The sequence below is a fragment of the Modestobacter sp. SYSU DS0875 genome (assembly GCF_054050915.1).
The window spans coordinates 1-57,180 of the sequence record NZ_JBJHAH010000027.1; the positions used below are offsets into that span (position 1 = coordinate 1).

Below are 57,180 nucleotides of genomic sequence, written 5' to 3' on the forward strand. Positions count from 1 at the left end.
ATATTTTTAGGGGGGGAAGCGGCTCTGCCCTGGCGTTTCTCGACCCGGGCGGCCGCGTTCCGACTTACCCCCCCCCGTGCAGCGGGGCCGCCCCCCGCCGCCCCCCCCCCCTCTCGCGTGCCGGCTCAGACCGGCTCGTCGTAGTCGATGAGCAGCCGGCCGTCGTCCCCGCGCACCAGGGTGATCCGGTGCTGCTCGGGGAACCTGTCGCCGTCGGGCTCGACGTACGTCACCGGCACGGTGGCCTCGAGCGACCCGTCCCGGGCCTGCACCGCACCGATCTGCACGGAGCTGAACCGGTTCCAGAACCGGACGTAGGCCGCCCGGCTGCCGATCTCGGCCCGCAGGCGCGGCCCGGTCCGCTCCCAGGCGGCCTGCGGGTTGCCGGGCAGCAGTGCGTAGTAGCTGGTGATCGCGTCCCGCACGGCGGCGGCGCTGTCCGGGGCGGGCGGCGGCTCGCTGGACGGCGGGGGAGGTGGCGGCGCGCTGGTCTCCGGCGGCGGCGCGCTGGTCTCCGGTGGCGGCGCGCTGGTCTCCGGCGGTGGCTCGGTGGTCGACGGCGGGGGAGTCGAGGACGGGGTGGGCGTCGGCGTGGGGGGCGGCGTCGGCTCCGGCGCCTCGGAGGTGGTCTCCGAGGGCCGGTCACTGAGCTGCGCCGTCGGGCCCACCGAGCCGTCGTCCCGCCCGGCCAACGCGAAGCCGCCGCCGACGAGCCCGCCGACCACCAGCAGGGCCAGCAGGGCCACGAGGGCGCGGCGGCCGGCCCGGCGGTGGGGAGGCCGCAGGGCAGCCGCCGACCGGGCGCCGGTCGTCGGCCCGCCGGCTGGGGTGCTCGGGGTCGACGACGCGGCAGCCGTGATCGGTGGCGCCGGCGCCGCCGCGGGGGCGGGCAGCGGCCGGCCGTCGTCGTCCACCGCCCGCAGGTCGGCCAGCGTCGGCGGCAGCGGCGTCCGGGCGGCGAGCACCTCGGTGACGTCGCCGTCCTTGCCGGCGACCAGCCGGGCCAGCTGGTCGCGGACCTGGGTCATCGAGGGGCGCTTGCGCGGATCGGAGTTCAGCATCCGCATCAGCGGCCGGCCCAGCGCTCCGGCGTGCCGCGGCCGGGAGAAGTCCCCGCCGGCCACCCGGTGGAGCATCTCCAGCGGGTTCTCGGTCATCCCGAACGGCGGGGTGCCCTCCAGGCAGGCGTAGAGCGTGGCGCCCAGGGAGAAGACGTCGCTGGCCTCGTCTGGCTCCTGACCGCGCGCCACCTCGGGCGCGAGGTAGGCCGGGGTGCCCTTGACCACCCCGGTCTGGGTCAGCGACACGTCGCCGGTGGCCCGGGAGATGCCGAAGTCGGTGATCTTGACCAGGCCCTCGCTGCGCTCGCCCTCACCGATCAGCACGTTGCCCGGCTTGACGTCCCGGTGCACCACCCCGGCGGCGTGCACCGCCGCCAGTGCGTCGGCCACCTGCGCGCCGATCTGGGCGACCTGGGTCACCGGCAGCGTGCCGCTGGCCTGCAGCACCTGGGCCAGGCTGCGCGAGGGCAGGTACTCCATCACCAGCCAGGGCGTGCCGCCGTCGTCGACCATGTCGTAGACGGCGACGGCGTGCGGGTGGGTCAGCCGGGCGGCGATCCGCCCCTCGCGCATCGCCGCCTCGCGGTGGCCGGCGGTGACCTCGGGGTCGCTGCCGGCCGGGATGAGCACCTGCTTGACCGCGACGTCGCGGCCCAGCAGCTCGTCGCGGGCCAGCCACACCGCGCCCATCGAGCCGCCGCCGAGCCGCGCGCGCAGCAGGTAGCGGCCGGCCACCCGCGAGCCAGGAGCGGTCACCGGCGCCGTCCCGCGCAGAGCTGCCCGAGCACTGGGGTCAGGCGGAGGCCGGGGCCCCGTACCGGCGGGCGTACTCGGCCTGGGCCCCCTCGGGCAGGGCGTCGTACAGCTCGCCCAGCTCGCGCAGCGACGCCTCGGGCAGCTCGTCGAACAGCTGGGACCAGCTCGGTGGCTCCTCGTGGCTGCGGGTCAGCAGCAGCTCCCACGCCCGGGTCTGCCGGTCGCGCTGGGCGCGCTCGGCGACCATGCCGGAGAGGTAGGTGTCCTTCGCGGCGTCCTTCTCCGCCCGCGTCGCGTCGGCGGGGAGGTTGCTCGGGTCGGTCTCCTGCAGGGCGGTGACGATCGCGGCCACCACCTCGGGACGCACCTGCTCGGTCTCGCTCATCGGGCTCCTCCCGGTCGCTGCGGCTGCCGGCGGTCGCCCTCCGGTGCGGATCACTCAACCACCCTCCCGGTGCGCCGGCCGGGCGGGTCGGAGGGCGGCGGCTGACGCACGCACGGCTGCCCGGTAGACTGCCCGGCACTGGAGGATTCGCCTAGTGGCCTATGGCGCTCGCTTGGAAAGCGGGTTGGGTGCAAGCCCTCGGGAGTTCGAATCTCCCATCCTCCGCAGGTAGAGCGCCGTCACGGCGCCGAGCATCAGGGCTCCCCCGGCCAGCGCGGTCGGGGTGAGCCGCTCGCCCAGCACCACGGTGGCCAGCGCCGTCGCGGTCAGCGGCTCGAGCAGCGTCACGATCGAGGCGATCGCCGCGGGCACGGTCCGCACCCCGGTGAAGAACAGGCCGTAGGCCAGCGCGCTGGGCACCACGCCCAGGTAGACCAGCGTGCCCAGGGCCAGCGGGTCGCCGGTCAGGTCCAGCCCGGCGGCCAGCGCCACCGGGGTGAGCAGCAGCGCGCCGAGGGTGAACCCGGCCGTCGTCGTCGGGACGCCGTCGGGCACCCCGGCGGAGGCCAGCACCACCCCGGCGTAGGCCACCGCGCAGCCCACCGCGGCCAGCGCGCCCAGCAGCACCGTGTCCCCGGCGTCCGCGCCGGCCGAGACCCCGACCAGCAGCACCAGCCCGACCAGCGCCACCGCCAGGGCGGCCATCGTCGCCCGGTCCGGCCGGCCCTGCCCGAGCACCGCCCCGCCGATCGCGACCAGCAGTGGGGCGAGGCCGAGCGCGACGAGGGTGGCGATGCTCACCCCCGCGGTGGCGACGGCGGCGAAGTAGGCGCTCTGGTACACCGCCAGGCCCGCGCCGACCAGCACCAGCCGGGTGCGCACCCGGGCGGTCAGCGGCGGCCGCGGGGTGGGCCGCCGCCGGCGGGTCAGCACGTGCACGGCCAGCAGGGTGGCCGCGCCGATCGCCATCCGGTGCCAGGCGATGTCGAGCGGGTCGAGGTCGGTCCTCCGGGCGACCAGGTCGCCGCTCACCCCGGACGTGCCCCAGCACAGCGCGGCGAGGACGACGAGGAGGAAGCCGCGGGCCGATGGGGTCGGCGCAGCCGTGAGCATGGCGCGGGAGCCTAGCCGCGGGCCGGAGGGGCGGCAGCGGGATGCCCGGCGTCCTCTACAGTGGGACCCGACCCCTCGTACGGCGTCACCCTGTGAACCTCCCCAGGGCCGGAAGGCAGCAAGGATAAGCAGGCTCTGGCGGGTGTGCGGGGGGTCCCTTTCGTTCTCCCAGCCTCCTCCTGGTCGGTGCGGTGCACTGCCCGCACGCCTGGGGAGGGGAGCCGGTCAGGGCCCGTCGTCGCGCCCGGTGGATCGTTCTCGCAGCCGTGCTCCCGGGTCGAGGGCCGCGGCGCGGTGGAGCTCTTCCGCTGGCTCACCCAGTGACCTCCCGGCCCCGTCCAGAGGCTCGCCCCGCACGTCGGTGCCGGCACGTAACCTCGCGGCGTGGCTCTGGCGCTCTACCGCAAGTACCGCCCGGCGACCTTCGCCGAGGTGGTCGGGCAGGAGCACGTCACCACCCCGCTGGTGAACGCCGTCGACGGGGGGCGGATCAACCACGCCTACCTGTTCAGCGGCCCGCGCGGGTGCGGCAAGACCTCCTCGGCGCGGATCCTGGCCCGCTCGCTCAACTGCGAGCAGGGGCCGACGTCGACCCCGTGCGGGGTCTGTGCCTCGTGCATCTCCCTGGCCCCCGACGGCCCCGGCTCGATCGACGTCATCGAGATCGACGCGGCCAGCCACGGTGGCGTCGACGACGCCCGCGAGCTGCGCGAGCGGGCGTTCTTCGCCCCGGTGCACAGCCGCTACAAGGTCTACATCGTCGACGAGGCGCACATGGTCACCACGCAGGGCTTCAACGCCCTGCTCAAGGTGGTCGAGGAGCCGCCGGAGTTCCTGGTCTTCGTCTTCGCGACGACGGAGCCGGAGAAGGTGCTGCCGACCATCCGGTCGCGCACCCACCACTACCCGTTCCGGCTGGTGCCGCCGAGCACGCTGCGCGGCCTGCTGGAGAAGACCTGCGCCGCCGAGGGCGTGCAGGTCGAGCCCACGGTCTTCCCGCTGGTCGTGCGGGCCGGCGGCGGGTCGGTGCGTGACTCGCTGTCGATCCTGGACCAGCTGCTGGCCGGCGCCGGCGAGGACGGCGTCACCTACCGCGAGGCGGTGGGCCTGCTCGGCGTCACCGACGAGGCGCTGCTCGACGAGACGGTCGACGCGCTGGCCGCCTCCGACGCCCCCGGCGTCTTCCAGGCCGTCGACCGGGTGGTGGAGGCGGGCCACGACCCGCGGCGCTTCGCCACCGACCTGCTCGACCGGCTGCGCGACCTGATCGTGCTCAACGCCGTCCCCGAGGCCGGGGGCAACGGGCTGCTCGACTGCCCGCCCGATCGGCTGGACCTGATGACCCGCCAGGCGCAGGCGCTGGGCGCGGCCACGCTGTCCCGGCTGGCCGACACGGTGCACGAGGGCCTCACCGAGATGCGCGGGACGACGGCGCCGCGGCTGCTGCTGGAGCTGGTCTGCGCGCGGATGCTGCTGCCCGGTGTCGACGGCTCGGCCACCGCCACCCTGCAGCGCCTCGAGCGGCTGGAGCGGCGGATGTCCATCGCCGGCGAGCACGCCGGCCGGCCGGTCGAGGGGATCGCCGCACCGGTCCGCGAGGCCGCTGCGCCGGTCCGCGAGGCGCCGGCCCAGGTGCGCGAGCCGGTGGTGCGCGAGCCCGCCGCGGCGGCGCCGGAGACAGCGGGCTCCCGCCCGGCGTACGTGCGTCCGTCCCAGCGCTCGGCCGAGTCGGCCCGGGCCGCGGCTCCCGCGCCGGCGGCCGAGCGGCCTGCGGCCGCCCCGGCCCCGCCTGCCCCGGCGGCGACCCGGCCCGCCCCGGCCGCGACCCCGACGGCGCCGGCGGTCGAGGAGGGCGCGGACGGCTGGCCGGTCACCGCGCGTCCTGGCTCGGGTGCGCCCGCGCGTCCGGCCGCGGCGGCGCCCACCCCGGCGGCTCCCGCCGCCGCGCCGGAGGAGCGCCGGCGCTCCGCGGCGACCGGCGAGCCGGACATCCCGCTGCCGCCCGAACCCACCGACGACGAGGACTGGCCGCAGCCCACCCGGTCGGCGGCCCCCGCGAGCCGGCCCGCACCGCAGCGCGCGGCAGCGGAGTCCGCTCCGGCCCCGCGGGGTGGCGAGCCGACGCCGGTCGTCTCGGCCACGCCTGAGCCGGCCGCCGACGACGGTCAGCTGACCACCGCCGACGTCCGGCGGATCTGGCCGGAGCTGATGGCCGTGGTCAAGCGGCACAAGCGCACCACCGAGGCGCTGCTGAAGAACGCCCAGGTGCACGACCTGGCGGCCGGCACGCTCACGTTGAGCACCACCTCCCCGGCGCTGGCCCGGCGGATCGGCGACGACCTGAACAAGGACGTGCTGCGCTCGGCGCTGGAGGAACTGCTGGGCGTGCGCTGGAAGGTGCAGGCCGTCGTCGACCAGCCCGGCGCGCCGGCTCCGGGGAGCCCGCCGGTCACCCCGGAGGCGGCCCGGGCTGCCGCCGAGGCGGCGGAGACCGCCGAGGCCAATGAGCTGATGGCCGAGCGCGACGCCGCCCCCGGCTCGGACGAGCACACCCCGGCGGTCGACGCCGAGCAGGCCGCGCTGGCGCTGCTCCGCGCCCAGCTCGGCGCCCGGCCGATCGACGGCTGAGGCCACCGGTACACCTGTTCACCGGACAGTCGTGCTCTGCCCACGGGAAGTGGGCAGAGCACGACTGTCCGCGGAGGCCCTCCTCCGGGCGGAGCTTGTGCTCTGCTCACCCGGGGTGAGCAGAGCACGAGCTTCTCCAGGGCAGGCCCCAGCGGGGCGGATCACGTGGTCCGGGCGGCCGTCCGGTCCCCGTCGTCCAGGGCCCGGAACCGGATCAGCGCCATGACCGAGACCACCGGCCCGGCGGCCAGCAGCACCAGCGTCCAGCGCCAGGTGACCAACTCGGCCAGGTAGGGGAGCGCGCTGATGGTCACCACGGTGAGCAGGAACCCGGTGGCCGTCTGCACGGTCAGCGCGGTGCCCACCCAGCGCCGGTCGGCGACCTCGCTGAGCAGCGTCGAGTACATCGCCGAGTCGGCGATCACCGCCGCACCCCACACGCAGACGAACACCGCCAGCGCCGCCGTCGGCCACGACCAGGCCCACGGCGAGAGCAGGCAGCAGAACCCGCTGGTCGCTACCGCCACCGCGGCCACCGGTGCGCGCCCCCACCGCCCGGCCAGCCAGCCGGCGAGCACGCAGCCGGCCGCGCCGCACAGGCCGAAGGCGACCAGCGCGAGCAGCGCCACCGCCGACGCCGACGTCCCGGGCGCCACCTCGGCGCGGGAGGCGGTGAGCCAGGCGGCTGCCCAGGCCCACAGCGCGTAGAGCTCCCACATGTGGCCCAGGTAGGCGAGGTTGACCAGCCGCGGGCGGGCCGCGCGGAACCCGTCCAGCGCCTGCGCCGCGCGCGGGGGAGTGCCGACCGCCAGGTGCGGCCCGGCGCGCAGCAGCGCCACCGCCAGCAGCCCGGCCACCGCGCCGCAGCCGGCGGCGACCCCGAGGACCGCGCGCCACCGCTCACCGATCAGCCCGACGAACAGCTGGGGGAGCAGCGACCCGAGGGTCAGCGCCCCGACCAGCACGCCGAGGGCCAGCCCGCGGCCCCGCGCACCGAACCACGAGGCCATCAGTTTCATCCCGATCGGGTAGACCAGCGCGAGACCCGCGCCGGTGAGGAAGCGCAGCGCCCCGCCGACCAGTGGGCCCTCGGCCACGGTGGCCACCAGCAGCGTGCAGCCGGCCGAGCCCAGCGCCCCCGCGGCGAACAGCCGCTCCGGGCGCACCCGGTCGGCGAGCCCGGTCACTGCCGAGGTCAGCGCCCCGGCGACGAACCCCAGCTGCACGGCGACGGTCAGCGCCACGCCGCCGCCGGTGCCCAGCCCCCAGTCGGTGCGCAGCAACGGCAGCACCGCCGAGGCGGAGAACCACACCGCCAGCGCCAGCACCTGGGTGAGCGCGATCAGCGCCAGCTGCCGGTACGGGCCGGTGCGCGCGACGTCGAGGTGTTCTGCCGGCACGCCGGTCAGCCTGCCCGCTGCTGGTTCGGCCGTCGCACCCGGCGCCCAGCACCTACGCTCGGGGGCATGCCCGGACCCGGACGCCAGCCCGACATGCAGCAGATCCTCAAGCAGGCGCAGCAGATGCAGCAGCAGCTCGCCGCCGCCCAGGAGGAGCTCGCCCAGACCGAGGTGACGGGGTCCGCCGGTGGCGGCCTGGTGACCGCCACGATGACCGGCGGCGGCGAGATCACCGCGGTGACCATCGCGCCCGCCGCGGTCGACCCCGACGACGTCGAGACCCTGCAGGACCTCGTCGTCGCCGCCCTCCGCGACGCCCAGCGCGCCGTCAGCGACCTGACCGACTCCACCATGGGACCGCTGACCGGCGGCCTCGGCGGTGGCGGCGGCCTGGGCCTGCCCGGCTTCTGATCCACCCCCGCGGGGCCCCGGCCGCGGCCGGGCCCCGCCCCTGTCCCTGCCTTCTGCGAGGAGAACCGTGTACGAGGGCGCTGTCCAGGACCTGATCGACGAGCTCGGGCGGCTGCCCGGCGTCGGGCCCAAGAGTGCGCAGCGCATCGCCTTCCACCTGCTGGCCGCCGAGTCGGCCGACGTGGGGCGGCTGGTGGCGGCCCTGCAGCGGGTGCAGGCCGAGGTCCGCTTCTGCGTGACCTGCTACAACGTCGCCGAAGGCGAGCAGTGCCGGATCTGCCGCGACCCGCGGCGGTCGCTCGACGTCATCTGCGTCGTCGAGGAGCCCAAGGACGTCGTCGCGATCGAGCGCACCCGGGAGTTCCGCGGGCGCTACCACGTGCTCGGCGGCGCGATCAGCCCGATCGAGGGCATCGGCCCCGACGACCTGCGGGTCAAGGAGCTGATGACCCGGCTGATGGACGGCACGGTCACCGAGCTGATCATCGCCACCGACCCCAACCTCGAGGGCGAGGCGACCGCCGCCTACCTGGCCCGGCTGGTCGGGCCGCTGGGGCTGGCCGTCTCCCGGCTGGCCAGCGGCCTGCCGGTGGGCGGTGACCTGGAGTACGCCGACGAGGTCACCCTGGGCCGGGCCTTCGAGGGCCGCCGCCGCATCGACGCCTGACGTCCGCGGGAGCATCGTAGGGAGCGCCAGCGAGCGAGGAGCGGACCGCGGGCGGAGGGCGTCTCATGTGATCGACGCCTAGAAGGTCGAAGGACCCCGTCGCCCCCCGCCACTCGCAGGCTCGCGGCGGGACCCTGCGACGGGGCCGGCCCCACCGCTCGCAGGCTCGCAGCGGGTCCCTGCAGCGGGGCCGTTCCAGCGGGTCACCTTGGTTGAGGGTTCCATCACAGCGGTGGTCCGGAAGTGGCGGCTGCCGCGGGGGCTTGGCACTCTGGACGGGTGGTCGAGCCGGGTTCGCTGACGCGTCGTCGCGCCGTGGACCTGATGCGCGTCGCCAGCACGCTCTGACACCGCGCCGTCCCCCTCTCCGCGGAGAGGCTCCCGGACGGCGGCCGTGCGTGACGACGCCGGCCTCCGGGAAACAGTGCCCGACCGCCCGCACCTGCCCGAGGACCCAGCCCCCATGATCGAGCTGTCCGACGTCCGCAAGGTCTTCCCCGCCCGCCGCGGTGCCGGCGAGGTGGTCGCCGTCGACGGCGTGAGCCTGTCGGTCGCCCGCGGCGAGTTCGCCGGCGTCGTCGGCCCCAGCGGCTCGGGCAAGAGCACGCTGGCCCGGCTGGTGAACCTGCTGGAGCGGCCGACCTCGGGCACCGTCGCCGTCGACGGGCAGGTGCTCACCGACCTCGACGACGACGGCGTCCGCCGGGCCCGCCGCAGCGTCGGCATGATCTTCCAGCACTTCCACCTGCTCGACTCCCGCACCGCCGCCGGCAACGTCGAGCACCCGCTGGAGCTGGCCGGCGTGGGCCGCGCCGAGCGCCGCGCGCGGGTCGCCGAGCTGCTCGACCTCGTCGGCCTGGCCGACCGGCACGGCTCCCGGCCCGGCCAGCTCTCCGGCGGGCAGAAGCAGCGGGTCGCCATCGCCCGGGCGCTCGCCGCCCGCCCCACCGTGCTGCTGTGCGACGAGGCGACCTCCGCGCTGGACCCGGCGAGCACCGCCGGCGTGCTCGACCTGCTCCGCCAGGTCCGCGCCGAGCTCGGCCTCACCGTGCTGCTGATCACCCACGAGATGGCCGTGGTGAAGGCCGTCTGCGACAGCGCCGTGCTGATGTCGGCCGGCCGGGTGGTCGACGGCGGCCCGCTCGCCGAGGTGCTCACCCGCCCGGACTCCCCGCTGGCCGCCCAGCTGGTGCCCGCACCGCCGGTCGACCCCACCGCCGAGGGCGACCTGGTGGCGGTCACCGTCACCGACGCCGCGCCCGAGGCGCCGGTGCTGCGGGTGCTCGCCGGGGAGCTGGGGCTGTCGGTCGAGGTGGCCGGCGGATCGGTGGAGTCCGTCGCCGGCCGGCGGTTCGGCCGGCTGCTGTTGCGGGTGCAGGGCGACGACGGCGGCCGGCTGGACACTGCCCTCGCCCGGCTGCGCGCCGAGGGTGCGCTGGTCTCCCGCGCGGTCCCCGGCGGTCAGCGACGGCTGCCCGGCGCCGACGACGAGCCGGACGGCGACCCCGGGCCGCCCGACGTCCAGGAGTTGGCCGACGCCCCGGAGGTGCAGCGGTGAACTGGGACCGGATCGCCCCCCAGCTGGTCGACGCCACCGGCGAGACCCTCTACATGGTCGGGGTCGCCACCGCGCTCACCGTGCTGCTCGGCGTCCCGCTCGGGGTGTTGCTCACGGTGACCGCGCCGGGCGCGCTGGCCCCGCACCCGATGCTCAACCGGCTGCTCGGCCTGGTGGTCAACCTGGGCCGCTCGCTGCCGTTCATCATCCTGCTGGTGCTGGTCGCCCCGGTCACCCGCGGCCTCGTGGGGACGACGATCGGGTCGACGGCGACCATCGTGCCGCTCACCATCGGCGCCGTCCCGTTCCTGGCCCGGCTGGTCGAGACCAGCCTGCGCGAGGTGGCGCACGGCAAGGTCGAGGCCACCCTCGCCATGGGCGCCCGGCGGCGTGACGTGGTCCGCACCGTGCTGCTGCCCGAGGCGCTGCCGTCGGTGGTCGCCGGCGTCACCGTCACCGTCGTCGCCCTGATCAGCTACTCGGCGATGGCCGGGGCGATCGGCGGCGGCGGGCTGGGCGACTTCGCCATCCGCTACGGCTACCAGCAGTTCCGCACCGACATCACCGTGGTCACCGTCGTGGTGCTGCTCGTCGTCGTCCAGGCCCTGCAGTGGGCCGGCGACCGCTGGGCCCGCCACCTCGCCCACGCCTGACCCCACACCCACCGAGCAACAGAAGAGGAACCCCATGCGCTCGAAGCTGGCCCTGACCGCCGCCGCGGTCACCACCGCCCTGACCCTCACCGCCTGCGGAGGCGGCGACGCCGAGCTGTCGTCCGCCGACGAGCCGTTGCGCGTCGGCGCCTCGCCGGTGCCGCACGGGGAGATCCTGCGGTACATCGACGACGAGCTCGCCGACGACGCCGGGCTGGACCTGGAGATCGTCGAGTTCACCGACTACGTGCAGCCCAACACGGCGCTGGACGACGGGTCGATCGACGCCAACTACTTCCAGACCATCCCCTACCTGGAGGAGCAGGAGGCCAGCGCCGGGTACGACTTCACCCCGCTGGCGCCGGTGCACATCGAGCCGCTGGGCATCTACTCCGAGTCGCTGACCGACCTGGCCGCGCTGCCCGACGGTGCGACCGTGGCGATCCCCAACGACCCGACGAACGCCGGCCGGGCGCTGCGGCTGCTGGCCGCCAACGACCTGATCACGCTGGCCGACACCGGGGACTCCGCGCCCACCGCGCTGGACGTCGAGGAGAACCCGAAGAACCTGGAGATCACCGAGATCGAGGCCGCGCAGCTGCCCCGCTCGCTGACCGACGTCGACGCCGCGGTGATCAACGGCAACTACGCCATCGACGCCGACCTGGTGCCGGCCGAGGACGCGCTGGCGCTGGAGGAGGCCGAGGGCAACCCCAACGCCAACCTGCTGGTGGTCCGCACCGGCGACGAGGACGACGAGCGGATCCAGCAGCTGGAGGAGCTGCTGCACTCCGACGAGGTGCGCACCTTCATCGAGGACACCTACGAGGGCGCGGTCATCCCGGCCTTCTGACCCGCCGCCCCGTTCCGCCAAAATGGCCATTTTGGCGGAACGGCCGGCCGGGGTCAGGGGTCGACGACGACGTCCTGGCCCCGCCGGACCGCCCGGCGCACCCGCAGCCGGGCGACCTGGCCGAACCAGCGCACCAGCGTGGTGTAGCCCGGCGTCGGGCCGTGCCAGCCGAGGAACCCGCGCGGCCCGGTGACCATCTCCCCGGTGGAGGTGTCGTAGCGGGCCTGGTGCCACGGGCAGACCAGGCAGCCCTCGGCGTCGACGGTCCCCTGCGCGAGGTCGCCGAGCTGGTGCCGGCAGCGGCGCGAGACGGCGGCCAGCCGCCCGTCGGCGTTGACCACCGCCCAGGAGCCGGCGGGGCGGACGGCGCCCGGGGGCAGGTCGGCGGTGGGCACGCGATCGGGAGCGGGCACAGGGGTCCTCCTGGTCTCGGGACTGGTCTCGGTGGGTGCCCGGCCACCTACCCACGGCAGCGACACGGGAGACCTCCGTGGGAGTGCCGGAGGACGGGGGCCGGGAGGGCCGGAAAGCGTCGGACCCCGGCGGGACGGTCGCCTCCTCGGCCGTCCGACCGAGTGCAGTCCTTCCCGAGGAGGAGACATGCCCACTCGCGACACCGCCTGGCCGCCCGGCACCCCCTGCTGGGTCGACCTGGCCACCCCCGACGTCGACGCCGCCCGCGCGTTCTACGCGGCGATCCTCGACTGGACCTACCGCGACCCGGGGCCCGACTCCGGCGGCTACCTGATGTGCCTGCGGGACGGGCACGAGGCCGCCGGCCTCGGCCCCCAGCAGGACCCGGCCGACCCGCCCCGGTGGACGACCTACTTCGCCACCGACGACGCCGACGCGACGGCTGCCCGGGTGGCCGCGGCCGGTGGGAGCGTGCTCGCCCCGCCGATGGACGTCGGCCCGGCCGGCCGGATGGCGATCGCCGCCGACCCGCAGGGCAACCCGTTCGGGCTCTGGCAGGCCGGCACCACCACCGGGGTCCAGGTGTTCAACGAGCCCGGTTCGCTGGTCTGGAACGAGGTCGCCGTCGACGACCCGGCCGCGGCGCGAGAGTTCTACTCCGCGGTCTTCGGCTTCCGCTTCGAGGAGATCTCGGACGCCGGCGGGTACTGCACCTTCGCGACCGACGAGCGCCCGCTGGGCGGGCTCGGCGGGGTGGTCGAGGGCCTGCCCCGCGGGTGGAGCACCTGTTTCGCGGTCGCCTCCACCGATGAGGCGGTGCGGGCGGTCGAGTCCGGCGGGGGGAAGGTGCTCATGCCGGCGGAGGACACCCCGTACGGCCGGGTCGCCGTGGTCGCCGACCCGCAGGGTGCGGCCTTCTCGGTGATGCAGGACCTCGGCGGCTGACGGACGCACCGGTCAGGACCTGACATCCGGCACCTGTCCGGCGCCGGCCGCGACCGGCAGGGTCGGGACAGGCGTCGCCGGGCGGGTCCGGTCCCGGACCGTGGGACGGCGCCGGGCCTGAGGGGAACCGGTGCGATGCGTGACCTCCTGCTGTCGACGCACGTCCTGCTGGGAGTGGGTGGGCTGCTCCTCGGCCCGGTCTGGCTGGCCGCCCGGCGGTCCGGTCGCCGGGCGCGAGGAGCAGCCCGCGCCTACCAGGCTGCTGTCGCGGGGGTGGCCGTCTCGGCGGTGGCCCTGGCCGTGACGGCGCCCGGCCTGGGCTGGCTGGTGCCGGTGGCGGTCGGCACCGAAGTGCTCGCGGTCACCGGGGCGCTGGCACGCCAACGGAACTGGTCCGGCTGGCGCAGCTGGCAGCCGCACCTGCTCGGCGGCTCCTACATCGCACTGGTCACCGGAGTGCTGATCGCCGAGACCGGCAACCCGGTCTTCTGGGTGCTGCCGGCGCTGGTCGGGCAGGTCCCCATCGCGGTGGCCAAGCGGCGGCTGCACGCGCCGGTGGAGCCCGGCACGCCGGTCACAGCCTGATCAGCCACGATGGGGGCATGCGCCCGTCCGTACGATCCCTGACCGTCGGCGTCCTCGGTGCGGCCGGCGTGCTGCTCGGTGCCGGGCCGGCCCTCGCCGTCGAGCCGTTCGCCCCGACCGAGCAGCTCGTCGACCAGGCGGACGTGCTCAGCCCCGCGGAGGAGGCGGAGGTCGAGTCCGCGCTGCAGGAGCTGCGGGCCGAGGACGGCACCCAGCTCTACGTCGTCTACGTCGACTCCTTCGACGGGCTGCCCCGCGGCCAATGGGCCGAGCAGGCCTTCGACCTGGCCGGGCTGGGCACGAACGAGGCACTGTTCGCGGTGGCCACCGAGAGGTTCACCTCCTTCGATGTGGGGCCCAACAGCCCGGTGACCGAGGCCGAGTTCGCCACGCTGGTCACCCGCGACGTGGAACCGGAACTGGTTGCAGGTGACTGGGCCGGGGCTGCGGTCACCCTCGCCGAGGGGATCCGCACCGGCGGTGGGTCGGCCGGCTCGACCGCCGGGGGAGCCGCCGGCGGAGACGGTGGTGGTGGCGGCGCACTGGCCGTGCTGGTCGGGATCGCCGTCGTCGGGGGCGGTGGCTACGCCCTGGTGCGCAGCCGGCAGCGCAAGAAGCAGGCGGCGGCGCAGCAGCGGGCTGCGGAGGAGCGCGCCGCCGCCGAGGCAGCCGCCCGCGACCCGCACCACGGCACCCCGACCGAGCAGCTGATGTTCCGGGCCAGCGAGGAGCTGCTGGCGCTCGACGAGGCGGTGAAGACCTCCGAGCTCGACCTCGCCTACGCCCGGTCGCAGTACGGCGAGCAGTCGATCGCGGGCTTCCAGGAGGCGTTGAACGCCTCCAAGACCGAGCTGTCGCACGCCTTCGGCATCCGCCAGGAGCTCGACGACGACATCCCCGAGGACGAGCCGACCCAGCGGCGCATGCTCACCGAGCTGCTGCAGCTCACCGCCGCGGCGTCCGCCCGGCTGGACGACCAGTCGGAGGCCTACGCCCGGCTGCGGCACCTCGAGGAGTCCGCACCCGAGGCGCTGGCCGCGCTCGATCCTGCGGTCGACGCGGTTCGTGCACGGCTGCCCGAGGCCGAGCGCACGCTCGCCGACCTGCAGCAGCGCTACGCCCGTAGCGCGTGGTCGCCGGTCGCGGACAACGTGACCGAGGCGCAGGCGCGCGCCGAGCTCGCCGAGCAGGCGCTGGCACACGGCCGGTCGGAGCTCGACGAGGGGCGCACGGCGGCCGCCGTGCCGGCGGTCCGCGCCGCCGAGGACGCGCTGGCGCAGGCCCGCACCCTGCTGGACTCGGTCGGCCGGGTCGCCGGCGAGCTGGCCGATGCGGGGGACCGGTTCACCGCGGTCCGCGTGGAGACCGAGAAGGACATCGCCGAGGCCCACGCGCTGCTCGGCCGGGGCGTGGACACCCCTGGCCTGCGCGAGCAGCTGGCCCGGGCGGAGAGCGCGCTCGCCACCGCCACCGCCCAGCTCCAGCCGCGCGACGGCGCGCTGCCCGACCCCCTGGCGGTCGTGCGCCAGCTCGACGAGGCCGACCTGGCGCTGGAGGCCGCCCTCGAGCCGGCGCGGGACCTGCGCCAGCAACAGCAGCGCGCGGCCGCCCACCTGCAGCAGGCGGTGCGGGCGGCGGACACCTCGATCGCGGTCGCCGAGGACTTCATCGCCACCCGCCGCGGGGCCGTCGGCAGCGTCGCCCGCACCCGGCTCGCCGAGGCCGATCGGACCCTGGACGCCGCCTCGCGCGCGGCCGCGAGCGACCCGGTCGCGGCGCTGCGGTCGGCCCAGCGGGCCGACGCCCTCGCCCGGCAGGCGCTCACCCAGGCCCAGCAGGACGTCGAGGACTACATGTCCGGCGGCTACGGGGGCGGCGGGTACGGCGGCGGCTACCGGCGCGGCTACGGCGGCGGGGGGTTCGGCGGCGGTATCGCCGGGGGCGTGGCCGGCGGGATGCTCGGCGGCATCCTGCTCGGGGGCCTCGGCGGCGGGTACGGCGGCGGCTTCGGCGGCGGGGGCGGGGGCGGCGGCTTCAGCGGAGGCGGGAGCTTCGGGGGCGGCGGCTTCAGCGGTGGCGGCAGCTTCTGAGCGTTCCGGGCCGGCCCGAGCCACGACCGGGCGGTGAACGTGACGTAGCCCTCAGGTGAACGCCCGCGGGGTCACAACACCATCACAGGTGAGCATCCGCCGTCCCGTCTGATGGGACAGGTGTGTTAGTCATGCAGTCCCATGACCACAGGCGGCCGGGGTCTGGCGCCTGTGCGCCGACCGGGCCGCCTGGACGAAGAACGAGGTGGCGGATGAACTCCGTGTCCAGGAGTGGCCGGCGTGCGCTGGTCGCGACGGCGGGCATCACGGCGACGGCGCTCGCGCTGGCGGCGTGCGGTGGCGGCAGCGACGACGGCGGCTCCGGTGGGGGCGGCGGCGACTCGCTGATCATCGGGACCAGTGACAAGATCACCACGATCGACCCGGCCGGTTCGTACGACAACGGCTCCTTCGCCGTGATGAACCAGGTCTACCCGTTCCTGATGAACACCCCGCTGGGCAGCCCGGACGTCGAGCCGGACATCGCCGAGTCCGCGGAGTTCACCTCGCCGACGCAGTACACGGTCACCCTCAAGCCGGGCCTCACCTTCGCCAACGGCAACGAGCTGACCTCCTCCGACGTCAAGTTCTCCTTCGACCGCGTGATCGCGATCAACGACGAGAGCGGCCCGGCGTCGCTGCTGTACAACCTGGACAGCGTCGAGACCCCGGACGAGCAGACCGTGGTGTTCAACCTGAAGTCGGAGAACGACCAGGTCTTCCCGCAGATCCTGTCCAGCCCGGCCGGCCCGATCGTCGACGAGGACGTCTTCGCCGCCGACGCGCTCACCCCGGACCAGGAGATCGTCGACGGCCAGGCCTTCGCCGGCCCGTACGCGATCACCGACTACAACCAGAACAACCTGGTCTCCTACGAGGCCTTCGACGGCTACGACGGCCTGCTCGGCGCGCCGAAGACCGACGAGGTCAGCGTCCGCTACTACGCCGACGCCTCGAACCTGAAGCTGGACGTGCAGGAGGGCAACATCGACGTCGCCTTCCGCAGCCTGAGCGCCACCGACGTCGAGGACCTGCGCGGCAACGACGAGGTCCAGGTCGTCGACGGCCCCGGCGGCGAGATCCGCTACATCGTCTTCAACTTCAACACCCAGCCCTACGGTGCGACCACGCCGGAGGCCGACCCGGCCAAGGCACTGGCCGTGCGCCAGGCGGTGGCCAGCCTGATCGACCGCGAGGAGTTGGCCGAGCAGGTCTACAAGGGCACCTTCACCCCGCTGTACTCCTTCGTGCCCGAGGGCCTGACCGGCGCGATCGAGCCGCTGCGGGAGAAGTACGGCGACGGCGAGGGCGGCCCGGACGCCGAGGCCGCTGCCCAGCTGCTGGAGGCTGCCGGGGTGCAGACCCCGGTGCAGCTGAACCTGCAGTACTCCAACGACCACTACGGCCCGTCCTCGGGTGACGAGTACGCCCTGATCAAGGACCAGCTGGAGTCCTCCGGGCTGTTCACCGTCGACCTGCAGACCACTGAGTGGACGCAGTACAACGAGCAGCGCACCGCCGACGTCTACCCGGCCTACCAGCTCGGCTGGTTCCCGGACTACTCCGACGCCGACAACTACCTGACGCCGTTCTTCCAGACGGAGAACTTCCTGGGCAACCACTACTCGAACCCGCAGGTGGACGACCTGATCCTGGAGCAGGCGACGACGGCCGACCCGGCCGAGCGGCAGGCGCTGATCGAGCAGATCCAGCAGCTGGTGGCCGACGACCTGTCGACCGTGCCCTACCTGCAGGGCGCCCAGGTGGCGGTGACCGGCACCGACGTCGACGGCGCTCAGGACACCCTGGACCCGTCGTTCAAGTTCCGGTACGGCGCCCTGTCCAAGGGCTGACCACCCCCGCACCACCCCCGGCCCCGGGCGCCCCGCACCTCGCGGGTCGCCCGGGGCCGGGCACGTCCGGCCGTCCCCCGACGGCCGCCTGATGGACTGAGAGCGATGACCACGACCTCCGAGCTGGCCGGGAACGCCACCGAGCCGGCCGCACCACCCGCGAGCCGCCGGCGGCGCAGCGGCGGCGGACTGGGGAGCTATCTCCTCGTCCGCTTCCTGCTGATCTTCCCGACGATCTTCATCCTGGTGACGACCGTCTTCTTCCTGATGCGCGCCACCGGCGACCCGATCACCGCCGCGCTCGGCGGGCGGCTGCCGGCCGACCAGCTGCAGGAGCGGATCCGGGAGGCCGGGTACGACCGCCCGCTGTTCACCCAGTACCTGGAGTACCTGGGCGACGTCTTCCGCGGGGACTTCGGCACCACGCTCAGCGACCGGCGCCCGGTGACCGAGGTGCTCACCACCTTCGGTGCCGCCACCCTGGAGCTGGCCTGCTACGCCCTGATCGTCGCCTTCGTGGTGGGCATCCCGCTGGGGCAGCTCGCCGCCTACATGCGCGACCGCGCCCCCGACGCGATGCTGCGGGTCTTCGCGATCCTCTGCTACGCCACCCCGGTCTTCTTCGCCGGCCTGCTGCTCAAGCTCGTGTTCGCCGTCCAGCTGGACTGGCTCCCGGTCGCCGGGCGGGCCTCCACCCGTACCGAGATCGAGCTGTCGCGGCTGGACGGGCAGACCGGCATCTACCTGGTCGACGCCCTCCGCACCGGCGACCCTGACGTCATCAGCGACGTGCTGCAGCACGCCGTCCTGCCCGCGATCGCCCTCGGCCTGCTCACCGCCGGTGTCTTCCTGCGGCTGGTGCGCACCAACGTCATCGGCACGCTGGGCAGCGGGTACGTCGAGGCAGCCCGCTCGCGCGGCGTCGGGGAGTACCGGCTGCTGCGCAAGCACGCCTACCGCCCGGCGCTGATCCCGATCATCACCGTCATCGGCATGCAGATCGCGATGCTGATGGCCGGCGCCGTGCTCACCGAGACCACCTTCGAGTGGCGGGGCCTGGGCTTCCAGCTCGCCCAGTACCTGCAGGCCCGCGACTTCGTCGCCGTGCAGGGGATCGTCGCGCTGCTGGCGGTCATCGTCGCGGTCACCAACTTCGTCGTCGACGTCATCGCCGCGCTCATCGACCCCCGGGTGAGGTACTGAGATGGCCAGCACCACGGGAAGCACCGCGGTGACCGCCCCCGCCGGCCGGCGCCGCACCTGGCGGCAGCTGCCCGTCGTCCACCAGCTGCGGCAGAGCGTCGGTCTGCAGCGCGGCATGCTCGTCGCCGGGCTGGTGCTCGCCGGCGTCTTCCTGCTCACCGCGGTGTTCGCCCCGCTGCTCGCGCCCTACGAGTACAGCCAGCTGCGTGACGCGACGGGGTCCTTCGGCGCGCAGCAGTCGCCGTCGGCCGACCACTGGCTCGGCACGACCGTCGGCGGCTACGACGTGCTGTCCCGGGTGATCTGGGGCTCCCGGACGGCGCTGTACGTCATCGTCGTGGCGATCGCCCTGTCGCTGGTCCTCGGCGTGCTGCTCGGCCTGCTCTCCGGCTACTTCGGCGGCTGGCTGGACCGGGTGCTGGTGGTCATCGCCGACGCGGTCTACGCCTTCCCCCCGCTGCTGCTGGCGATCGTCGTGGCGATCGTCATCAGCGGTGGTCGGTCGAGCATGTGGAACGGCATCCTCGCCGCGGCGATCTCGATCACCGTGGTCTTCATCCCGCAGTACTTCCGGGTGGTGCGCGCGGAGACGGTGCGGATCAAGTCCGAGGCGTTCGTCGAGTCCGCCCGGGTGATCGGCGCCAGCAACGGGCGGATCATGCTGCGCCACGTGCTGCGCAACGCCACCCGCACGCTGCCGCTGATCCTGACGCTGAACGCCTCCGAGGCGATCCTCACCCTCGCCGGGCTGGGCTTCCTCGGCTTCGGCATCGAGCCGACGTCGGCCGCCGAGTGGGGCTTCGACCTCAACCGGGCGCTCTCGGACGTCACCAGCGGCATCTGGTGGACCGCGCTGTTCCCGGGGCTGGCGATCGTGCTGGTGGTGCTCGGGCTGACGCTGGTCGGGGAGAGCCTCAACGACCTCGCCGACCCCCGGTTGCGCACCCGCCGCCGGGCGGCCCAGCAGCAGCCGGAGGGGCTGGCCGAGGTGGCCGCGGTGCCCGGCGGTGCGCTCAGCGCCGGGCCGGGCGGCGTCGACGGGCTCGAGGACCAGGGGCACGAGGACCAGGGACGGGGAGACCGGAGATGACCACCACCAACGCGACCGGTACCAACGCGACCGGGCCGGGCAGCGGTGACGTCGTGGAGATCCGCGACCTCGCGGTCTCCTTCGCCACCGACGCCGGCACGGTGGCCGCCGTGCGCGACGTGTCCCTGACGGTCGCCGCCGGTGAGGTGCTGGCCATCGTGGGGGAGAGCGGCAGCGGCAAGACGGTCACCGCCCGCACCATCCTCGGGCTGCTGCCGGAGACGGCCACCGCGCGCGGCGCGGTCGTGCTGCGCAGCCGGGACGGCGGCAGCTCGCACGACGTCGTCACGCTGCGGGGCAACCAGCTGCGCCAGGTCCGCGGGCAGGACGCCGCGATGGTGTTCCAGGAGCCCTCGACGGCGCTGAACCCGGTCTACCCGGTGGGCTGGCAGATCACCGAGGGGCTGCGGTCGCACGGCAAGCTCAGCAAGGCCGAGGCCCGGGCCAAGGCGATCGACGTGCTGCGCCGGGTGGGCATCCCCGACCCGGAGACCCGGATCGACCACTACCCGCACCAGTTCTCCGGCGGGCAGAAGCAGCGCATCGTCATCGCCCAGGCGCTGGTGCTCGACCCCGGCGTGATCGTCGCCGACGAGCCGACCACCGCCCTGGACGTCACCGTGCAGGCGGAGATCCTCGACCTGCTGCGCCGCTGCCGCGACGACTTCGGCGCCGCGATCGTGCTGATCACCCACAACATGGGGGTGGTCGCCGACCTCGCCGACCGGGTCGCGGTCATGTACCGCGGCGAGCTGGTCGAGCAGGCCGACGTCCGCACCCTGTTCGCGTCGCCGAAGGAGCCCTACACCCAGCAGCTGCTGGCCGCCGTCCCGCGGCTGGGCGGTGGCTCGGTGAACGCCCGGGCGCGCGCCGAGCAGCGCCCGGCGGGCTGGGCGGAGACCACCCCCGTGGTCTCCGCGCGGGACCTGCGCATCGTCTACCCCGGCCGGCTGCGGCGGCCGGACTTCACCGCCGTCGACGGCGTCAGCTTCGACATCCGCCCCGGCGAGGTGCTCGGGCTGGTGGGGGAGAGCGGCAGCGGCAAGACCACGATCGGGCGGGCGATCGCCGGCCTGACCAAGGTCAGCGGCGGGTCGCTGCAGGTGCTGGGCACCGAGATGAACGGGATGAAGGAGCGCACCTTCCGCCCCGTCCGCGAGCGGATCGGCTTCGTCTTCCAGGACCCGGCGACCAGCTTCAACCCGTTGCTCACCATCGCCGATGCGGTGGCCGAGCCGCTGGTGGTGCACAAGCGGGCCAAGGACCCCCACGCCGCCCGCCGGCGGGTCGACGAGCTGCTCGAGGCGGTGCAGCTGTCCAGGGCCTTCGGCGACCGGTACCCGCACGAGCTCTCCGGTGGGCAGCGGCAACGGGCCAGCCTGGCCCGCGCGCTCGCGCTGGAGCCGGAGCTGCTCATCGCCGACGAGCCGACCTCGGCCCTGGACGTCTCGGTGCAGGCCCGGGTGCTGGAGCTCTTCGCCGACCTGCAGCGGGAGCTGGGGTTCGCCGCGCTGTTCATCAGCCACGACCTCGCCGTCGTCGACCTGCTGGCCGACCGGATCGCGGTGCTGCTGCGCGGCCGGCTGGTCGAGGAGGGGACCGGCGCGGAGGTGCTCGGGGCGCCGCAGCACGCCTACACGCGTCGGCTGCTGGCCTCGCTGCCGGTGCCCGACCCCGACCAGCAGGCTGCCCGCCGCACGGAGTGGGAGCGGCTGCGCGCCGACGCCTGAGCCAGCCGCCCGCCCACCCGCGTGCGGCCGCTCCGGGGATCAGGTGGGCTGATCGTGCTCGCTCCTGGCTCAGCTCAGGAGGTGAGCCAGGAGCACCGGCGGTGAGCTGAGCTGATCGTGGGCGGGCGGGCGGGCTCACCGGGAGGCGGGGTCTCCCTCCGGCTCCCGGTCGCCCACGCCCAGCTCGTCGGTGTGCGTGCGGTCGGTCAGCGGGGCGCCGGTGAGGCGGGCCGCCTGGCCCACCTCGAAGCCGGCGATCGGCACGGTGCACAGCTGCAGCACGGCCGCCACCAGCAGGACGACGATCGCGCCGGTGTCCGGCGTGCGCAGCGCCACCCCGAGCAGGACGAGGACCAGGCCCAGGCTGGCGGCCTTGGTCACGGCGTTGGTCCGGTTGTAGACGTCGGGCAGCCGGAGCAGCCCGAGGGCGGCGATCCCCACCAGCGCCACCCCGGCCAGCAGGACCACGTCGCCCAGGGCGCTCACCGGGACCGCCTCGCGACCAGCCGGGCCAGGGCCACGGTGGCCAGGAAACCGACCAGCGTGCCGACCAGGACCAGGTCGAGCAGCGCCGGCGCCCGCATCCGCACGGAGAGGACGGCGACCGCGCACAGCGTCACCGCGAAGCCGAAGTCGACCGCGAGGACCCGGTCGGCGTCGGTCGGGCCGAGGACGATCCGCCCTGCGGCCGCCAGCAGGGACAGCGCGAGCACCGCCAGCGCCGCGTCCAGCACCATCAGCTCTCCTCCCGATCCGGAGCGGCGCCCGGCCCGGGGGCCCGGTCGGGCGCCTGGCCGCTGCGCCGCCAGGCGGCCAGCATCCGGTGCTCCAGCTGGTACAGCTCGGCCCGGGTCGCGGCCACGTCCGGGACGTGCATCGTGTGCACGGCCACCTCGACACCGCCTCCGCCGGACCGCCGGTCCGTCGAGGCGATCACCAGCGTGCCGGGGGTCAGCCCGACCAGGGCGATGAAGGACGCGACCTCCAGGTCGGTCCGCCCCGCCAGGTGCAGCCGGAGGACGGCGGGGGTCACGCCGGTCCCCGGGGTGACGATCTCCCGGGCCACCTGCAGGTTGGCGCGCAGGAAGCGCCCGGTGTAGTACGCGGCGAAGGCGGCCAGCCGGCCCGCGTGCCGCAGGGTGCGCACGACCTCGTTCACCGGCCGGTCACCGCCGCCACCCAGCCGCCGGGGTCGACCAGGCCCGCGGCGGCCGCCTCCGCGGCCTGCAGCAGGGGCTCGGCCCAGATGCCCAGCACCAGCGCGCCCGCGGCGAGCAGCAGCGGCGGCCCGACGAGGGCGGCCCGTGCGCCGCGGCCCGGACGGGTCCGGGTGGCCGTGCTGCCCGGACCGTCCCCGGCCCGCTCGGGCCCGTCGACCCGCTCCGGCGGACCGTCCTCGGCGGGGGCCCAGAAGACGCCGTTCCACACCTTCAGCATCGACACCAGGGTGATCAGGCTGACCGCGAGCAGCGCCGCCAGCACCCACCAGGCGCCCTCGGCCGCCGTGGCGGTGGCCAGCTGCAGCTTGCCGACGAACCCGGACGTCGGCGGGATGCCCACGAGGGCGAGCGCCGAGCCACCGAACGCGACCGCGAGCAGCCGCTCACGGTGCACCAGCCCGCCGAGGTCGTGCAGGGAGTCGGTGCCGTACCGGGTCCGGAGCGCGCCGCCCACCATGAACAGCGCGGCCTTCACCAGGACGTACTGGACGAGGAAGAACAGCGCCGCGGTGAACCCGGCGAGCGTCGCGAGCCCCAGCCCCACCACCACGTAGCCGATCTGGCTGACCATGTGCGAGATCAGCACCCGCCGCACGCTGCTCTCCCCGACCGCGGCGAGCACCCCGACCACCATGGTCACGACGGCGGCGGTCAGCAGCAGCCAGCGCAGGTCCGGGTCACGGTCGAACAGCACGGCGTAGAGCCGGAACAGCACGTACAGCCCGACCTTGGTGAGCAGTCCGGAGAACAGCACGGTCACCGCCGGCCCGGTGACCGCGTAGGAGCCGGGCACCCAGCTGTGGAACGGCACGACCGCCGACTTCACCGCCATCGCGAGCATCGCCACACCGGCGGCGAGCGCGGCCGGGGTGCCGGCCGCGGCCACCCCGGCGAGCTCGCCGAGCTGCACGGTGCCGGCCACCCCGTAGAGCAGGCCGGTGCCGGCCAGGAACACCGTGGAGGCGAACAGGTTCACCGTGACGTAGAGCCGGCTGCCGGCCACCCGCTGCCGATCCCGGCCCAGCGCCACCAGCACGTAGCTGGGGACGAGCATCACCTCGACGAAGACGAACAGGTTGAACAGGTCGGCGGTGAGCAGCACGCCGGAGACGCCGGCGGACATGACCAGCACCAGCGGCACCGTCAGCGGGGCGTCGTCCTCACCGGTCCCGATCGCGTACACCAGGCCGAGCAGGACGACGACCGAGGTCAGCAGCAGCACGAGGGCGCTGAGCGCATCGGCGGCGAAGGTGATCGCGATGACCGACGGCCACCCGGCGACGCGCAGCACCGGGACGTCGCCGTCGAGCGCGCCGACCAGCAGCACCGCCGCCACCACCACCACCGCGGCGGCCACCGCGAGCCCCACCGCGCGGTCGACCGGGGAGGGCCCCGGCCGGCGCCGGCCCAGCAGGAGCAGCAGGCCGGCGGCGAGGAGGGGCCCGAGGACCGGGGCGGCCAGCAGCGCGCTCACCGGGGGCCGTCCGCGTCGTCGCCGGCCACGTCCGGAGCGGGGGCGTCGGCCGGGTCGGGGGCGGCGTCGACCGGGACGCCCGCGTCCGCGGTGCTGCGGTCGGCCGACGTGCCGTCGTCCTCCGGCTGCACCCGGCCGGCCCGGGCCAGGCCCAGCAGGTAGACGGTGATGGCGAAGGTGATCACGATCGCGGTCAGCACGAACGCCTGCGGCAGCGGATCGGCCGCCGGCTCGTCACCGCCCTGGCCGGCGAGCGGCAGCCCGCGCCGGTGGAGGCCACCGGCGGAGACCAGCAGCAGGTTCACCGCGTGCCCGAGCAGCACGAAGCCCACCACCACCCGGAGCAGGGTGCGCTGCAGCACCAGGTACACCCCGGCGGCCAGCAGCAGCCCGACCGCCACCGCGGCGGTCACCGGGCGCCCCCGGTGACCGTGACCTCGGCGCCGGTGGCGGGTGTGCGGCCCCCGTCGTCGCCGGACGCCCGGTCGGCGAGCGTGTCGACGGTGGCGGTGACCAACCCGACGACCAGCAGGTACACACCCGCGTCGAAGACCAGCGAGGAGCCGACGCCCAGCGCGTACAGGCCCGGCACCTCGAAGGGCTGCAGCGGCGGGTCACCCCACAGCAGCGGCAGCAGGGCCACGCCGAGCAGCACGACCACCCCGGCCCCGACCAGCGGCCGGGCCCGCAGCGCACGCCCCAGCCGCTGGTACGGGCCGAGCACGAGCCGCTGCAGCGTCACCGCGACGCCGGCCACCAGGGCGGCGATGAAACCGCCGCCGGGGGCGTCGTGCCCGCGCCAGAGCAGGAAGGCCGAGAGGGCCAGCATGCCGGGCACCAGCAGCCGGGTGCTCACCCGCAGCACGACGTCCTCGGTGGGGGTGCCGGTGCCGGCGATGGAGTCCCGGGACCCGGTGGCCGGCGGGCGCGCGGTGCCGGCCCGGGCGCGCAGCACCAGCAGCCCGAGCGCGGCCACGCCCACCACCAGGGACTCCAGGAGCGTGTCCAGCCCGCGGAAGTCGACCAGGACGGTGTTCACCACGTTCTCCCCGCTGGTGAGCTCCTCGCCCCGGGCCAGGAAGAACTCCCCTGCGGGGGAGAGGTCGCGGCGGCCGGTGAACGCCGCGGTGGCCCCGGCGCCGGCCAGCCCCACCCCGACGGCGAGCGCCGCGGCCGGCCAGCGGCGCGCCGGGCCGCTCCGGGGGAGCCCCACCGGGGTGCCGCGCAGGACGAGCACCAGCACCACGGCGGTGAGCACCTCCACCAGCAGCAGGGTGATCGCCACGTCGACGGCGCCGGCGAGCACGAACCACACCGAGACGAGCAGCCCGACCAGGCCGGTCAGGCCGATCAGCACCAGGGCCGACCCGGTGGCGGCCGCGCCGGCCAGCGCCAGGGCCAGCAGCACCAGCAGCGGCCACTCCACCGGCTCCGAGCTGCCGGCCCGCGGGGGCAGTGCGCCGAGGGCGGCGACACCCACCCCGGCCAGCACGAGCAGTCCGAGCACCGGGCGGGCCAGGTGGGCGGCGAGGGCGGGCACCCGGTCGGGGCGGCCGACGGCCGTGCCCGCGGCGAGCAGCCCGGCATGGGCGCGCTCGAACAGCTCGCTGCCGTCGGGCAGCCGCATCCGCTGCAGCACCCGGTCCACGGCGTCCCGCCGCCAGAACATCAGCAGCCCCGCCGTGAGGGTGACCGCGGACATGCCCAGCTCGGGGGTGAACCCGTGCCACAGGTAGACCTCCGGGGGGTCCCCGCCGGGCAGGGCGGCGGTGGCGGCGTCCACCAGCGGGTCCAGCAGTGAGACGGCCGGTCCCAGCAGCAGGCCGGCGACGGCGGCCACCGCGGCCGGGGCCAGGAAGGCCGGCGCCGGTTCGTGCAGGTCCGACGGTTCGGTGGCGCCCCCGCCGAACGCGCCGTACACGATGCGCGCGCTGTAGGCCACGGTGAACGCCGAGGCGAGCACCGCGGCGGACGCGGCGACCGGACCGGCCCAGGGTGCCAGCTCGGTGTCGAGGAAGCCGCCGAACAGGTACTCCTTGCTGACGAACCCCAGCAGGGGCGGCACCCCGGCCAGCGACAGCGCCGCCAGGCCGGTGAAGGCCGCCGTCCAGGGCATCACCCGGCGCAGCCCGGCCAGCTCGCGCACGTCGCGGCGGCCGGTCTCCTCGTCGACGATCCCGACCAGCATGAACAGCGTGGCCTTGAACAGCGCGTGCGCCATCGTGTGCAGCAGCGCCGCGGCGAGCGCCTCGGCGGTGCCCACGCCGATCGCCGCCACCAGCAGGCCCAGCTGGCTGACCGTCGACTGGGCCAGCACCGCCTTGAGGTCGTGCTCGCGCAGCGCCATCACCGCCCCGACCACCGCGGTGGTCAGGCCGACCACGATCAGGGTCGCCTGCCAGGCCGGCTCGTCGGCGTACAGCGGGCTGAACCGGATCAGCAGGTAGATGCCCGCCTTCACTATGGTCGCCGCGTGCAGGTAGGCGCTCACCGGCGTCATCGCGACCATCGCGCCGGGCAGCCAGAAGTGCACTGGCAGCTGGGCCGACTTGGTGAAGGCGGCGACCGCCAGCAGCACCCCGACGGGCAGCGCCACCGGGGAGTCGAGCACCACGGCGGGATCGGCGAGGACGGCGGACAGCCGGGTGGTGCCCGCGGTCACCGAGACCAGCACCACGGCGGCCAGCAGCGCCAGCCCCCCGGCGACGGTGACCAGCAGGGCCTGCCGGGCGGCCCGGGTCGCCGGCGTGCCCGCGGTGGAGACGAGGGCGAACGAGCAGAGGGTGGTCAGCTCCCAGCAGAGGTACAGCACCACCATGTCGTCGGCCAGCACCAGCCCGACCATCGCGGCGGCGAAGAAGGTCAGCAGCGGGTAGAGCGGCCCGTGGGCGTCCTCCTCGTCGATGTAGTGCGGGCAGTAGGCCAGCACGAGGGCGCCGACGCCGAGCGCGATCAGGCTGAAGACCAGCGAGACGCCGTCCAGCCGCAGGGTGAGCGAGACGCCCAGGCTGGGCAGCCACTCCGCCGACCACTCGACCACCGAGCCGGCCAGCACCGCCCGGGTGTGGGTGAGCAGCACCCCGCCGACCAGCAGGAACCCCGCAGCCAGCACGTACCCGGTGGCGCGCCCCAGCCGGCGGGCGAGCAGGGGGGCGAGCGCGGACAGGCCGAGCAGCGCCCCGAGGGCGACGAGCAGGCTCACCGGGCGGCTCCAGGGGTCGCGAACGGGATCGCCGACCAGGCTTCCCGGCACAGCGGCACCGAATCTAGGGGCTGCGGCCGGGCCCGGCAGGTCGGGAGCCGGGGCGAGGGCTGTGCGCAGTCGGGCGCGAGGCGCTCAAGATCAGCGTGTTCCGGAACGTCAGCGTCTTGCGTCGGCGGGGTTCGGGAGGCAGAGTGTGACCGCTCCCACACTGATCCGCTGATGCTCGCGCAACCGGCGTGGGAGCGCTTCCACGGTGCTCGCCGTGGATCCTCCGACGACAGGACGACGATGTTCTCGACTCCCCGCCGCCGACGTGCGGCGCTGCTGGCCGCCTCCGCGGTGATCGCGGTCGGCCCGCTCGCGGTGGCCGGTCCGGCCGCGGCGGCCCCGCCGGCCGGCTCCGGCCCGGTGGCCACGGCGCCGGCCCCGGCCCCGCCGCTGGCCCCCGGCACCCGCTTCACCACCCCGGTGCCCGACCCCGGCGCCGTCCGGCAGACCATCGACCTGGTCCAGGAGCACCGCTTCGCCGACGCCGAGCTCATCGCCCGCGAGGCCGCCACCCCGCAGGCCACCTGGTTCACCGACGGCACCCCGAAGGAGGTGCGGCACGAGGTGCGCCGCGCGGTGACGCTGGCCACCGCGACGAAGACCGTGCCCACCTTCGTCGTCTACAACGTCCCCGGCCGTGACTGCTCCCAGTACTCCTCGGGCGGGGCGGCCGACGACGCGGCCTACCGCGCCTGGGTCGACGGCTTCGCCGCCGGGCTGCGGAAGGGGCAGCAGATCACCGTCGTCATCGAACCCGACGGGCTGGCGCTGATGCCCGGTGACTGTCCGCCCGGCACGTACCCGGAGGGCACCGCGCCCACCGACGAGGGCCGGCTGGCCGACATCACCTACGCCGCCGCGGCGATCGAGCGGGCGAACCCGGCGGCGCTGGTCTACCTGGACGCCGGCCACGTCAGCTGGCACGCGGTCGGCGACATCGCCGAGCGGCTGGCGGCGGCCGACGTCGGGCAGTTCCAGGGCTTCGCCCTCAACGTCTCCAACTACCAGTACACGGCCAACCTGCAGCAGTACGGCACCTGGATCTCCTCCTGCCTGACGCTGATCACCGTGGCCGCGCTGCCGTCGGAGGAGTGCGGCAGCCAGTACTGGAGCGGCGGCCCGGCCAACGACTTCCAGGGCGTCGCGCTGGACCCGCTGCAGGAGTGGAGCGACTCGGCGGCCGACCCGGTGGCCAACACCGCGGGGGTCAACAGCCGGTACGCCCAGCAGCTCGGCGAGCTCGAGCCGACCGCCCACTTCGTCGTCGACACCAGCCGCAACGGCCAGGGGCCGTGGGCGCCGGACACGACCTACCCGGACCCGCAGACCTGGTGCAACCCGCCGGCCCGAGGCCTCGGGCCACGGCCGGAGGCGCAGCCGGCCGCGGAGTTCCCCCTGCTGGACGCCCACCTGTGGGTCAAGACGCCGGGGCAGTCCGACGGGCAGTGCAACCGTGGCATCGCCGGGTCGACCACCGACCCGGAGTGGGGCGGCATCGTCGACCCCGCCGCCGGGGCGTGGTTCCCGGAGCAGGCGCTGGAGCTGGCGCAGCTGGCGGTCCCGCCGCTGCGCTGAGCAGGTCCCCGGCCGCCCCGCCCCTGGCGCGGGGCGGCCGGCTCCCGCGGGCACGATCGTGGGGGGGGGCCCCCGCGGGGGGGCGCGCCCCCCGCGCGCGCCCCCCCCGGCCCCCGCGCCCCGCCCCGCGGGGGCGGGCGCCGGCCCGCCGCCCCCCCCCGCCCCCCCCCCCGCCCCCCCCCCCCCCCCCCCCCCCCCCGCCCCCGCCCCCCCCCCCCCCCCCCCCCCCCCCCCCCCCCCCACGACTGAGCGGACCCCCCGGTCAGCCGGGAACGGGCCGAGGGGCGCGGCGCCAGCGGCGCTCGGCCGCCTCGGCCAGCAGCAGGAACGCCTGGGCCTCGGGGGAGTGGCCGGGCCGGTCGAAGTGCGGCGCGGCGCTGGCCCCGGCCACCCGGCCCAGCGGGTCCAGCCGGGCCACCACCGCGGCCAGGAGCTCGCTGCCCACGCCGGCGCACCCGGCCGGGAGCCAGCCCTCGGCCGCCCCGGTCAGCGCGGCCCAGGCGAACATCGCCGCCACGGTGGGGTCGGAGCGGCTGGCCGGGTCGTCGAGCACGTCGCCGAGCAGGCCGTCGGGACGGCGCAGCGCGGCGGCGGCCGTCAGCAGCCCGCGCACCTCCGCGGCCACCTCGCCCCCGCGCCGCCCGGGGAGCCAGCGCACCGCGCGGGCCAGGCCGGCCACCACCCAGCCGTTGCCGGTGCCCCAGGCCCGGGGGTCGGCGAGGGCCCCGGTGTCCTCGTCCCAGCGGGCGGACCAGAGCCCGGTGCCCGGGTCGCGCAGCCGGGACCGGTGCCCGTCGAGCTGGTCCAGCGCCGCGACGGCGGCGCCGGTGGCGGCGAGGAAGGGCACCACCATGTAGACGGTGTCGGCCCACACCTGCCGGCCCTCGACCAGGTGGAACAGTGTGCCGTCGCCGGCCCGGGGTGCCCCGCTGAGCAGCCAGTCGCGCTGCCGGGCGGCGGCCGCGGCCAGGCCGTCGTCGCCGGTGCGGCCGGCGACGAGGTCGACGAACTCCGCCACCGCCCCGCTGTTCACCGAGCAGAGCGGGTCGAGCTCGGCCAGCCGCCCGTCGGGCCGCTGCCGGGCCACCGCGTCGTCGACCAGCATGCGGAGCGCGGCCGCCGTGCCCGACACGTCGAGCACGGCGGCCGTGAGCCCCTGGTCCCAGCTGTGCCGCTGGGTGACCAGCAGCGCGGACAGGACCTGCGCGTGGACCTCGTCGTCCAGCACGGCGCCTCCCTGTCCCCGTGGTCGCTGCCGCCGGACCTCAGAACGAGATCTCGGTGCCGTCCTTGAAGATGCGGCCGGTCACCGTCGTCGGCTCGCGCAGCAGCGCCAGCGCACCCGCGGCGCTCTCCTCCGGGGTGCCGGGGGCCTCCTGGCCACCGAGGTCGGTGCGCACCCAGCCCGGGTCGAGCGCGTTGACCGCGACCTCGCCGGCCAGCTGGGCGGCCTGCATGAGCACCAGTCCGTTGAGCGCCCACTTGCTCACCCGGTAGCTGCCGATGCCGGCGTCCCGGATGAGCTCGGTGGTGCCCGCGCCGGAGCTGACGTGCACCACCCGCGGCTCGCCGCCCTTGCGCAGCGCGGGCAGCAGCGCCAGCACCAGGCGGTGCGGGACGACGCAGTTGACCAGCAGGCTCTGCTCGAGCGTGCCGGCCGGCTCGTCCTCGAACCGTGGCTCGCGGGCGAGCATGACGCCTGCGTTGTTCAGCAGCACGTCCAGCGCACCCCACCGCTGCCCGACCGCCTCGGCCAGCCGGTGCGGCGTGGCCTCGTCGGTCAGCTCGGCGACGACGGGGGTGAACGAGCCGGGGCCGTCGGCCAGCTCCGCGGCCAGCTCGTCGAGGGCCGTCGCGTCCCGGGCGGTGCCCAGCACGTCGGCGCCCTCGGCGACCAGCCGGCGGGCGATCGCCCGGCCCACCCCGCGGGAGGCGCCGGTCAGCAGCACCCGGCGGCCGGCGAGGGAGGTGCCCCCACCGGCCGCCGTGGTGTCGGGTGCCGTCACCGGGCCCCCTCGCCCTGGGCCTCGGAGTGACGGCGCAGCACGTCGGCGTAGACCCGGGCGCTCTGCTTGGGGGTCCGCACCTGGGTGTCGTAGTCGACGTGCACGATGCCGAACCGCTGCTCGTACCCGCGCGCCCACTCGTAGTTGTCCATCAGCGACCAGGCGAAGTAGCCGCGCACGTCGGCGCCGCCGTCGATCGCCTCGGTCATCGCCGCCAGGTGCCGCAGCAGGTAGTCGACCCGCTCGGGGTCGTCGACCTGCCCGTCGGCGCCGACGGCGTCCGGCCAGGCGGAGCCGTTCTCGGTGATGAACATGGGCAGGCCCGGGGCGGTGTCGCGCAGCCACAGCAGCAGCTCGGTGAACGCCTCGGGGTTGATGCCCCAGCCCATGGTGGTGGTCGGGCCCTCGGGCTCGAGCTCCTCCACCAGCTCGGCGCCGATGAACGCCGACTGCTTGCCGGTGGGCTCGCTGACCGCCCGCACGGTCGACTGGAAGTAGTAGTTCACGCCCAGCCAGTCGACGGGGGTGGAGATGATCTCCAGGTCGCCGTCCTCGACGGGGAGCGGGGCGCCCGCGGCGGCCAGGTCCTCGGCGACGTCGGCCGGGTACTCCCCGGTGACGATGGGCACCACGAACATCCGGTTCTGCTGGCCGTCGAGCCGTCGGGCGGCGTCGAGGTCCGCGGCGGAGTCGGTGGCCGGCCTCATCGGGGTGAAGTTCAGCGTGATGCCCAGGTGGTCCGCGCCCTTGTCGCGCAGCGCCTGGGTCGCCAGGCCGTGGCCGAGCAGCAGGTGGTGCACGGCCCGGGACGCCTCGACCGGGTTCGTGTGGCCCGGTGCGTGCTGGCCGGCCATGTAGCCCAGCAGCGAGCTGCACATCGGCTCGTTGAGGGTCGACCAGTGCGGCACCCGGTCGCCGAGGGCGTCGTAGAGCACCCCGGCGTACTCGGCGAAGCGGTAGGCGGTGTCCCGGTCGGCCCAGCCGCCCTCGTCCTGCAGCGCCTGCGGCAGGTCCCAGTGGTACAGCGTCAGCCACGGGGCGATGCCCGCCTCGAGCAGCTCGTCGACCAGCCGGCGGTAGAAGTCCACCCCGCGCTGCTCGATGCGGCCGGTGCCCTCGGGGAGGATCCGCGGCCAGGAGACGGAGAAGCGGTAGGCGGCCAGCCCCAGCTCCTTCATCATCGCGACGTCCTGCGGGTAGCGGTGGTAGTGGTCGCAGGCGACGTCGCCGGTGTGGCCCCGGAAGGTCTTGCCCGGGGTGTGGCTGAAGGTGTCCCAGATCGACGGGCCGCGGCCGTCTTCGTCGACGGCGCCCTCGATCTGGTAGGCGGCGGTGGCGGCGCCGAAGGTGAACCCCGGGGGGAACACGAGTCCGGCGGTCCGGTCCTCGCGGACGTCGGTGGAGGTCATGACGGGGTGCGCTCCTTGCTGGGGACGGGGGTTGCCGGCGCGCCCCGCCGGTGGGGCGCGCGAGTCAGGAGAAGTGTGCGCGTCATTCGACGCGCAGGCCGCTCGTGGGGTCGAACACGTGCAGCTGCCCGGGCAGGACCGAGATGTGCACCTGGTCACCGGCGGTGATGGGAGTGCGCGGCTCGGTCCGGACGATCACCTCGGCGCCGTCGTCGGCGCCCCCGGTGAGCCGGGCGTAGAGGAAGGCGTCACTGCCGAGGTGCTCGACGACGTCGACGCCGACCGGGACGCCGTCGCCGGCGGGGGCCAGGACGCTGGCCTCCGGGCGGAAGCCGACGGTGACCTGGCCGTTGCCGGCCGACGCGCGGGTCAGCTGGTCGCGGGGGACCGGCAGCACCGCGCCGCCGAGCAGTACGCCGCCGTCGACCGCCGGCCCGGTGGCGATGTTCATCGCCGGGGAGCCGATGAAGCCGGCGACGAACACGTTGGCCGGGCGGTCGTAGAGGGACCCGGGGGTGTCGCACTGCTGCAGGACGCCGTCCTTGAGCACCGCGACCCGGTCGCCCATGGTCATCGCCTCGACCTGGTCGTGGGTGACGTAGACGGTGGTGGTGCCCAGCCGGCGCTGCAGGGCGGCGATCTGGGTGCGGGTCTGCACGCGCAGCTTGGCGTCGAGGTTGGACAGCGGCTCGTCCATCAGGAACACCTGCGGGTTGCGCACGATCGCCCGGCCCATCGCGACCCGCTGCCGCTGGCCACCGGACAGGGCCTTGGGCCGGCGGGTCAGGTAGGGCTCGAGGTCGAGGATCTTCGCCGCCTCCCGGACCCGGGTGGCGCGTTCGTCCTTGCCGATGCCGGCGAGCTTGAGCGCGAAGCCCATGTTCTCCTCCACCGTCATGTGCGGGTAGAGGGCGTAGCTCTGGAACACCATCGCGATGTCCCGCTCCTTGGGCGGGGAGTCGGTCACGTCCCGCTGCCCGATGACGATCGACCCGGCGTCGACCTCCTCGAGTCCGGCGAGCATCCGCAGCGACGTGGACTTGCCGCAGCCCGAGGGGCCGACCAGGACGAGAAACTCGCCGTCGGCGATCTCCAGGTCGAGGGCGTCGACCGCGGGCCGCTCGGCCTTGGGGTAGATCCGGGTGGCGTGGTTGAAGGTGACGGTGGCCATGTCAGGCGCCTTTCCGGCTGGGGGAGGAGGTCGGGAGGTGGGCGCCGGTCATCCCTTCACCGCGCCCTGCATGATGCCGCCGACGATCTGCTTGCCGAGGATCGCGAAGACGATGAGCACCGGCAGGGTGCCCAGCAGCGTGCCGGCCATGATCACCGCGCGCTGCGGGACGTAGCCGGAGCCCAGCCCCGCCAGCGCGACCTGGACGGTCGGGTTGGCGGTGGTCAGCGCGATGATCGGCCAGAAGAACTCGTTCCAGGCGGTGAGGAACGTGAGCATCGCCAGCACCGCCATCGCCGGGCGGGCCACCGGCAGCACGATCGACCGGAAGATCCGGAAGGTCGACGCGCCGTCGACCCGGCCGGCCTCCAGCAGCTCGTTGGGCAGCGCGGAGATCAGGAACTGGCGCATGAAGAAGACGCCGAAGGCGCTGACCAGCGTGGGCAGGATGACCGCCTGCAGCTGGTTCACCCACTGCAGCTCGGCGATCATCATGAACAGCGGGATGACCGCCAGCTGGGTCGGCACCATCATCGTGCCGATCACCAGCGCGAGCAGCACCCCGCGGCCGCGGAACTGGAGCTTGGCGAAGGCGAACCCGGCGAGCGTGCAGAACAGCACGGTGCCGATCGTGATGGCGCTGGAGACGATCACCGAGTTCACGATGGCAAGCCCGATCGGGGCCTGGTCCAGCGCCAGCCGCATGTTGTCGAAGAAGCTGGCGTTGGGCAGGAACGGCGGCGGGGTCGCCGCGATCTCCGCGTTGGTGTGCGAGCCGGCCACCACGGTCCAGTACAGCGGGAAGATCGACACCAGCGACACCAGGGTCAGCAGGGTGTAGGCGACCGGCCCGGCCTTGGTGTTCTTGCCGCCGGCGCCCTTGCCTCGCCGCGCCGGCTCCGCAGCGGGGGTCGAGGGTCTCTGGGTGTTCTCCGTGCCCGGGAGTGCGATCGTCGCCATGCCGGCCTCCTACCGCTCGGCCCGGGCGCGGAGGCGGCCGATCACGGCGTTGACCCCCACGATCACCAGGATGATCAGGAACATCGCCCAGGCGGTGGTGGCCGCCTGCCCGATGTGGAAGTTGGTCCAGCCCTGCTGGTACATCAGCAGGCCCAGGGTCTGGTACTGACCCGCGGAGCCACCGCTGGTGGTGCCGTTGCCGGCGAACAGCAGCGGCTCGCCGAATAGCTGCACGGCGCCGATGGTCGAGATGACGACGGTGAACAGGATCGTCGGGCGCAGCGACGGGATCGTGACGTGCAGGAACTGCTTCCACTTGCTCGCGCCGTCGATCTCCGCGGCCTCGTACAGCTCGCCGGGGATCGACTGCATCGCGGCCAGGTAGATCAGTGCGTTGTAGCCGGTCCAGCGCCAGGTCACGATCACGGCGATGGCGATCTGGCTGGTCCAGGTGCCGGCCTCCCAGTCGATCCGGGACAGGCCGACGGCCTCCAGCGCGGTGTTGATCAGGCCGTAGTCGCGGCCGAAGAGCTGGGCGAAGACCAGGGTCGCGGCGGCGATGCTGGTCGCGTAGGGCATCAGCATCACGGTGCGGAAGAAGGTCCGACCGCGGAGCTTGTAGTTGAGCAGGTGCGCCAGGCCCAGGGCCATGCACAGCTGGGGGACCGTGGAGAGGATCCCGATGGTGAGCGTGTTGCGGGCGGCGTTCCAGAAGAACTCGCTCTGCAGCAGGTTGCGGTAGTTCTCCAGGCCGATGAACTCACCGCCGTTGATGTTGGACAGGCTGGTCCGGTGCAGCGAGATCCAGGCGGTGTAGAGGAACGGGTAGAGGCTGAAGGCGCCGAAGACGAGGAAGAAGGGGGCCACGTAGGCGTAGCCCCAGCGGTTGCGGGTCAGCTGCCGCCGCTTGCGCGGGCGGCCGGGGGCGGCAGCTCGATCGGGTGGGGGTGCGGCGATCGCCGCCTCGCGGACGGTGCCACTCGCGATGGTCATCCAGGGGTCCTGACGGTCGGGTGCGCGGGTCGGGCGATGGGTCCGGTCGAGGACCGGACCGGCCGGTGCATCCGGTCCGACGGCCGACGTGGCCGGGGGCCGGAGCAGGTGCCCGGGAGCGGGAGACGCTCCCGGGCACCGCGTCCGGTGGGCGGGCCGAGTCGGCTCAGCCGCCGATCGCCTGCTGGGCCGCCTGCAGCGCGTCCTGGAACGCGTCGTCCGGGCTGGTCCCGCGGGTGGCGATGTCCGTCAGGCCGGTGGTGAAGGCCTCCTGGATCTGGGTGTCGTACGGGCCGATCGGCGTCCGGCGGATGTTGGCCGCCGACTCACCGAAGATCGCGCCGGTCGGTGCACCGCTGAAGTACTCGTTCACCGCGTCCTGGACGCCGGGGTCCTCCGCAGCCTGCGGGCTGGAGGGGAAGTGCGCCGCCTCGGTGAACATCTTCACCTGCTGCTCCGGGGCGGTCAGCCACTCGACCAGGTCCTTGGCGGCCTCGACGTTCGGGCCGTCGGCCGGGACGCCGAGGAAGGAGCCGCCCCAGTTGCTGGCGCTCTCGCTGGCACCCGGCAGCGGGGCGATGTCCCACAGACCGGCGCCGGCGTCACCCATCTGGGAGTTGATGTAGCCGAGCATCCACGCCGGGCAGGCGATGGTGGCGAAGGCGCCGTTGGCGAAGGCGGCGTTCCACTCGTCACCGAACTGGCTGAGGTTGGCGGTTAGGCCCTCTTCGGCGGCCTGGCTGGCGTAGTCCCACGCCCGCTCGACACCCTCGCTCTCCTCGGGGATCGGGTTGCCGTCCTCGTCGTTGTAGGCGACGTCGCCCTGGTAGACCGAGGAGGAGAAGATGCTGGCCGGGCTGTCGACGAAGGCGCTGCCGGCGGGCTTGCCCGGCGCCGCCTGGTACTGCCGGGCGACGTCGAGGTAGTCGTCCCAGCTGGTCCACAGCGCGCCGACCTCCTCGCGCTCGCTGGGCAGCCCGGCCTGCTGGAACAGGTCCTTGCGGTAGCACATGGCCTGCGGGCCGGTGTCGGTGCCGAGGGCGATCGTGGCGCCGTCGGAGGTGGAGGCCTGGCCCCACTTCCAGTCGTAGAAGTTGCCCTCCAGCTCGTCGGCGTTCTCCTCCTGGCTCCAGTCGACGAACGCGTCGGAGTGGTTGCGCACGACGTCGGCGATGAAGCCGATCTCCAGGGCCTGGATGTCGTCGAGGCCGGAGTTGGCGGCCAGCCGGGTCTGCAGCGACTTGTAGTAGGCCGCGGACTGGGCGACGTTGTTCTGCTTGATCGTGACGTTCGGGTGCAGCGCCATGTACTCCTCGTAGAGACCGGCGTTGTCGAAGTCCATCGTGCCGAACGTGCCGACCGTCAGGGTGACGGGAGCGTCGGGGTCGTAGGGCTCGTCGCTCGCGCCGGCCTCCGAGCCGCCGCAACCGGCGGTCAGCAGGGCCACGGCCAGCGCCGCCCCGAACACCGCCTTGCCTCTCGTGGAACGGGACATGTGACCTCCTGGGGAGACCCCGGGGCAGGTGCTCCGATGCACCGCCGCTGCAGGGTGTGAGAACGCTCTCACGGCCGTGCGGCACAGAGTGGTGTGGGTCACCTTCGGGTGTCAAGTAACGGTTGGGACACGGGCCGGGGGTGTTGGAGAGCGCTCTCACCGGGCACCATGGGAGCCGCCACCCGAGCACTGGAGACCCATGACCGACACGAGCGCTCGCCCGGCGTCCCCGACGCTGGACGAGGTCGCCGTGCTGGCCGGTGTCTCCCGGGCGACGGTGTCCCGGGTCATCAACGACTCGCCGCGGGTGAGCCCCGAGGCCCGGGAGGCGGTCCGGGCGGCGGTCGCGCAGCTGCGCTACGTGCCCAACCGGATGGCGCGCAGCCTGGTCACCCGGCGCACCGACACGATCGCGCTGGTGCTGAACGAGCCCAACACCCAGGTGTTCAGCGACCCGTTCTTCGCCAGCATCGTGCGCGGGGTGTCGGCGACGCTGGCCGACACCGACCTCAACCTGGTGCTGCTGACCGCCCGCGACGAGCGGGAGCAGCAGAAGATCGGCCGCTACGCCCGCCAGGGTCACGTCGACGGGGTGATCCTGATGTCGGTGCACAGTGACGACCCGCTGCCGGGCATCCTCGAGGAGGCCCGCATCCCGCTGGTGCTCTGCGGCCGCCCCTTCGACGGCCGGGAGCTGGCCTACGTCGACGCCGACAACCGCGGCGGCGCCGAGCTGGCCACCCGGCACCTGGTCGGCATCGGCCGCCGCCGGATCGGCACGGTCACCGGCCCGCTGGACATGATCGCCGGCGTCGACCGGCTGCACGGGTGGCGGTCGACGCTGCAGGCCGCCGGCGTCGAGTCCGCGCCCCGGATGGTGGCGGAGGGCGACTTCACCGAGGCCGGTGGCGCCCGGGCGATGGCCGAGCTCCTCGAGGACGCCCCCGACCTCGACGCGGTCTTCGTCGCCTCCGACCTGATGGCCGTCGGCGCGCTGCGGGTGCTGCGCGCGGCGGGCCGTCGGGTGCCCGACGACGTCGCCGTCGTCGGCTTCGACGACGCCGCGGTCGCCGCGACCTGCGACCCGCCGCTGACCACGGTCGACCAGCCGCTGGGCGACATGGCCCCGGTGCTCACCGAGCTGCTGCTGCGCCAGATCGACGGCGGGGGTGAACCGGCGGAGTCCCGGGTCCTGCCGACCCAGCTGGTCCGCCGGGTCTCCGCCTGACGAAGGACCCCGGCTGTTCCCGGCAGTGATCAGGTGACCTGATCACTGTCCGTCCTCCCGCACCAGCATTGGTGCGGGAGGACGGTCATTGGTGCGGGAGGACGGTCATTGGTGCGGGAGGACGGTGCGCCCCGGCTGGGCGACCCGCGGCCGTCCGAAACGCGCGGGACACACGTCGTGTCTAGGTTCGTCGCATGGCGGACCTCTTCGACGGCTACCCCCTCGGGCAGCAGTGGGACGAGATGTTCGCGGCGCCGTCCCAGCCCCGGCCGCCGTACGCCGGGCTGTTCACCTCGCTGCAGCCGATGTCCGGCGAGGAGCTCGCCGCCCGCGCCGACGTCCTCTCCCAGACCTACCGCGACGCCGGCGTCACCTTCGCGCACGCCGGGGAGGAGCAGCCGTTCCCGCTGGACATCGTGCCGCGGGTGATCGGTGCGGGGGAGTGGTCGCTCATCGAGCGCGGGGTGGCCCAGCGGGTGCACGCGCTCGAGGCGTTCCTGGCCGACGTCTACGGCGCCGGCCAGGTGTTCGCCGACGGCGTCGTGCCGCGCAGCGTCGTCACCACCAGCGCCCACTTCCACCGCGCCGCGCACGGGCTGGTGCCGCCCAACGGCGTCCGGGTGCACGTCAGCGGCATCGACCTGGTGCGCGACGAGGCGGGCGACTTCCGGGTGCTGGAGGACAACCTCCGGTCCCCGTCGGGGGTCAGCTACGTGATCACCAACCGGGCGGCGATGAGCCAGGTGCTGCCCGAGCTGTTCGCCGACCACCGGATCCTGCCGGTCTCGGACTACCCCGGTCGGCTGCTCGCCGCGCTGAAGGCCGCCGCCCCGCCGTCGGTCGCCGACCCCACGGTCGTGCTGCTCACTCCCGGGGTCTACAACTCCGCCTACTTCGAGCACGCCCTGCTCGCCCGCCAGATGGGGGTGGAACTGGTCGAGGGCCGCGACCTGGTCTGCTCCGGCGGCCAGGTCAGCATGCGGACGACGGACGGGCAGCAGCGCGTCGACGTCATCTACCGCCGGATCGACGACGAGTTCCTCGACCCGGTGCACTTCCGGTCGGACTCGGTGATCGGGTGCGCCGGGGTGCTCAACGCCGCCCGGGCCGGGCGGGTCACCATCGCCAACGCGGTGGGCAACGGCGTCGCCGACGACAAGCTGCTCTACACCTGGGTGCCCGACCTGATCCGGTACTACCTGGCCGAGGAGCCGGTGCTGGCCAACGCCGAGACACACCGGCTCGACGAGCCCGACGTCGTCGAGTGGGTGCTGGCCAACCTCGACCAGCTGGTGCTCAAGCCGGTCGACGGCTCCGGCGGCAAGGGCATCGTCATCGGGCCGCGCGCCGACGAGCGGACCCTCGAAGAGCTGGGCGTGAAGGTCCGCGCCGCGCCCCGGGACTGGATCGCGCAGAAGCCGATCGGGCTCTCGACCTCGCCCACCCTGATCAACGGCCGGATCGCCCCGCGCCACGTCGACCTGCGGCCCTTCGCGGTCAACGACGGATCCGACGTCTGGGTGCTGCCCGGCGGGCTGACCCGGGTGGCGCTGCCGGAGGGCGAGCTCGTGGTCAACTCCAGCCAGGGCGGCGGCTCCAAGGACACCTGGGTGATCACCCCGCCCCGGCGCGCGGTCGAGCCGGCGCCCGGGCACGACGTCACCCGGGTCGAGTTCACCACCGCCGACCTGCCGGCCGACCCGCCCGCGCAGGACCCCGGCCCGCGCAACGACAACGCCCTGGCCCAGTCCCAGCAGCAGCAACAGGGGGCAGAAATGGCCATTTCTGCCCGGCGACGCGACGGCGACGCCCCGGCCCGAGGGGCAGAAATGGCCATTTCTGCCCGGGAGGTGGGGCCGTGCTGAGCCGGATCGCGGAGTCGCTGTTCTGGATCGGCCGGTACGTGGAGCGCGCCGACGACACCGCGCGCATCCTCGACGTGCACACCCAGCGGCTGGTCGAGGACCCGTGGATCGACGAGCGCCGGGCCTGCGCGAACCTGCTCGCGCTGATGGGGGCGCCGTGTGCGGAGTCCGAGGCCGACACCGAGCGGGTGCTGGCCACCCTCGCCTTCGACCGGGCCAGCCCCAGCTCGATCGTCGGGGCGCTGTCGGCTGCCCGGGAGAACGCCCGCGGCGCCCGCGAGGTGCTGTCGGCGGAGATCTGGGAGTCGCTCAACGTCACCCACAACGCGCTGCCCCAGCAGCGCACCATGGCCCGCCGCTACGGGCCGCACTCGCTGTTCCGGTTCGTCCGCGAGCGCTCGGCGATGGTGTTCGGGCTGGCCGACGCCACGATGAGCCGCGACGAGAGCTGGCTGTTCCTGGTCCTCGGCCGCTCGCTGGAGCGGGTCGACATGACCGCCCGGATGCTCTCCACCCGCGTGCTGGCCGGCGACTCGGCGCCGTCCTGGACCCTCGTGCTGCGCTCCACCGGCGCCTACGAGCCCTACCTGCGCACCTACCGCGGCGCGGTGAACTCCAGCCGGGCCGCGGAGTTCCTGCTGCTGGACCGGTTGTTCCCCCGCTCGGTGTTCGCCGCGCTCGAGCAGGCCGAGGGGTGCCTGGCCGAGCTGGAGCGGGCCAACGTGCGGGAGGGCCACCGGATCGGCGTCGCCGGCGAGGCGCACCGGATCGTGGGCCGGGCGCGGACGATGCTGGAGTTCATGCAGACCGACGAGATCCTGGCGACCCTGCCGGCCCGCCTCGACGAGCTGCAGCGGATGAGCTCCACCGCCAGCGAGGCCGTCACCACCCGGTTCTTCACCGAGCAGGCCCCGCAGGTGTGGGTGCCGGAAGGGGCGGTCTGACCCCATGACGCACGGACACGCCCAGTTCCAGACGCAGTCCGTCCCGGCCCGGGTGGGCGCCGATCGGTGGCGCCTGCAGATCGTGCACCGCAGCGCCTTCCGCTACGGCGGCCCGGTCCGCTCGTCGTACAACGAGGCGCGGATGACGCCGGAGAACAGCACCCGGCAGGCGACGCTGCGCTCACGGGTGGAGATCGAGCCGGCGGCCACGGTGCTCGCCTACCGCGACTACTGGGGCTCGACCGTCACCGCCTTCGACCTGCACGGCCCGCACACCGAGCTGGTGGTCACCGCGACGTCGGTGGTCGAGGCCGGACCGGAGCCGCACCTGCGCGACCCGGTCGGCTGGGCCGAGCTGGCGAGCCCGGACGTGCTCGACCGGTTCGGCGAGCTGCTGCGGCCGACGACGCTGACCGCGATGGACCCCCCGGTGGTCCGCGCGGTGCGTGCCGCCGTCGGTGACGCCGGACCGCGGGAGGCCGGGCACGTGGTCTGCCGGTTCGTCCGCGAGCACATCGATTACCTGTCCGGGGCGACCAGCGTGAAGACCAACGCGATGCAGGCGTGGACGCACGGCAAGGGCGTCTGCCAGGACATCTCGCACGTGTCGATCGGCCTGTTGCGGGCGCTGGGGCTGCCGGCCCGCTACGTCTCCGGGTACCTGCACCCGACGCGGGACGCCGGCATCGGCGAGGCGGTGACCGGCGAGAGCCACGCCTGGGTCGAGTGGTGGGACGGCGGGTGGTTCGGCTACGACCCGACCAACTCCGTCGAGATCGGGTCGCGGCACGTCACCCTCGGCCGGGGGCGCGACTACGCCGACGTGCCGCCGCTGAAGGGCATCTTCTCCGGCCCGGCCAGCGAAGGGCACACCGTCACGGTCGAGGTCACCCGGCTCGCCTGAGGAAGGACCCCGTCCTCCTCATCCCTCGCGAGCTCGGGACGAGCCTCTGGACGGGGCCTGCCCGTCCAGCACGTCACCCACCTGGGATGCTGGACGGCGATGAGCGCACCCCTGAACCTGGTCAACCTGGAACGGGTGTCGAAGGCCCACGGCACGACGGTGATCCTCGACGACGTCTCCCTCGGCGTCGCCGCCGGCGAGCGCATCGGCGTCGTCGGCCGCAACGGGGGCGGGAAGTCGACCCTGCTCGGCGTCCTCACCGGCACCCAGGAGCCCGACTCCGGCCGGGTCACCCGACGCGGCGACCTGGCGATGGGCGTGCTCGACCAGACCGGCACCCTGCCGCCGGGGACGACGGTGCGCGACGTGGTGCTGCCCGCCTCCCGGTTCGCCGCCGAGCACGAGTGGGCCGGTGACGCCGCCGTCCGCTCGGTGCTGACCGGGCTGGAGCTGGACCGGATGGGGCTGGACTCCCCGGTCGCCCCGATGTCCGGTGGTGAGCGGCGCCGGGTCGCGCTGGCCGCCCAGCTGATCCGCCCGCTGGACCTGCTGGTGCTCGACGAGCCGACCAACCACCTCGACGTCGAGGGCGTCGCCTGGCTGGCCGAGTACGTCAAGGCCCGCACCGGCGGCCTGATCGTCGTCACCCACGACCGCTGGTTCCTCGACGAGGTCTCCACCACCACGTGGGAGGTCGCCGACGGGGCCGTGCACGCCTACGAGGGCGGCTACTCGGCGTACACGCTGGCCCGGGCGGAGCGGGCCCGGATCGCCAACGTGACCGAGGAACGCCGGCTGAACCTGGTGCGCAAGGAGCTGGCCTGGCTGCGCCGTGGCCCGCCGGCCCGCACCAGCAAGCCGAAGTTCCGGATCGAGGCGGCCCAGGCGCTGATCGCCGACGAGCCGCCCGCCCGCGACACCATGGCGCTGGCCGGCTTCGCCGCCCGGCGGCTGGGCAAGACCGTCTACGACGTCGAGGACGTCACCTACACGGTGCGCGGCCGCGGCGACGACGCCGAGGACCCGGCGGGTCCGGCCGACCCGCAGGGGCCGCGGGAGCGCACGCTGTTCCGCGACCTGACCTGGCACGTCGGACCGGGCGACCGGATCGGCGTCGTCGGGGTCAACGGCGCGGGGAAGACCTCCCTGCTCAAGCTGCTGGTCGGCGAGGTGCAGCCGGACGCCGGCCGGGTCGTCGTCGGCCAGACGGTGGCCCCGGCGTACCTGTCCCAGCACGTCACCGAGCTCGACCCGCGGCAGCGGGTGCTCGAGGCGGTGCAGGACGTCGCCCGGATCGCGAGGATCGGCAACCAGGAGATCTCCGCCTCGACGCTGGCCGAGCGCTTCGGGTTCGCGGCGAACCGGCAGTGGACGCCGGTGGGCGACCTCTCCGGTGGTGAGCGGCGGCGGCTGCAGCTGCTCCGGCTGCTGATGGCCGAGCCGAACGTGCTGCTCCTCGACGAGCCGACCAACGACCTGGACATCGACACGCTCACCGCGCTGGAGGACCTGCTCGACAACTTCCCGGGCACGGTGCTGGTGGTCAGCCACGACCGGTACTTCGTCGACCGGGTCTGCGACTCGGTGGTCGCGCTGATGGGCGACGGGTCACTGGCCGCGCTGCCCGGCGGCGTGGAGGAGTACCTGCGGCGGCGGGCCGCCGGGGAGGCCGCGCTGCCGGGGTCGGGGGCGGCCGCACCGGTCGGCAGCAGCTCGGCGCCGTCGTCCGGTCCGAGCCACAGCGCCGCCGACGCGCGGGCCGCCCGCAAGGAGGCGTCCCGCCTGGAACGCCGGATGCTCAAGCTCGACGCCGACGAGAAGAAGCTGCACGAGCAGCTGGCCGCGGCGGCCGCCGACTACGCGAAGGCCGCCGAGCTGGACGCGCAGCTGCGGGCGGTGCAGGCGGAGAAGGAGCAGGTCGAGACCGACTGGCTGGCCGCGGCCGAGATCGCCGAGGGCTGACCCTCCCCGGGATCAGGTGACCTGATCATGCGTGCTCCTGGCTCACCGCAGGAGGTGAGCCAGGAGCACGCGGGGTGAGCCAGGACGGCGGCTTCAGGCGGCACCGGCCCGGGAGCGCTGCAGCAGCCGGAGCCCGACGACGACGGTCGGGACGGCGCCGACCACGGCGAACGCCGCGAAGAGCATCGGCTGGAACGGGAACGCCATCGACAGCCCCAGGGAGGCGATCGCCGGGGCGAGCAGCCACCAGCCGATCACCCCGGCCCGCGCCAGCCCGGCCAGCACCACGACCGGGCCGATCAGCCCGAACAGGGTGAGCGTGCCGACGATCCCCATCCCCGCCGAGCCCTCGACCGCGGTGAACAGCGACTCCGCCGCCGCCGGGTCGAGCTCTCGGCCGATGGCCCCGGTCCAGAAGTCCGACAGCACCAGGCCGGCCACGCTCACCAGCCCGAGTGACGACAGCAGGGAGCCGACGAGGGTGAGCGTGCCGCCCCGGCGGCCGCGGACCAGAGCCGGCGCCGCCAGCCAGGCCAGCGCCAGCAGCAGGTTGCCGTAGTGCAGCAGCAGGGCCGACAGCGCGGTCAGCCCCTCGTCGCGGGCCAGGGACTCGATGTAGTCGGCCGGGGCCATCGAGTCGGCCGTCGGCGAGGTCGCCATGCCCGCGACGTAGAGCAGTGGGCCGGCGATCAGCGCGCCGCCGGCGATCGGCAGCAGCCGGGCGGCGGCGCTGCGGGCGGGCCGGTCGGCCGCGGGGGCGGGCCGGCCGGTGGGGGTGGGGAGCTGGGTGGTCATCGTCCGTCCTCGGGTCGGGAGGGCACCGTCTCGTCGCGGTGTCGGCGAGAAAGCTAGGAACGACCGGGGTCGCCCCGCGTCCGTCCGCACGCACCGACCGGGGTCCGCCGGACGGCCGACGGAGGCCGCCCCCGGGTCCGTCGCGTGGGGGATGTCCGGCCCGCTCCCGGACCCCTACCGTGCTCGCATGCCACGCTGGTACCTCCGCTCCGCCGGCCGCTGGGCCTGGCCGGCGGTGGGCCTGCTGATCGGCGGCATGGCGGTGCTGGAGTCGACCATCGACACCTTCTTCCGCCAGGAGCTGGCGCTGGCGCTGCCGGGCCTGGCGGTGGGGCTGCTGCTGGCCTGCTGCCCGCGCTGGCCCACGGCGACGGCGCTGCTGGGCTCGGCGACCGTGCTGGGCAACGTCGCGCTGGGTGCGCCCGGACCGGGCGGGGCCCAGCTGATCGGCATGGCCGTGCTGGTCGGCCACGCCGCGGCGGCGCTGTCGGTGCGCCGCGGCGCCCTGGTGGCCGCGGCGGCGACGGCGCTGGTGCTGGTGGCCGGCCTGCTGTTCTCCGACTCGCCGTGGGAGGGGTTCTTCTACCTGCTGGTCACCGGGGTCGCCTGGGGCGTCGGAGCGCTCGTGCGCCAGTCCCGCCAACGCGCCCGCGAGCTGGAGGTGCTGGCGGCACGGCTGGCCGCCCAGCAGGAGACGGTGGCGACGGCGGCGGCGGTGGCCGAGCGCGCCCGCATCGCCCGCGAGGTGCACGACTCGGTGGCCCACTCGGTCAGCGTGATGGTGCTGCAGATGGGCGGGCTGCGCCGCCTGCTGCCCGACCGACCCGAGGCGCAGCAGGTGCTGCTCGGCCTGGAGCGGCTGGGCCGGGAGGCGGTCGAGGAGATGCGCCGGGTGGTCGGCGTGCTCCGCGAACCGGACACCGGCGACCCCGCTCCCCAGCCGTCGCTGACCCGGCTGGAGGCGGTGGTCGACGAGCTCCGGGCCGGCGGCGTGCCCGTCGAGCTGCACGTCACCGGTGAGCCGGTGCCGCTGCCGCAGCTGGTCGACGTCTCCGCCGTCCGGGTCGTGCAGGAGGCGCTGTCCAACGTCGTCCGGCACGCCGGGGCGGCCGCCACCCGGGTCGAGCTCGCCTGGCGCCCCGACCGGGTCACGGTGACGGTCACCGACGACGGCCGCCCGCGGGTCGCCGGGGCAGCCGGGGACGCCGCCCCGGGCGGCTTCGGGCAGCTGCACATGCGGGAGCGGGTCGCGGTCGCCGGCGGCAGCCTGGAGGTCGGGCCGGTGCGCGGGGGCGGCTACCGGGTGCGGGCCAGCTTCCCGGTGAGCGCCGTGCGCACCCCGGCGGTGACCGGGTGACGATCCGGGTGGTGCTGGTCGACGACCAGGCGATGGTGCGCACCGGCCTGCGCATGGTGCTGGCCGCCGAGCCGGACGTCGAGGTGGTGGGGGAGGCCGCCGACGGTGCGGAGGGCGTGCGGGTGGTGACCGCGCTCCGCCCCGACGTCGTCCTGCTCGACGTCCGCATGCCCGGCGTCGACGGGCTGGAGGCGGCCCGCCGGATCATCGCCGCCGGGCTGCCCACCCGCGTGGTCGTGCTGACCACGTTCGACGAGGACGAGTACGTGACCGCAGCCCTGCGCGCCGGGGTGAGCGGGTTCCTGCTCAAGGTGGCCCCGCCGGAGGACCTGGTCGCCGCGGTGCGCACCGTCGCCGACGGCGGTGGCCTGCTCGACCCGGCGGTCACCTTGCGGGTCATCGAGTCCTTCGCGGCCGCGCCGGCGCCCGACCCGGTGCGCGCCGCGGCGCTCGCACAGCTCACCGAGCGGGAGACCGACGTGCTCGCGCTGGTGGCCGCCGGGCTGTCCAACGCCGAGATCGCCGGCCGCCTGTACCTGGGGGAGGCGACGGTGAAGACGCACGTCAGCCGGGTGCTGCTGAAGCTGGGCCTGCGCGACCGGGTGCAGGCCGTCGCGTTCGCCTACGAGAGCGGGCTGGTCACCCCCGGACGGTGACCGGCGCCGGCGCCGGCGTCGCGAGGATCGCCTCGAGTCGCCGGGAACGACGGACGCCGGGAAGATGGGGCGCAACGATTCGATCGCGCCGATCCGCGGTGCGTGCACCCGCACGCCCGGCCGACGACGACCGGAAGGGACCCGTTGGGCCTGCTGCTGATCCTCCACCTCGCTGCCGCGGTGGTCGCCCCGCTGCTGGTGCGGTGGTGGGGGCGCCAGGCGTTCCTGGCCCTCGCGCTGGTCCCGGGCGTGGCCTTCGGCTGGGTGCTGACCCGCCTGGGCACGGTGGTCGGCGGGGGCGAGGTCCGCGAGACCGTCTCCTGGATCCCGGCGCTGGACCTGGACGTCGCGCTGCGGCTGGACGCCCTGTCGCTCAGCTTCGCGGCCCTGGTCACCGGGGTCGGCGCACTGGTGCTGGTCTACTGCGCGCGCTACTTCGAGCCCGACGAGGAGGGCGTGGGCCGGTTCGCCGGGGTGATGACCGCCTTCGCCGGCTCGATGCTCGGCCTGGTGCTCGCCGACGACGTGCTGGTGCTCTACGTCTTCTGGGAGCTCACCACCGTCTTCTCGTTCCTGCTGATCGGCGGGTCGGGCGGCAAGCTGGCCGGACGGCGGGCGGCGAGCCAGGCGCTGCTGCTCACCACGGCCGGCGGTCTGGCCATGCTGGTCGGGCTGCTGATGATCTCCTCGGCCAGCGGCAGCCGGCTGCTGTCGGTGATCGTGGCCGACCCGGGCAGCGGGCCGGTGCTGGTGGTCGGCACGATGCTCGTCCTGGCCGGTGCGGTGACGAAGTCGGCGATGGTGCCCTTCCACTTCTGGCTGCCGGCCGCGATGGAGGCGCCGACCCCGGTCAGCGCCTACCTGCACGCCGCCGCGATGGTGAAGGCCGGCATCTACCTGGTGGCCCGGCTGGCCCCCGGATTCGCCGACGTCCCCGGCTGGCGGCCGGTCGTGCTGGGGCTCGGCGTGGCGACGATGCTGATCGGCGGCTGGCGCTCGCTGCGGCAGAACGACCTGAAGCTGCTGCTGGCCTTCAGCACGGTCAGCCAGCTGGGCTTCCTGATCACCATGGTCGGGGCCGGCAGCGAGGAGCTGGCCGCGGCGGGGCTGGCGATGACCGTCGCGCATGCGCTGAGCAAGTCGACGCTGTTCCTCTCCGTCGGGGTGGTCGACCACGCGACCGGGGTCCGCGACCTGCGGCTGCTGTCCGGGCTGGGCCGGCGCATGCCCGCCCTCGCCGTGATCGCCACGCTGGCCGCGGCCAGCCTGGTCGGGTTGCCGCCGTTCCTGGGTTTCGTCGGCAAGGAAGCGGCGTTCACCGCGCTGTGGGAGGGCGGGGTCCCCGACCGGGTCGCCGCCGTCGTCGTCCTGGTCGGGCTGGTGCTCGGCTCGGTCTTCACCGCCGCGTACTGCGCCCGCTTCCTGTGGGGCGCGTTCGCCCGCAAGCCGGAGCTGCCGGACACGGCGCCGGCGGAGCTGGAGCACCACCCCGGGCCGCTGTTCCTCACCGCGCCGGCCGTGCTCGCGCTCGCCGGGCTCGCCGCCGGCCCGGCCAGTCCGCTGCTGGACCACCTGGTGGTGCGCTACTCCGAGACCCTGCCCCTGATCGCCCCGGAGGCGGAGCACCTGGCGCTGTGGCACGGTCTGCAGCCCGCGCTCGCGCTCTCCGCGGTCACCCTGCTCGGCGGCGCCGCGATCTTCGCGCTGCGCGCGCCGTTCCACCGGCTGCAGCAGCGGCTGGCCGTCGGCGCCTCCGCCGACGAGGGCTACTGGAACACCCTGCAGGCCCTCGACCGGCTCGCCGTCCTGGTCACGGGTACGACGCAGCGCGGGTCGCTGCCCGCCTACCTGGGCACCATCCTCGTCGTCGTCCTGGCGCTGCCCGGGTCGGTGCTGCTGTTCCAGGCGCCGTGGCCGGACGAGTGGCGGGCGTGGGACAGCCCCCTGCAGGCGCTGGTCGGCGCGGTGGTCGTGACCGCCGCGCTGGTGGCCGTGCCGCTCCGGCAGCGCCTGTCCGCGGTGCTCGTCGTCGGCGTGACCGGCTACGGGCTGGCCCTGCTGTTCGTGCTGCACGGCGCTCCCGACCTGGCGCTGACCCAGTTCCTGGTCGAGACGCTGAGCCTCGTGGTCTTCGTGCTGGTGCTGCGCCGGCTACCCAAGGACATCAGCGAACGGCACCGCCCCGCCGAGCGGACCGTCCGGGCGGTGCTGGCGGGCAGCGTGGGCCTGCTCATGGCCGGGGTCGGCGCAGCCGCGTTGGCCGCCCGCACGGCCACGCCGGTCTCCACCGACATGCCCGAGCTCGCGCTGGAGGAGGGGCACGGGGAGAACGTGGTCAACGTGATCCTCGTCGACATCCGTGCCTGGGACACCCTGGGCGAGCTGTCGGTGCTCGTCGTCGCGGCCACGGGCGTGGCCAGCCTGGTCTTCCTCCGCAGCCGCACCGGAGCGGTCGACCGGGCAGGGGAGGGGCAGACCTCCGGGGACGACCCGAGCGCGGCCCGGCGGGCGCCGAAGAGCCGGTGGCTCTCGGCGAGCTCGACCCTCGCGCCCCAGCGGCGGTCCGTGGTCCTGGAGGTGGCCACGCGCTTCCTGTTCCACCCGATCGTCGTCTTCTCGCTGTTCCTGCTGTTCTCCGGGCACAACCAGCCCGGCGGTGGGTTCGCCGGTGGGCTGGTGGCCGGGCTGGCGCTCGTGCTCCGCTACCTGGCCGGCGGGAGGTACGAACTCGGCGCGGCCGCCCCGGTGGCCCCGGGTCTGCTGCTCGGGGGCGGGCTGCTGCTGGCCGGTGGCTCCGGGGTGGCCGGCCTGCTGCTGGGCGGGTCGGTGCTCGAGTCCGCCTACCTGGAGACGGACGTGGCGGTGCTCGGCCACGTGAGCCTGCCCACCGCGCTGTTCTTCGACATCGGCGTCTACCTCATCGTCGTGGGGCTGGTCCTGGACGTGCTCCGCAGCCTGGGTGCCGAGACCGACCGCCAGGAGGACGAGCAGGAGCCGGCGGACGTCGCTCCCGACGAGGTGATCGCCCGATGACCCCCACCATCGTGCTGCCGGTCGTGATCGGTGGCCTCTACGCGGCGGGTGTCTACCTGCTCCTGGACCGCAGCCTGACCCGGGTGATCCTCGGCTTCATCCTGCTGGGGAACGCGACGAACCTGCTGCTGCTGTCCGCCAGCGGCCCGACCGGGCTGTCCCCGGTGTTCGGCTACGCCGAGACGGAGGAGATGAGCGACCCGCTGCCGCAGGCCCTGGTGCTCACCGCGATCGTGATCACCTTCGGGGTGACCGCGTTCCTGCTGGCGATGGTGCACCGGTCCTGGCGGCTGGTCCGGCAGGAGGTCATCGAGATCGACGAGGAGGACCGGCGGGTCGCGGCCCGGCAGGGCATGGACGCCGACGACATCGACCCCGACGACCTGCCGACCGAGGACCGGCCCGCGGGCAAGGGGAACACCATGCCCTCCGACGTCGACGTGGAGGAGCAGTTGGCGCACCGGTACGGCGAGTTCGCCTCCGACGACATCGGACTCCCGCCGACCCGACGGAGCGACCGGTGATCGGCACCCTCGCACCCCTGCCGGTGCTGCTCCCGCTGCTCGGGGCGGCGGCCGCGCTGCTGGTGGGCCGGCACCCGCGGGTGCAGCGCACGGTCAGCATCGTGGTCCTGGCCACGGTGGTGGGGGTCTCGGTGGCCCTGCTGCTCATCGCCGACGCCCAGGGTGCGGCCGCGGTCGCCGTCGGGGACTGGCCGGTCCCGGTCGCGATCGTGCTCGTGGTCGACCGGCTCTCCGCGCTGATGCTCGTGGTGGCCAGCACGGTGGGGCTGGGGGTGCTCGTGTTCGCCGTGGGCCAGGGCACGGCCGACGGCGACGAGGAGACCCCTCTGTCGATCTTCCACCCGACGTTCCTGATCCTCATCGCCGGCGTGAGCTACGCATTCCTCGCCGGTGACCTGTTCAACCTCTACGTGGGCTTCGAGGTGCTGCTGACCTCCAGCTACGTGCTGCTCACCCTGGGCGGCTCGGCCCCGCGGATCCGCGCGGGCATCACCTACGTGGTGGTCAGCCTGCTCAGCTCGCTGCTCTTCCTCGCCTCGATCGCGCTCGTCTACGCCGCGACCGGCACGGTGAACCTGGCGCAGCTGGCCGGCCGGCTCGGCGACCTGCCCGACGGCACCCAGCTGATGCTGCAGGCCCTGCTGCTGATCGCCTTCAGCATCAAGGCGGCGGTCTTCCCGCTGTCGGCCTGGCTGCCCGACAGCTACCCGACCGCGCCGGCCCCGGTCACCGCCGTGTTCGCCGGCCTGCTCACCAAGGTCGGCGTCTACGCCATCATCCGCACCCAGACGCTGCTGTTCCCCGGCGGTGCGCTCGACGACGTGCTCATGTGGGCCGCCCTGGCCACCATGGTGGTCGGCATCCTCGGCGCGGTGGCGCAGACCGACATCCGGCGCATCCTGTCGTTCACGCTGGTCAGCCACATCGGGTACATGGTCTTCGGCATCGCGCTCGCGACCACGGCCGGGCTGGCCGGCGCGATCTTCTACGTGGTCCACCACATCGCCATCCAGACGACCCTGTTCCTGGTCGCCGGGCTCATCGAGCGGCGGGGCGGTACGACGAGCAGCGCCCGCCTCGGCGGGCTCGCCACCGCCTCTCCCGTGCTCGCGGTGCTCTTCTTCGTGCCGGCGATGAACCTGGCCGGCATCCCTCCGTTCTCCGGTTTCATCGGCAAGGTCGGCCTGCTCGGTGCCGGCGTCTCCGTCGGCACCTGGCAGGCGTACGTGCTGGTGGGCGGTGCGGTCGTGACCAGCCTCCTCACGCTGGTGGCCATGTCGCGGGTGTGGACGCGGGCCTTCTGGCGGCCGTCGACGCAGTCGGCCTCGGCCGACACCGCCGCGGCCGCGGCCCGTGACGCCGGGCCCGACAACGGCCCGGACGACGGCCCGCAGGACCCCTCCGCCGGCAACGAGCCGGCCGACAACCTGCCCGAGGGGCTGGTCGGCGGGGCGACGTCGACCACCACCGCCCGCCGGACGGGACGCCGGGGCGCCTGGCAGCGGCACGTCGCCGTGGCGACGGCGGGGCCTGCTGGGGGCGACGGGCAGCCGAGCGGCGGTGCGGGGGAGTCCCGGCCGTCGACGCGGCCGCTCCCGGCGGTGATGATGGCGGCCACCGCGGCGATGGTGGTGCTCACCGTGGGTCTCACCGTGGTCGCCGGACCGCTGTACGGGATGACCACCCGGTCCGCTGCCGACCTCCGCGACCGCACCCCCTACATCGAGGCCGTCTACGGCGAGGAGGTGGACCGGTGACGTCCCAGGCCCCCGGCCGCTGGTTGCGGCACCGGGCGCCCCTGCTCGTCTGGCTGGTGCTCATCTGGATCCTGCTGTGGGGCACCTGGACCTGGGCGAACCTCCTCTCCGGTCTGCTGGTGGCCCTGGCGGTCACCATCCTGCTCCCGCTGCCGGCGGTCGCCGGTGGAGCGCGGCTGCACCCGGTGGCTGCGCTGTACTTCGTGGGCCACTTCCTGGTGAACCTCACGGTCTCCAGCGCCCAGGTGGCCTGGCAGACGCTGCGGCCCAGCGGTGTCCGGCAGAGCGCGGTCATCCTGGTGCAGCTGCGCACCGACTCCGACCTGCTGCTCAGCACCATCTCCCAGGTCCTCACGCTGGTGCCCGGCTCGATGGTGCTGGACCTGGACCGACGGCGGATGGCCCTGGGCGTCCACGTGCTGGACGTCGGCAGCGAGGCCGACGTGGAACGGCAGCGCGCGGAGGTGCTGGCGACGGAGCGGCGGGTGGTGCGCGCCTTCGGCTCGGCGGAGGACATCGCACGGCTGGACCGCGGGCCCGTCCAGGGCGGTGCCGCTCCCGCCGGTGCGGAGGCCACCCGATGAGCGTGGTCGTGACCTTGATCTACGGGATGCTGGGGCTGGGCGCGGTGCTGGCGATGGTGCGGCTGGCGCTGGGTCCCTCCCTGCTGGACCGGGTGGTGGCCACCGACACCGTCCTGGTGATCGTCACCGCCGGCCTCGCAGTGCACGCGGCCCTGGACCGGGACCCGACGGTCGTCCCGGTGCTCGTGGTCGTCGCCATGCTCGTCTTCGTGGGCGCCGTCTCCGTCGCGCGCTACGTCGGCGGCATGCTGCTGCGCACCGGGGCGGACGACGAGGACCTGGGGGTCTCGCCGGCCGCCGAGCAGCTCGACACGCGCGGGGATGGGGGGAGACCGTGAACGACTTCGACTCGGTGGCCGACTGGATTGCCGCAGCCTGCCTGCTGACCGGTGCTTTCCTCTGCCTCACCGCGGGGATCGGGCTGCTGCGGTTCCCCGACGTCCTGTCCCGGATGCACGCGGGCACGAAGCCGCAGGTGATGGGGGTGCTGCTGATCATGGTGGGTGGCGCGATCCGGCTCTCCGGCTGGTCGGCGACCTGGATGCTGCTGCTGGTCGCGGCGTTCCAGCTGATCACCGCGCCGGTCAACGCGCACATGGTCAGCCGGATCGCCTACCGGCGCCGGCACGTCGCCCCCGACCAGCTGCTCGTCGACGAGCTGGGTGGCGCCCAGCGCGGCGCCGAACTGCGTGCGGGTGAGGGGGGCATGAGCGGCGACCAGCCCGCCGACGCCCCGACCGACCCCCCGACCGGGACGCACTCGACCGACGCCGCCCAGGCCGACGCCGCCCAGCCCGACGCCGCCCAGCCCGACGAGGCTCGTGCGACCGGCACCGGCTGACGCGCCGCGTCGGTCGGGCTGCCCGCCGCCGGCGGCGGCCTCGGCGTGACGACCTGCGCCGGACAACCGGATGGCCCACCATCGATGCATGACCGGCGCCCGGAACCGGCCGGCGGGCGTCGCGGTGGCCGGCCTGCTGGCCGTCCTGCTGCTCCTCGCCGTCGGCTGCACGACCACGGGTGAGGACGACACGGCCACCGACTCCTCCGGCGGGGCGACGGCGGCGCCGGACACCGGTCGGGAGACACCGGACACCGGTCGGGAGACGCGGGGGGCCGACCGGGAGACCAGGGACGTCGACGAGGAGGACGTCCTCCGCGAGGTCGAGGAGGCCGCGTCCGGCGCCCGGGCGACGATCTCGGCGGTCGTGCTGGGCCCGCAGGGAGCGACGCTGGTCGAGAGTCCGACCGCGGCCGACCCGCGGGACGCCGCCTCGCTGGTGAAGCTGCTGGTGGTGCACCAGGTCCTCGACCAGGCCGGGCCCGACGGGCCCGACGAGCGGACCGCCGGGCTGCTGGAGCGGGCCATCACCGTGTCCGACGACGAGGCGATGGACCTGCTGTGGGTGGAGCGCGACGGTCCGGCGCTGGTGCGCGCGGCCGCGGAGGCCTTCGGTCTGACGAGCACCGCGCCGCCGGAGGACGTCACGCAGTGGGGCGAGACGGCGACGAGCGCGGTGGACCTCGCCCGGTTCCTCCGCACGCTCGCCGACCGGCCCGACGACCGGGCGGCGGCCACCCTGCTGGACTGGATGCGGGCGGCCGCCGACACCGCGGCCGACGGCTTCGACCAGGGCTTCGGGCTGCTGGCCGAGGGGCTGCCGGCCGGCGAAGGCGAGGTCGCGGTCAAGCAGGCGTGGGCCTGTTGCCCGGCGGACCGCCGGCAGCTGCACTCGGCGGGCGTCCTGCCGGACGGCCGGGTGGTGGTCCTGCTGGCCGAGGCGCCGCGCAGCTCGGGCTACGGGCAGCTGAGGGCCGCCCTGGACGACGCCGCGGCCGCGCTGGTGGCCGGCAGCACGGCCTGAGGGCGTGCTGCCGGCCCACGGTCAGCGTTGGGCGCGGTTGACGGCGGAGACGATCGCCCGCAGCGAGGCGGTGACGATGTTGGCGTCGATCCCGACGCCCCACAGCACCCGCTCGCCCACGGCGCACTCGACGTAGGAGGCGGCGCGGGCGTCGCCTCCGGCCGACAGCGCGTGCTCGGCGTAGTCGAGCACGCGGACGTCCACGTCGACGCTGCGCAGCGCGTCCACGAACGCCGCGATCGGTCCGTTGCCCCGACCCTCCAGGGTGACCGGCACCCCGCCGTCGACCAGGTCGACCCGGATCTCGTCCGGGCCGGTGCCCGAGGCGGTGTGCTCGTGACCGGCGAGGGAGAACCGGCCCCAGGGGGCGTCGGTGTCGGGCAGGTACTCGTTCTTGAACGCCGCCCACATCTGCTGGGCGGTGACCTCGCCGCCCTCGTCGTCGGTGTGCCGCTGGACGACCGCGCTGAACTCGATCTGCAGCCGCCGCGGCAGGTCCAGCTGGTTCTCGGTCTTCATGATGTAGGCGACGCCGCCCTTGCCGGACTGGCTGTTCACCCGGATCACCGCCTCGTAGCTGCGGCCGACGTCCTTGGGGTCGATCGGCAGGTACGGGACCGCCCACGGGATCTCGTCGACGCTCTTCCCGGCGGCCGCGGCGTCGGCGGCCAGCGCCGTGAAGCCCTTGTTGATCGCGTCCTGGTGGGAGCCGGAGAACGCGGTGTAGACCAGGTCGCCGCCGTAGGGGTGCCGCTCGTGCACGCCCAGCTGGTTGCAGTACTCGACGGTGCGCCGGATCTCGTCGATGTCGGAGAAGTCGATCTGCGGGTCGATGCCCTGGCTGAACAGGTTCAGCCCCAGGGTCACCAGGTCGACGTTGCCGGTGCGCTCGCCGTTGCCGAACAGGCACCCCTCGATGCGGTCGGCGCCGGCCCGGTAGCCCAGCTCCGCGGCGGCCACGGCGGTGCCCCGGTCGTTGTGCGGGTGCAGGGACAGCACGACCGCGTCGCGGCGGGCCAGGTTGCGGTGCATCCACTCGATCTGGTCGGCGTAGACGGTCGGCTCGGCCATCTCCACCGTCGCCGGCAGGTTCAGGATGGTCGGGCGGTCGACGGTCGGCTCCCACACGTCGGTGACCGCGTTGCAGACCTCGACGGCGAACTCCAGCTCGGTGCCGGTGAAGGACTCGGGGGAGTACTCGAACCGGATCTCGGTGTCACCGGCCTGCTCGGCCAGCTTGCGCACGAGCCGGGCACCGTGGACGGCGATGTCGGTGATCCCGGCCCGGTCGGAGTTGAACACGACCCGCCGCTGCAGCGTGGAGGTGGAGTTGTACAGGTGCACGATCGCCTGCTTGGCGCCGCGCAGGGACTCGAACGTCCGCTCGATCAGCTCGTCGCGGGCCTGGGTGAGCACCTGCACGGTGACGTCGTCGGGGATCAGGTCGTCCTCGACCAGCTGGCGGATGAAGTCGTAGTCGGTCTGGCTGGCCGCCGGGAAGCCGACCTCGATCTCCTTGTAGCCCATGCGGACCAGCAGCTCGAACATCCGCCGCTTGCGCTCGGGGCTCATCGGGTCGATCAGGGCCTGGTTGCCGTCGCGCAGGTCGACCGCGCACCAGCGCGGGGCCTGGGTGGTGACCGTCTCCGGCCAGGTGCGGTCGGGCAGCGGCACCGGGGTGAACGGCGCGTACTTGCCGATCGGCATCCCGGAGGGGCGCTGGGGGTTGCGGGCGTGCGGGTGGGACTCGCTCATGGGAGGTCTCCTCGTGCGCGGGCTGTCGTGCGCGGACGGCGCAACAGCTCCGGGGGGAGGTCAGCAGGCGCCGGGTACGCGCGAACACCGCGGCGAGGGGGCCGACCTAGGAGAGGGCCTCGCCGCGGCGGGTAAGCAGGAGGCTGCCGCGCACGTCGGCCACGGTAGCAGCGACGCCCCGGCCCGGCATGTCACCGGGCCGTCGTCAGCCGAGGTCGCACCGGCACGGGCAGTCCTCGACGTGCGGCCAGCGCTCCCCGGCGACCAGCAGGACGTCGCAGCCGGGCGGGCAGGTGCAGACCGGGTCGGGTGACGGCGGGGGACGCTCGCCGGCGAGGAACCGGCGTCGCCGTTCCTCGGCGGCCCGCCGGGCGGCGGCCTGGGCGCGGGCCCGGGCCCGGTCGGGCAGGGAGTCGCCCGGCTCCGGCCGGTGGTGGTCCCCGGCCGTCCCGCTGAGCCGGCGCCGCCCGTCGCGGTACCGCCGCTCGCGGCTGAAGGTGTAGCGCGGCGGGGTCGCCCGGGGCAGGTGCTCACCGCCCCACCAGTCCTCGTCGCCGTGGCGGGTGTCCAGGTGCGCGGGGAACAGCCGACCCGCGCCGTCCCGGACGGCGGCGTCGGTCATGCCGGGTGCCTCCCGTCCCTGCTCGTCGAGCAGGACCAGCCGTAGCCCGGCGAGCTCGGCGGCCCGCTCCAGCACCCGCGCGTCCAGGCCGCGCGCTCCGCACTCGACCGCCGCGATCGCGGACTTCGACACCCCGAGGTGCTCGGCCAGCTCGCGTTGCGAGAGGTCCCCGGTCCGGCGGATCCGGCGCAGCAGGCCGGGCAGGGTGGAGGCGGTCACGCGGGCAGCGTCGCCGCCGCCGCTGCCCGGACGGCAGCCCGATCAGTGATCTGTGGACAGTCGTGGTCTGACCACAGGGGCGGGCACACCGCGAAGGTGGGTGCGTCAGGGATGTCCCGCGCAGGGTCGTGCTCTGCCCACCCGGGGTGGGCAGAGCAC

The 57,180-nt window shown here is 74.6% G+C and carries 48 protein-coding genes, 1 tRNA gene, 1 other RNA gene and 1 pseudogene; 30 read left to right on the forward strand and 21 right to left on the reverse strand.

Annotated features, from left to right (window positions below; genetic code table 11):
* Positions 1-125: 125 nt before the first annotated feature.
* Together ACI79Y_RS15260 and ACI79Y_RS15265 are read right to left on the reverse strand one after the other, a co-directional pair.
* The gene (locus ACI79Y_RS15260; protein WP_457159298.1) at positions 126-1,817 is read right to left on the reverse strand and encodes a serine/threonine-protein kinase; all 1,692 of its coding nucleotides are present in this window, start codon (positions 1,815-1,817) and stop codon (positions 126-128) included.
* 37 nt (positions 1,818-1,854) lie between these two features.
* Positions 1,855-2,202: a hypothetical protein gene (locus ACI79Y_RS15265; RefSeq protein WP_457159299.1), complete on the reverse strand. Its 348-nt coding sequence runs from the start codon at positions 2,200-2,202 to the stop codon at positions 1,855-1,857.
* A 140-nt stretch (positions 2,203-2,342) separates the two neighbouring features.
* Between ACI79Y_RS15265 and ACI79Y_RS15270 the strand changes: the two genes are divergently transcribed.
* A tRNA-Ser gene (locus ACI79Y_RS15270) sits at positions 2,343-2,427 on the forward strand.
* A 66-nt stretch (positions 2,428-2,493) separates the two neighbouring features.
* On the opposite strand, the pseudogene ACI79Y_RS15275 reads toward ACI79Y_RS15270, so the two are convergent.
* Positions 2,494-3,315: pseudogene (locus tag ACI79Y_RS15275) on the reverse strand (DMT family transporter); the annotation flags it as partial.
* Positions 3,316-3,381: 66 nt separating this feature from the next.
* Between ACI79Y_RS15275 and ffs the strand changes: the two are divergent.
* Together ffs and ACI79Y_RS15285 are read left to right on the forward strand one after the other, a co-directional pair.
* Positions 3,382-3,477, forward strand: an RNA gene (ffs, locus tag ACI79Y_RS15280) — signal recognition particle sRNA small type.
* 222 nt (positions 3,478-3,699) lie between these two features.
* On the forward strand, positions 3,700-5,943 hold the full coding sequence (locus ACI79Y_RS15285) for a DNA polymerase III subunit gamma and tau (RefSeq protein WP_457159300.1): 2,244 nt from the start codon (positions 3,700-3,702) through the stop codon (positions 5,941-5,943).
* 161 nt (positions 5,944-6,104) lie between these two features.
* Here the strand turns inward: ACI79Y_RS15285 and ACI79Y_RS15290 are convergent, their stop codons facing one another.
* On the reverse strand, positions 6,105-7,343 hold the full coding sequence (locus ACI79Y_RS15290) for an MFS transporter (RefSeq protein ID WP_457159301.1): 1,239 nt from the start codon (positions 7,341-7,343) through the stop codon (positions 6,105-6,107).
* Positions 7,344-7,409: 66 nt separating this feature from the next.
* Here ACI79Y_RS15290 and ACI79Y_RS15295 point away from each other — a divergent pair, with 66 nt between their 5' ends.
* The 5 genes from ACI79Y_RS15295 (at position 7,410) to ACI79Y_RS15315 (ending at position 11,485) form a co-directional block, all read left to right on the forward strand.
* Positions 7,410-7,754, forward strand: a complete 345-nt coding sequence (locus ACI79Y_RS15295; RefSeq protein ID WP_457159302.1) for a YbaB/EbfC family nucleoid-associated protein — start codon at positions 7,410-7,412, stop codon at positions 7,752-7,754.
* A gap of 67 nt (positions 7,755-7,821) precedes the next feature.
* The gene (gene recR / locus ACI79Y_RS15300) at positions 7,822-8,421 is read left to right on the forward strand and encodes a recombination mediator RecR (protein ID WP_457080149.1); all 600 of its coding nucleotides are present in this window, start codon (positions 7,822-7,824) and stop codon (positions 8,419-8,421) included.
* Positions 8,422-8,884: 463 nt separating this feature from the next.
* Positions 8,885-9,979 (forward strand): methionine ABC transporter ATP-binding protein, encoded by a 1,095-nt coding sequence (locus ACI79Y_RS15305; protein WP_457159303.1) that lies wholly within the window; start codon positions 8,885-8,887, stop codon positions 9,977-9,979.
* Complete coding sequence (locus tag ACI79Y_RS15310; RefSeq protein WP_457159304.1) at positions 9,976-10,632, forward strand: methionine ABC transporter permease; 657 nt, start codon at positions 9,976-9,978, stop codon at positions 10,630-10,632. Before ACI79Y_RS15305 ends, ACI79Y_RS15310 begins: the two co-directional genes overlap by 4 nt.
* 34 nt (positions 10,633-10,666) lie before the next feature.
* Positions 10,667-11,485: a MetQ/NlpA family ABC transporter substrate-binding protein gene (locus ACI79Y_RS15315; protein ID WP_457159305.1), complete on the forward strand. Its 819-nt coding sequence runs from the start codon at positions 10,667-10,669 to the stop codon at positions 11,483-11,485.
* A gap of 53 nt (positions 11,486-11,538) precedes the next feature.
* Here the strand turns inward: ACI79Y_RS15315 and ACI79Y_RS15320 are convergent, their stop codons facing one another.
* Complete coding sequence (locus ACI79Y_RS15320; protein WP_457159306.1) at positions 11,539-11,898, reverse strand: Rieske (2Fe-2S) protein; 360 nt, start codon at positions 11,896-11,898, stop codon at positions 11,539-11,541.
* Between the two features lie 187 nt (positions 11,899-12,085).
* On the opposite strand from ACI79Y_RS15320, the gene ACI79Y_RS15325 reads away from it, so the two are divergent.
* The 7 genes from ACI79Y_RS15325 to ACI79Y_RS15355 all read left to right on the forward strand — a co-directional run bounded on the left by ACI79Y_RS15325 (position 12,086) and on the right by ACI79Y_RS15355 (position 21,395).
* On the forward strand, positions 12,086-12,844 hold the full coding sequence (locus ACI79Y_RS15325; RefSeq protein WP_457159307.1) for a VOC family protein: 759 nt from the start codon (positions 12,086-12,088) through the stop codon (positions 12,842-12,844).
* A gap of 135 nt (positions 12,845-12,979) precedes the next feature.
* Positions 12,980-13,429, forward strand: a complete 450-nt coding sequence (locus ACI79Y_RS15330; protein ID WP_457159308.1) for a hypothetical protein — start codon at positions 12,980-12,982, stop codon at positions 13,427-13,429.
* A 17-nt stretch (positions 13,430-13,446) separates the two neighbouring features.
* The gene (locus ACI79Y_RS15335) at positions 13,447-15,519 is read left to right on the forward strand and encodes a TPM domain-containing protein (RefSeq protein WP_457159309.1); all 2,073 of its coding nucleotides are present in this window, start codon (positions 13,447-13,449) and stop codon (positions 15,517-15,519) included.
* Positions 15,520-15,731: 212 nt separating this feature from the next.
* On the forward strand, positions 15,732-17,372 hold the full coding sequence (locus ACI79Y_RS15340; RefSeq protein WP_457159310.1) for an ABC transporter substrate-binding protein: 1,641 nt from the start codon (positions 15,732-15,734) through the stop codon (positions 17,370-17,372).
* 105 nt (positions 17,373-17,477) lie between these two features.
* On the forward strand, positions 17,478-18,575 hold the full coding sequence (locus tag ACI79Y_RS15345; protein ID WP_457159311.1) for an ABC transporter permease: 1,098 nt from the start codon (positions 17,478-17,480) through the stop codon (positions 18,573-18,575).
* A 1-nt stretch (position 18,576) separates the two neighbouring features.
* Positions 18,577-19,665 (forward strand): ABC transporter permease, encoded by a 1,089-nt coding sequence (locus ACI79Y_RS15350; protein ID WP_457159312.1) that lies wholly within the window; start codon positions 18,577-18,579, stop codon positions 19,663-19,665.
* Positions 19,662-21,395 carry a dipeptide ABC transporter ATP-binding protein gene (locus tag ACI79Y_RS15355; protein ID WP_457159313.1) on the forward strand — a complete coding sequence of 578 codons (1,734 nt, stop codon included), beginning with the start codon at positions 19,662-19,664 and terminating at the stop codon, positions 21,393-21,395. Before ACI79Y_RS15350 ends, ACI79Y_RS15355 begins: the two co-directional genes overlap by 4 nt.
* 135 nt (positions 21,396-21,530) lie before the next feature.
* Here ACI79Y_RS15355 and mnhG (ACI79Y_RS15360) read toward each other — a convergent pair whose 3' ends face one another.
* Genes mnhG (ACI79Y_RS15360) through mbhE form a run of 6 tightly spaced genes read right to left on the reverse strand, consistent with a single transcriptional unit; the run spans position 21,531 to position 27,291 of the window.
* Positions 21,531-21,881, reverse strand: coding sequence for a monovalent cation/H(+) antiporter subunit G (mnhG, locus tag ACI79Y_RS15360; RefSeq protein ID WP_457159314.1), 351 nt, complete (start codon positions 21,879-21,881; stop codon positions 21,531-21,533).
* Positions 21,878-22,132, reverse strand: a complete 255-nt coding sequence (locus tag ACI79Y_RS15365; RefSeq protein ID WP_457159315.1) for a monovalent cation/H+ antiporter complex subunit F — start codon at positions 22,130-22,132, stop codon at positions 21,878-21,880. The genes mnhG (ACI79Y_RS15360) and ACI79Y_RS15365 overlap by 4 nt, the downstream gene beginning before the upstream one ends.
* Positions 22,132-22,554, reverse strand: coding sequence for a Na+/H+ antiporter subunit E (locus tag ACI79Y_RS15370; RefSeq protein ID WP_457159316.1), 423 nt, complete (start codon positions 22,552-22,554; stop codon positions 22,132-22,134). The genes ACI79Y_RS15365 and ACI79Y_RS15370 overlap by 1 nt, the downstream gene beginning before the upstream one ends.
* Complete coding sequence (locus ACI79Y_RS15375) at positions 22,551-24,089, reverse strand: monovalent cation/H+ antiporter subunit D family protein (protein WP_457159317.1); 1,539 nt, start codon at positions 24,087-24,089, stop codon at positions 22,551-22,553. The genes ACI79Y_RS15370 and ACI79Y_RS15375 overlap by 4 nt, the downstream gene beginning before the upstream one ends.
* Positions 24,086-24,502, reverse strand: a complete 417-nt coding sequence (locus ACI79Y_RS15380; protein WP_457159318.1) for a sodium:proton antiporter — start codon at positions 24,500-24,502, stop codon at positions 24,086-24,088. The genes ACI79Y_RS15375 and ACI79Y_RS15380 overlap by 4 nt, the downstream gene beginning before the upstream one ends.
* On the reverse strand, positions 24,499-27,291 hold the full coding sequence (gene mbhE / locus ACI79Y_RS15385) for a hydrogen gas-evolving membrane-bound hydrogenase subunit E (RefSeq protein ID WP_457159319.1): 2,793 nt from the start codon (positions 27,289-27,291) through the stop codon (positions 24,499-24,501). Before mbhE ends, ACI79Y_RS15380 begins: the two co-directional genes overlap by 4 nt.
* 291 nt (positions 27,292-27,582) lie before the next feature.
* Here mbhE and ACI79Y_RS15390 point away from each other — a divergent pair, with 291 nt between their 5' ends.
* Positions 27,583-28,917, forward strand: coding sequence for a glycoside hydrolase family 6 protein (locus ACI79Y_RS15390; RefSeq protein ID WP_457159320.1), 1,335 nt, complete (start codon positions 27,583-27,585; stop codon positions 28,915-28,917).
* Between the two features lie 262 nt (positions 28,918-29,179).
* Here ACI79Y_RS15390 and ACI79Y_RS15395 read toward each other — a convergent pair whose 3' ends face one another.
* From ACI79Y_RS15395 to ACI79Y_RS15425, 7 genes are all read right to left on the reverse strand, one after another.
* Positions 29,180-30,145, reverse strand: coding sequence for a glycoside hydrolase family 88 protein (locus tag ACI79Y_RS15395; protein ID WP_457159321.1), 966 nt, complete (start codon positions 30,143-30,145; stop codon positions 29,180-29,182).
* 37 nt (positions 30,146-30,182) lie between these two features.
* Positions 30,183-30,923: an SDR family NAD(P)-dependent oxidoreductase gene (locus tag ACI79Y_RS15400; RefSeq protein ID WP_457159322.1), complete on the reverse strand. Its 741-nt coding sequence runs from the start codon at positions 30,921-30,923 to the stop codon at positions 30,183-30,185.
* Entirely contained in the window at positions 30,920-32,332 is a 1,413-nt protein-coding gene (locus tag ACI79Y_RS15405; protein ID WP_457159323.1) for a GH1 family beta-glucosidase, read from the reverse strand. The genes ACI79Y_RS15400 and ACI79Y_RS15405 overlap by 4 nt, the downstream gene beginning before the upstream one ends.
* 82 nt (positions 32,333-32,414) lie before the next feature.
* Positions 32,415-33,503, reverse strand: a complete 1,089-nt coding sequence (locus ACI79Y_RS15410; RefSeq protein ID WP_457159324.1) for an ABC transporter ATP-binding protein — start codon at positions 33,501-33,503, stop codon at positions 32,415-32,417.
* 48 nt (positions 33,504-33,551) lie between these two features.
* The gene (locus ACI79Y_RS15415; RefSeq protein ID WP_457085274.1) at positions 33,552-34,463 is read right to left on the reverse strand and encodes a carbohydrate ABC transporter permease; all 912 of its coding nucleotides are present in this window, start codon (positions 34,461-34,463) and stop codon (positions 33,552-33,554) included.
* Between the two features lie 9 nt (positions 34,464-34,472).
* Positions 34,473-35,456, reverse strand: a complete 984-nt coding sequence (locus ACI79Y_RS15420) for a carbohydrate ABC transporter permease (RefSeq protein WP_457159325.1) — start codon at positions 35,454-35,456, stop codon at positions 34,473-34,475.
* Between the two features lie 166 nt (positions 35,457-35,622).
* Complete coding sequence (locus tag ACI79Y_RS15425; protein ID WP_457085272.1) at positions 35,623-36,951, reverse strand: ABC transporter substrate-binding protein; 1,329 nt, start codon at positions 36,949-36,951, stop codon at positions 35,623-35,625.
* Positions 36,952-37,150: 199 nt separating this feature from the next.
* On the opposite strand from ACI79Y_RS15425, the gene ACI79Y_RS15430 reads away from it, so the two are divergent.
* From ACI79Y_RS15430 to ACI79Y_RS15450, 5 genes are all read left to right on the forward strand, one after another.
* Positions 37,151-38,179, forward strand: a complete 1,029-nt coding sequence (locus tag ACI79Y_RS15430) for a LacI family DNA-binding transcriptional regulator (RefSeq protein ID WP_457159326.1) — start codon at positions 37,151-37,153, stop codon at positions 38,177-38,179.
* 194 nt (positions 38,180-38,373) lie between these two features.
* The gene (locus ACI79Y_RS15435) at positions 38,374-40,044 is read left to right on the forward strand and encodes a circularly permuted type 2 ATP-grasp protein (RefSeq protein ID WP_457159327.1); all 1,671 of its coding nucleotides are present in this window, start codon (positions 38,374-38,376) and stop codon (positions 40,042-40,044) included.
* Positions 40,038-40,988 (forward strand): alpha-E domain-containing protein, encoded by a 951-nt coding sequence (locus ACI79Y_RS15440; protein ID WP_457159328.1) that lies wholly within the window; start codon positions 40,038-40,040, stop codon positions 40,986-40,988. The genes ACI79Y_RS15435 and ACI79Y_RS15440 overlap by 7 nt, the downstream gene beginning before the upstream one ends.
* Positions 40,989-40,992: 4 nt before the next feature.
* Positions 40,993-41,892 carry a transglutaminase family protein gene (locus ACI79Y_RS15445; RefSeq protein WP_457159329.1) on the forward strand — a complete coding sequence of 300 codons (900 nt, stop codon included), beginning with the start codon at positions 40,993-40,995 and terminating at the stop codon, positions 41,890-41,892.
* Between the two features lie 99 nt (positions 41,893-41,991).
* Positions 41,992-43,854: an ABC-F family ATP-binding cassette domain-containing protein gene (locus ACI79Y_RS15450; protein WP_457159330.1), complete on the forward strand. Its 1,863-nt coding sequence runs from the start codon at positions 41,992-41,994 to the stop codon at positions 43,852-43,854.
* Between the two features lie 93 nt (positions 43,855-43,947).
* On the opposite strand, the gene ACI79Y_RS15455 is transcribed toward ACI79Y_RS15450, so the two are convergent.
* On the reverse strand, positions 43,948-44,649 hold the full coding sequence (locus tag ACI79Y_RS15455; protein WP_457159331.1) for a hypothetical protein: 702 nt from the start codon (positions 44,647-44,649) through the stop codon (positions 43,948-43,950).
* A gap of 187 nt (positions 44,650-44,836) precedes the next feature.
* Between ACI79Y_RS15455 and ACI79Y_RS15460 the strand changes: the two genes are divergently transcribed.
* From ACI79Y_RS15460 to ACI79Y_RS15500, 9 genes are all read left to right on the forward strand, one after another.
* Positions 44,837-46,006 (forward strand): sensor histidine kinase, encoded by a 1,170-nt coding sequence (locus ACI79Y_RS15460; protein WP_457159332.1) that lies wholly within the window; start codon positions 44,837-44,839, stop codon positions 46,004-46,006.
* Positions 46,003-46,662: a response regulator gene (locus tag ACI79Y_RS15465; protein WP_457159333.1), complete on the forward strand. Its 660-nt coding sequence runs from the start codon at positions 46,003-46,005 to the stop codon at positions 46,660-46,662. Before ACI79Y_RS15460 ends, ACI79Y_RS15465 begins: the two co-directional genes overlap by 4 nt.
* Positions 46,663-46,806: 144 nt before the next feature.
* Positions 46,807-49,695, forward strand: a complete 2,889-nt coding sequence (locus tag ACI79Y_RS15470; RefSeq protein WP_457159334.1) for a Na+/H+ antiporter subunit A — start codon at positions 46,807-46,809, stop codon at positions 49,693-49,695.
* Complete coding sequence (locus ACI79Y_RS15475; protein WP_457159335.1) at positions 49,692-50,219, forward strand: Na(+)/H(+) antiporter subunit C; 528 nt, start codon at positions 49,692-49,694, stop codon at positions 50,217-50,219. The genes ACI79Y_RS15470 and ACI79Y_RS15475 overlap by 4 nt, the downstream gene beginning before the upstream one ends.
* Entirely contained in the window at positions 50,216-51,976 is a 1,761-nt protein-coding gene (locus tag ACI79Y_RS15480; RefSeq protein WP_457159336.1) for a Na+/H+ antiporter subunit D, read from the forward strand. The genes ACI79Y_RS15475 and ACI79Y_RS15480 overlap by 4 nt, the downstream gene beginning before the upstream one ends.
* Positions 51,973-52,560, forward strand: a complete 588-nt coding sequence (locus tag ACI79Y_RS15485; RefSeq protein ID WP_457159337.1) for a Na+/H+ antiporter subunit E — start codon at positions 51,973-51,975, stop codon at positions 52,558-52,560. The genes ACI79Y_RS15480 and ACI79Y_RS15485 overlap by 4 nt, the downstream gene beginning before the upstream one ends.
* Complete coding sequence (locus ACI79Y_RS15490) at positions 52,557-52,898, forward strand: monovalent cation/H+ antiporter complex subunit F (RefSeq protein ID WP_457159338.1); 342 nt, start codon at positions 52,557-52,559, stop codon at positions 52,896-52,898. Before ACI79Y_RS15485 ends, ACI79Y_RS15490 begins: the two co-directional genes overlap by 4 nt.
* Complete coding sequence (mnhG, locus tag ACI79Y_RS15495) at positions 52,895-53,401, forward strand: monovalent cation/H(+) antiporter subunit G (protein ID WP_457159339.1); 507 nt, start codon at positions 52,895-52,897, stop codon at positions 53,399-53,401. Before ACI79Y_RS15490 ends, mnhG (ACI79Y_RS15495) begins: the two co-directional genes overlap by 4 nt.
* A gap of 88 nt (positions 53,402-53,489) precedes the next feature.
* Positions 53,490-54,425: a serine hydrolase gene (locus ACI79Y_RS15500; RefSeq protein ID WP_457159340.1), complete on the forward strand. Its 936-nt coding sequence runs from the start codon at positions 53,490-53,492 to the stop codon at positions 54,423-54,425.
* Between the two features lie 21 nt (positions 54,426-54,446).
* Here ACI79Y_RS15500 and leuA read toward each other — a convergent pair whose 3' ends face one another.
* Positions 54,447-56,180, reverse strand: a complete 1,734-nt coding sequence (leuA, locus tag ACI79Y_RS15505) for a 2-isopropylmalate synthase (protein WP_457159341.1) — start codon at positions 56,178-56,180, stop codon at positions 54,447-54,449.
* 205 nt (positions 56,181-56,385) lie between these two features.
* Positions 56,386-57,021, reverse strand: a complete 636-nt coding sequence (locus ACI79Y_RS15510) for a helix-turn-helix domain-containing protein (protein ID WP_457159342.1) — start codon at positions 57,019-57,021, stop codon at positions 56,386-56,388.
* Positions 57,022-57,180: the final 159 nt, after the last annotated feature.

Excerpts from the sequence above, each read along its gene's own strand:
- ACI79Y_RS15265 (WP_457159299.1), bottom strand. The coding sequence starts at position 2,202 with ATGAGCGAGACCGAGCAGGTGCGTCCCGAGGTGGTGGCCGCGATCGTC.
- ACI79Y_RS15295 (WP_457159302.1), top strand. The coding sequence starts at position 7,410 with ATGCCCGGACCCGGACGCCAGCCCGACATGCAGCAGATCCTCAAGCAG.
- ACI79Y_RS15305 (WP_457159303.1), top strand. The coding sequence starts at position 8,885 with ATGATCGAGCTGTCCGACGTCCGCAAGGTCTTCCCCGCCCGCCGCGGT.
- ACI79Y_RS15315 (WP_457159305.1), top strand. The coding sequence starts at position 10,667 with ATGCGCTCGAAGCTGGCCCTGACCGCCGCCGCGGTCACCACCGCCCTG.
- ACI79Y_RS15325 (WP_457159307.1), top strand. The coding sequence starts at position 12,086 with ATGCCCACTCGCGACACCGCCTGGCCGCCCGGCACCCCCTGCTGGGTC.
- ACI79Y_RS15330 (WP_457159308.1), top strand. The coding sequence starts at position 12,980 with ATGCGTGACCTCCTGCTGTCGACGCACGTCCTGCTGGGAGTGGGTGGG.
- ACI79Y_RS15335 (WP_457159309.1), top strand. The coding sequence starts at position 13,447 with ATGCGCCCGTCCGTACGATCCCTGACCGTCGGCGTCCTCGGTGCGGCC.
- ACI79Y_RS15340 (WP_457159310.1), top strand. The coding sequence starts at position 15,732 with ATGAACTCCGTGTCCAGGAGTGGCCGGCGTGCGCTGGTCGCGACGGCG.
- ACI79Y_RS15345 (WP_457159311.1), top strand. The coding sequence starts at position 17,478 with ATGACCACGACCTCCGAGCTGGCCGGGAACGCCACCGAGCCGGCCGCA.
- ACI79Y_RS15350 (WP_457159312.1), top strand. The coding sequence starts at position 18,577 with ATGGCCAGCACCACGGGAAGCACCGCGGTGACCGCCCCCGCCGGCCGG.
- ACI79Y_RS15355 (WP_457159313.1), top strand. The coding sequence starts at position 19,662 with ATGACCACCACCAACGCGACCGGTACCAACGCGACCGGGCCGGGCAGC.
- ACI79Y_RS15365 (WP_457159315.1), bottom strand. The coding sequence starts at position 22,132 with ATGGTGCTGGACGCGGCGCTGGCGGTGCTCGCGCTGTCCCTGCTGGCG.
- ACI79Y_RS15390 (WP_457159320.1), top strand. The coding sequence starts at position 27,583 with ATGTTCTCGACTCCCCGCCGCCGACGTGCGGCGCTGCTGGCCGCCTCC.
- ACI79Y_RS15405 (WP_457159323.1), bottom strand. The coding sequence starts at position 32,332 with ATGACCTCCACCGACGTCCGCGAGGACCGGACCGCCGGACTCGTGTTC.
- ACI79Y_RS15410 (WP_457159324.1), bottom strand. The coding sequence starts at position 33,503 with ATGGCCACCGTCACCTTCAACCACGCCACCCGGATCTACCCCAAGGCC.
- ACI79Y_RS15415 (WP_457085274.1), bottom strand. The coding sequence starts at position 34,463 with ATGGCGACGATCGCACTCCCGGGCACGGAGAACACCCAGAGACCCTCG.
- ACI79Y_RS15420 (WP_457159325.1), bottom strand. The coding sequence starts at position 35,456 with ATGACCATCGCGAGTGGCACCGTCCGCGAGGCGGCGATCGCCGCACCC.
- ACI79Y_RS15425 (WP_457085272.1), bottom strand. The coding sequence starts at position 36,951 with ATGTCCCGTTCCACGAGAGGCAAGGCGGTGTTCGGGGCGGCGCTGGCC.
- ACI79Y_RS15430 (WP_457159326.1), top strand. The coding sequence starts at position 37,151 with ATGACCGACACGAGCGCTCGCCCGGCGTCCCCGACGCTGGACGAGGTC.
- ACI79Y_RS15435 (WP_457159327.1), top strand. The coding sequence starts at position 38,374 with ATGGCGGACCTCTTCGACGGCTACCCCCTCGGGCAGCAGTGGGACGAG.
- ACI79Y_RS15445 (WP_457159329.1), top strand. The coding sequence starts at position 40,993 with ATGACGCACGGACACGCCCAGTTCCAGACGCAGTCCGTCCCGGCCCGG.
- ACI79Y_RS15450 (WP_457159330.1), top strand. The coding sequence starts at position 41,992 with ATGAGCGCACCCCTGAACCTGGTCAACCTGGAACGGGTGTCGAAGGCC.
- ACI79Y_RS15455 (WP_457159331.1), bottom strand. The coding sequence starts at position 44,649 with ATGACCACCCAGCTCCCCACCCCCACCGGCCGGCCCGCCCCCGCGGCC.
- ACI79Y_RS15460 (WP_457159332.1), top strand. The coding sequence starts at position 44,837 with ATGCCACGCTGGTACCTCCGCTCCGCCGGCCGCTGGGCCTGGCCGGCG.
- ACI79Y_RS15475 (WP_457159335.1), top strand. The coding sequence starts at position 49,692 with ATGACCCCCACCATCGTGCTGCCGGTCGTGATCGGTGGCCTCTACGCG.
- ACI79Y_RS15490 (WP_457159338.1), top strand. The coding sequence starts at position 52,557 with ATGAGCGTGGTCGTGACCTTGATCTACGGGATGCTGGGGCTGGGCGCG.
- ACI79Y_RS15500 (WP_457159340.1), top strand. The coding sequence starts at position 53,490 with ATGACCGGCGCCCGGAACCGGCCGGCGGGCGTCGCGGTGGCCGGCCTG.
- leuA (WP_457159341.1), bottom strand. The coding sequence starts at position 56,180 with ATGAGCGAGTCCCACCCGCACGCCCGCAACCCCCAGCGCCCCTCCGGG.